Origin of the sequence: Streptomyces sp. NPDC006134, assembly GCF_040628835.1 — a bacterium.
Classification (GTDB): Bacteria; Actinomycetota; Actinomycetes; order Streptomycetales; family Streptomycetaceae; genus Streptomyces.
The window spans coordinates 1-48,250 of record NZ_JBEXTV010000061.1 but is presented as its reverse complement, the minus strand read 5'-3'; the positions used below and the strand labels follow the sequence as shown (position 1 = coordinate 48,250).

At 74.8% G+C, this 48,250-nt stretch carries 44 protein-coding genes; 20 read left to right on the top strand and 24 right to left on the bottom strand.

Going from position 1 to position 48,250, the window contains the following annotated elements:
• Nucleotides 1-53: 53 nt before the first annotated feature.
• Complete coding sequence (locus ABZ340_RS30425) at nucleotides 54-1,118, bottom strand: glycosyltransferase family 9 protein (RefSeq protein ID WP_358785075.1); 1,065 nt, start codon at nucleotides 1,116-1,118, stop codon at nucleotides 54-56.
• Nucleotides 1,115-2,218: an NAD-dependent epimerase/dehydratase family protein gene (locus tag ABZ340_RS30420; protein WP_358785073.1), complete on the bottom strand. Its 1,104-nt coding sequence runs from the start codon at nucleotides 2,216-2,218 to the stop codon at nucleotides 1,115-1,117. Before ABZ340_RS30420 ends, ABZ340_RS30425 begins: the two co-directional genes overlap by 4 nt.
• A 457-nt stretch (nucleotides 2,219-2,675) precedes the next feature.
• Here ABZ340_RS30420 and ABZ340_RS30415 point away from each other — a divergent pair, with 457 nt between their 5' ends.
• Nucleotides 2,676-4,040 carry an MFS transporter gene (locus ABZ340_RS30415; protein WP_358785072.1) on the top strand — a complete coding sequence of 455 codons (1,365 nt, stop codon included), beginning with the start codon at nucleotides 2,676-2,678 and terminating at the stop codon, nucleotides 4,038-4,040.
• Between the two features lie 461 nt (nucleotides 4,041-4,501).
• Here the strand turns inward: ABZ340_RS30415 and ABZ340_RS30410 are convergent, their stop codons facing one another.
• Nucleotides 4,502-5,029, bottom strand: a complete 528-nt coding sequence (locus ABZ340_RS30410) for a hypothetical protein (RefSeq protein ID WP_358785071.1) — start codon at nucleotides 5,027-5,029, stop codon at nucleotides 4,502-4,504.
• A gap of 253 nt (nucleotides 5,030-5,282) precedes the next feature.
• On the bottom strand, nucleotides 5,283-5,606 hold the full coding sequence (locus tag ABZ340_RS30405) for a hypothetical protein (RefSeq protein WP_358785070.1): 324 nt from the start codon (nucleotides 5,604-5,606) through the stop codon (nucleotides 5,283-5,285).
• 241 nt (nucleotides 5,607-5,847) lie between these two features.
• Here ABZ340_RS30405 and ABZ340_RS30400 point away from each other — a divergent pair, with 241 nt between their 5' ends.
• On the top strand, nucleotides 5,848-6,729 hold the full coding sequence (locus tag ABZ340_RS30400; RefSeq protein ID WP_358785074.1) for a fructosamine kinase family protein: 882 nt from the start codon (nucleotides 5,848-5,850) through the stop codon (nucleotides 6,727-6,729).
• A gap of 40 nt (nucleotides 6,730-6,769) precedes the next feature.
• Here the strand turns inward: ABZ340_RS30400 and ABZ340_RS30395 are convergent, their stop codons facing one another.
• Nucleotides 6,770-8,428, bottom strand: a complete 1,659-nt coding sequence (locus ABZ340_RS30395) for a catalase (RefSeq protein ID WP_358785069.1) — start codon at nucleotides 8,426-8,428, stop codon at nucleotides 6,770-6,772.
• 366 nt (nucleotides 8,429-8,794) lie between these two features.
• On the opposite strand from ABZ340_RS30395, the gene ABZ340_RS30390 reads away from it, so the two are divergent.
• Nucleotides 8,795-9,124: a putative quinol monooxygenase gene (locus ABZ340_RS30390; protein WP_358785068.1), complete on the top strand. Its 330-nt coding sequence runs from the start codon at nucleotides 8,795-8,797 to the stop codon at nucleotides 9,122-9,124.
• 81 nt (nucleotides 9,125-9,205) lie between these two features.
• Here ABZ340_RS30390 and ABZ340_RS30385 read toward each other — a convergent pair whose 3' ends face one another.
• On the bottom strand, nucleotides 9,206-9,442 hold the full coding sequence (locus ABZ340_RS30385; protein ID WP_358785067.1) for a hypothetical protein: 237 nt from the start codon (nucleotides 9,440-9,442) through the stop codon (nucleotides 9,206-9,208).
• Nucleotides 9,443-9,773: 331 nt separating this feature from the next.
• On the opposite strand from ABZ340_RS30385, the gene ABZ340_RS30380 reads away from it, so the two are divergent.
• Genes ABZ340_RS30380 through ABZ340_RS30370 form a run of 3 tightly spaced genes read left to right on the top strand, consistent with a single transcriptional unit; the run spans nucleotide 9,774 to nucleotide 12,332 of the window.
• Nucleotides 9,774-10,436 (top strand): TetR family transcriptional regulator, encoded by a 663-nt coding sequence (locus ABZ340_RS30380; protein WP_358785066.1) that lies wholly within the window; start codon nucleotides 9,774-9,776, stop codon nucleotides 10,434-10,436.
• Nucleotides 10,437-10,443: 7 nt separating this feature from the next.
• Nucleotides 10,444-11,247: an SDR family NAD(P)-dependent oxidoreductase gene (locus ABZ340_RS30375; RefSeq protein ID WP_358785065.1), complete on the top strand. Its 804-nt coding sequence runs from the start codon at nucleotides 10,444-10,446 to the stop codon at nucleotides 11,245-11,247.
• A gap of 44 nt (nucleotides 11,248-11,291) precedes the next feature.
• Nucleotides 11,292-12,332: an NAD(P)-dependent alcohol dehydrogenase gene (locus ABZ340_RS30370; protein ID WP_358785064.1), complete on the top strand. Its 1,041-nt coding sequence runs from the start codon at nucleotides 11,292-11,294 to the stop codon at nucleotides 12,330-12,332.
• A 196-nt stretch (nucleotides 12,333-12,528) separates the two neighbouring features.
• Here ABZ340_RS30370 and ABZ340_RS30365 read toward each other — a convergent pair whose 3' ends face one another.
• A complete protein-coding gene (locus tag ABZ340_RS30365) occupies nucleotides 12,529-14,085 on the bottom strand; it encodes a helix-turn-helix domain-containing protein (RefSeq protein ID WP_358785063.1) in 1,557 nt (518 codons plus the stop codon).
• Nucleotides 14,086-14,295: 210 nt separating this feature from the next.
• Here ABZ340_RS30365 and ABZ340_RS30360 point away from each other — a divergent pair, with 210 nt between their 5' ends.
• The 3 genes from ABZ340_RS30360 to ABZ340_RS30350 all read left to right on the top strand — a co-directional run bounded on the left by ABZ340_RS30360 (nucleotide 14,296) and on the right by ABZ340_RS30350 (nucleotide 17,039).
• On the top strand, nucleotides 14,296-14,916 hold the full coding sequence (locus ABZ340_RS30360; RefSeq protein ID WP_358785062.1) for an L-threonylcarbamoyladenylate synthase: 621 nt from the start codon (nucleotides 14,296-14,298) through the stop codon (nucleotides 14,914-14,916).
• Nucleotides 14,917-15,245: 329 nt separating this feature from the next.
• A complete protein-coding gene (locus ABZ340_RS30355; protein ID WP_358785061.1) occupies nucleotides 15,246-16,001 on the top strand; it encodes a dienelactone hydrolase family protein in 756 nt (251 codons plus the stop codon).
• A gap of 168 nt (nucleotides 16,002-16,169) precedes the next feature.
• The gene (locus tag ABZ340_RS30350; RefSeq protein ID WP_358785060.1) at nucleotides 16,170-17,039 is read left to right on the top strand and encodes an MHYT domain-containing protein; all 870 of its coding nucleotides are present in this window, start codon (nucleotides 16,170-16,172) and stop codon (nucleotides 17,037-17,039) included.
• A gap of 511 nt (nucleotides 17,040-17,550) precedes the next feature.
• Here the strand turns inward: ABZ340_RS30350 and ABZ340_RS30345 are convergent.
• Nucleotides 17,551-18,159, bottom strand: a complete 609-nt coding sequence (locus ABZ340_RS30345; RefSeq protein WP_358785059.1) for a YcaO-like family protein — start codon at nucleotides 18,157-18,159, stop codon at nucleotides 17,551-17,553.
• A gap of 193 nt (nucleotides 18,160-18,352) precedes the next feature.
• Between ABZ340_RS30345 and ABZ340_RS30340 the strand changes: the two genes are divergently transcribed.
• Nucleotides 18,353-19,183: an aldo/keto reductase gene (locus ABZ340_RS30340; protein ID WP_358785058.1), complete on the top strand. Its 831-nt coding sequence runs from the start codon at nucleotides 18,353-18,355 to the stop codon at nucleotides 19,181-19,183.
• A gap of 45 nt (nucleotides 19,184-19,228) precedes the next feature.
• Here ABZ340_RS30340 and ABZ340_RS30335 read toward each other — a convergent pair whose 3' ends face one another.
• Nucleotides 19,229-21,559 carry a SpoIIE family protein phosphatase gene (locus ABZ340_RS30335; RefSeq protein WP_358785057.1) on the bottom strand — a complete coding sequence of 777 codons (2,331 nt, stop codon included), beginning with the start codon at nucleotides 21,557-21,559 and terminating at the stop codon, nucleotides 19,229-19,231.
• Nucleotides 21,560-21,820: 261 nt separating this feature from the next.
• Nucleotides 21,821-22,414 (bottom strand): TetR family transcriptional regulator C-terminal domain-containing protein, encoded by a 594-nt coding sequence (locus ABZ340_RS30330; protein ID WP_358785056.1) that lies wholly within the window; start codon nucleotides 22,412-22,414, stop codon nucleotides 21,821-21,823.
• Nucleotides 22,415-22,499: 85 nt separating this feature from the next.
• On the opposite strand from ABZ340_RS30330, the gene ABZ340_RS30325 reads away from it, so the two are divergent.
• Nucleotides 22,500-23,657, top strand: a complete 1,158-nt coding sequence (locus ABZ340_RS30325) for an FAD-dependent monooxygenase (protein WP_358785055.1) — start codon at nucleotides 22,500-22,502, stop codon at nucleotides 23,655-23,657.
• 210 nt (nucleotides 23,658-23,867) lie between these two features.
• On the opposite strand, the gene ABZ340_RS30320 is transcribed toward ABZ340_RS30325, so the two are convergent.
• A complete protein-coding gene (locus tag ABZ340_RS30320; RefSeq protein WP_358785054.1) occupies nucleotides 23,868-24,521 on the bottom strand; it encodes a TetR family transcriptional regulator in 654 nt (217 codons plus the stop codon).
• A gap of 285 nt (nucleotides 24,522-24,806) precedes the next feature.
• Between ABZ340_RS30320 and ABZ340_RS30315 the strand changes: the two genes are divergently transcribed.
• Both ABZ340_RS30315 and ABZ340_RS30310 read left to right on the top strand, forming a co-directional pair.
• Nucleotides 24,807-26,288: an MFS transporter gene (locus tag ABZ340_RS30315; protein ID WP_358785053.1), complete on the top strand. Its 1,482-nt coding sequence runs from the start codon at nucleotides 24,807-24,809 to the stop codon at nucleotides 26,286-26,288.
• A gap of 237 nt (nucleotides 26,289-26,525) precedes the next feature.
• Entirely contained in the window at nucleotides 26,526-27,302 is a 777-nt protein-coding gene (locus ABZ340_RS30310) for an NPP1 family protein (RefSeq protein ID WP_358785052.1), read from the top strand.
• A gap of 22 nt (nucleotides 27,303-27,324) precedes the next feature.
• Here the strand turns inward: ABZ340_RS30310 and ABZ340_RS30305 are convergent, their stop codons facing one another.
• From ABZ340_RS30305 to ABZ340_RS30275, 7 genes are all read right to left on the bottom strand, one after another.
• A complete protein-coding gene (locus ABZ340_RS30305; protein ID WP_358785051.1) occupies nucleotides 27,325-28,206 on the bottom strand; it encodes an alpha/beta hydrolase in 882 nt (293 codons plus the stop codon).
• A gap of 36 nt (nucleotides 28,207-28,242) precedes the next feature.
• Nucleotides 28,243-29,064 (bottom strand): alpha/beta hydrolase, encoded by an 822-nt coding sequence (locus ABZ340_RS30300; RefSeq protein WP_358785050.1) that lies wholly within the window; start codon nucleotides 29,062-29,064, stop codon nucleotides 28,243-28,245.
• A gap of 186 nt (nucleotides 29,065-29,250) precedes the next feature.
• Complete coding sequence (locus ABZ340_RS30295) at nucleotides 29,251-29,787, bottom strand: DoxX family protein (protein ID WP_358785049.1); 537 nt, start codon at nucleotides 29,785-29,787, stop codon at nucleotides 29,251-29,253.
• A 16-nt stretch (nucleotides 29,788-29,803) separates the two neighbouring features.
• Entirely contained in the window at nucleotides 29,804-30,472 is a 669-nt protein-coding gene (locus ABZ340_RS30290) for a hydrolase (RefSeq protein WP_358785048.1), read from the bottom strand.
• A 71-nt stretch (nucleotides 30,473-30,543) separates the two neighbouring features.
• Nucleotides 30,544-32,439 carry an amidohydrolase gene (locus tag ABZ340_RS30285; protein WP_358785047.1) on the bottom strand — a complete coding sequence of 632 codons (1,896 nt, stop codon included), beginning with the start codon at nucleotides 32,437-32,439 and terminating at the stop codon, nucleotides 30,544-30,546.
• A gap of 131 nt (nucleotides 32,440-32,570) precedes the next feature.
• Entirely contained in the window at nucleotides 32,571-33,272 is a 702-nt protein-coding gene (locus ABZ340_RS30280) for a hypothetical protein (RefSeq protein ID WP_358785046.1), read from the bottom strand.
• A gap of 35 nt (nucleotides 33,273-33,307) precedes the next feature.
• A complete protein-coding gene (locus ABZ340_RS30275; protein WP_358785045.1) occupies nucleotides 33,308-34,276 on the bottom strand; it encodes an alpha/beta hydrolase in 969 nt (322 codons plus the stop codon).
• 665 nt (nucleotides 34,277-34,941) lie between these two features.
• On the opposite strand from ABZ340_RS30275, the gene ABZ340_RS30270 reads away from it, so the two are divergent.
• On the top strand, nucleotides 34,942-35,889 hold the full coding sequence (locus ABZ340_RS30270) for an AraC family transcriptional regulator (RefSeq protein WP_358785044.1): 948 nt from the start codon (nucleotides 34,942-34,944) through the stop codon (nucleotides 35,887-35,889).
• Nucleotides 35,890-35,934: 45 nt separating this feature from the next.
• Here the strand turns inward: ABZ340_RS30270 and ABZ340_RS30265 are convergent, their stop codons facing one another.
• Nucleotides 35,935-37,008 carry a helix-turn-helix domain-containing protein gene (locus ABZ340_RS30265; RefSeq protein WP_358785043.1) on the bottom strand — a complete coding sequence of 358 codons (1,074 nt, stop codon included), beginning with the start codon at nucleotides 37,006-37,008 and terminating at the stop codon, nucleotides 35,935-35,937.
• A gap of 429 nt (nucleotides 37,009-37,437) precedes the next feature.
• Here ABZ340_RS30265 and ABZ340_RS30260 point away from each other — a divergent pair, with 429 nt between their 5' ends.
• Nucleotides 37,438-38,421, top strand: coding sequence for an alpha/beta hydrolase (locus ABZ340_RS30260; RefSeq protein WP_358785042.1), 984 nt, complete (start codon nucleotides 37,438-37,440; stop codon nucleotides 38,419-38,421).
• Here ABZ340_RS30260 and ABZ340_RS30255 read toward each other — a convergent pair.
• Nucleotides 38,378-39,418, bottom strand: coding sequence for an AraC family transcriptional regulator (locus ABZ340_RS30255; protein ID WP_358785041.1), 1,041 nt, complete (start codon nucleotides 39,416-39,418; stop codon nucleotides 38,378-38,380). The two genes, ABZ340_RS30260 and ABZ340_RS30255, sit on opposite strands and share 44 nt — an antisense overlap.
• Nucleotides 39,419-39,613: 195 nt before the next feature.
• On the opposite strand from ABZ340_RS30255, the gene ABZ340_RS30250 reads away from it, so the two are divergent.
• Nucleotides 39,614-40,636 carry a questin oxidase family protein gene (locus tag ABZ340_RS30250; RefSeq protein ID WP_358785040.1) on the top strand — a complete coding sequence of 341 codons (1,023 nt, stop codon included), beginning with the start codon at nucleotides 39,614-39,616 and terminating at the stop codon, nucleotides 40,634-40,636.
• 137 nt (nucleotides 40,637-40,773) lie between these two features.
• Here the strand turns inward: ABZ340_RS30250 and ABZ340_RS30245 are convergent, their stop codons facing one another.
• Nucleotides 40,774-41,301, bottom strand: coding sequence for a hypothetical protein (locus tag ABZ340_RS30245; protein WP_358785039.1), 528 nt, complete (start codon nucleotides 41,299-41,301; stop codon nucleotides 40,774-40,776).
• Between the two features lie 413 nt (nucleotides 41,302-41,714).
• Between ABZ340_RS30245 and ABZ340_RS30240 the strand changes: the two genes are divergently transcribed.
• Nucleotides 41,715-42,506 carry an RNA polymerase sigma factor SigF gene (locus ABZ340_RS30240; RefSeq protein ID WP_358785038.1) on the top strand — a complete coding sequence of 264 codons (792 nt, stop codon included), beginning with the start codon at nucleotides 41,715-41,717 and terminating at the stop codon, nucleotides 42,504-42,506.
• 157 nt (nucleotides 42,507-42,663) lie between these two features.
• On the opposite strand, the gene ABZ340_RS30235 is transcribed toward ABZ340_RS30240, so the two are convergent.
• On the bottom strand, nucleotides 42,664-42,984 hold the full coding sequence (locus ABZ340_RS30235) for an ANTAR domain-containing protein (RefSeq protein ID WP_358785037.1): 321 nt from the start codon (nucleotides 42,982-42,984) through the stop codon (nucleotides 42,664-42,666).
• Between the two features lie 268 nt (nucleotides 42,985-43,252).
• Here ABZ340_RS30235 and ABZ340_RS30230 point away from each other — a divergent pair, with 268 nt between their 5' ends.
• Nucleotides 43,253-44,059: a VOC family protein gene (locus ABZ340_RS30230; RefSeq protein WP_358785036.1), complete on the top strand. Its 807-nt coding sequence runs from the start codon at nucleotides 43,253-43,255 to the stop codon at nucleotides 44,057-44,059.
• A gap of 10 nt (nucleotides 44,060-44,069) precedes the next feature.
• Here ABZ340_RS30230 and glgX read toward each other — a convergent pair whose 3' ends face one another.
• Complete coding sequence (gene glgX / locus ABZ340_RS30225) at nucleotides 44,070-46,229, bottom strand: glycogen debranching protein GlgX (RefSeq protein ID WP_358785035.1); 2,160 nt, start codon at nucleotides 46,227-46,229, stop codon at nucleotides 44,070-44,072.
• Nucleotides 46,226-46,759 (bottom strand): pep a2, encoded by a 534-nt coding sequence (locus ABZ340_RS30220; RefSeq protein ID WP_358785034.1) that lies wholly within the window; start codon nucleotides 46,757-46,759, stop codon nucleotides 46,226-46,228. The genes glgX and ABZ340_RS30220 overlap by 4 nt, the downstream gene beginning before the upstream one ends.
• 303 nt (nucleotides 46,760-47,062) lie before the next feature.
• On the opposite strand from ABZ340_RS30220, the gene ABZ340_RS30215 reads away from it, so the two are divergent.
• The gene (locus ABZ340_RS30215) at nucleotides 47,063-47,383 is read left to right on the top strand and encodes a DUF5133 domain-containing protein (protein WP_358785033.1); all 321 of its coding nucleotides are present in this window, start codon (nucleotides 47,063-47,065) and stop codon (nucleotides 47,381-47,383) included.
• Between the two features lie 55 nt (nucleotides 47,384-47,438).
• On the top strand, nucleotides 47,439-48,250 hold an 812-nt coding region (locus tag ABZ340_RS30210), incomplete at its 3' end, for a maltotransferase domain-containing protein (RefSeq protein WP_358785032.1).

Below are 48,250 nucleotides of genomic sequence, written 5' to 3'. Positions count from 1 at the left end.
GGCGGCCCGGCGCCGGGCCGCCCCTTCACACGCCTCACAGACGGAGAGCGGGGTCAGGTGCCCTTCGCCAGCAGGTCCCGTACGGCCCGGGCCACGTCCTCGGGTGACGCCTCGTCCCACGGGTGCCCGGGGCCGGCCGGCGGGCACGGGCGGGTCCGGGAGCCGAGGAGGACCGCGGGCACCCAGTACGGGGCCCGGCTCTCCGCCGGGGCCGCGAGGGCGGCCGGGGTGACGACCGGGGTGCCGACGGCGGCGGCGAGATGGGCCGGTCCGGCGGCCCCGGTGACGACGGCGTCGGCGTTGCGCAGCACGCCCGACAGCACCCGCGGCGTCGTACGGCCGCCGAGGTCGACGGCTGTGGCGCCGCTGACGCGGCGGGTCAGGGCGGTCTCGCCGGGGCCGCCGGTGACGACCACGCGGTGCCCGGCGTCGGCGAGCAGGGCGACCGCCTCCGCGCAGCGCCCGGCGTCCCAGGCCCGGGACGGGTCTTCGGACCCGGGGTGGACGACGACGTAGGGGCCGTTCCCGGTGAGGGGGGCGGTGTCGGGCGCGGGCAGCACGCGGAGCCGGCCGTCGTCGCCGGTGCGCAGGCCGAAGCCCATGGCGGCGGCGGTGTCGAGCGCCGTCTCCGCCTCGTGCCGGCCGGGGCGGCGGGGAAGGCGGACGTCGAGGAGGCCGTCGGTGCGGCCGGTGCCGTCGGCGTGAGGGTCCTCGGTGCCCGCGGCGGTGGCGCCGATACGGCGTACCCGGGCCGTGCGCAGCAGCCGCGCGGTGGGCAGCGGGTTCTGCGGCTGCGGGGCGAGGACGAGGGCCACGTCGTACGCCTCCTCCCGCAGCCGCCGGACGACATCGTCCGTGCCGTCCGTGCCGTTCGCGCTGTCCGGGCCGCCCGGTCCCGCGGGGGCGGCGGAGGGCGGGCCCGTGCCCTCCGCCGGTGCGTGCGCGGGGGTGTCCCACACCACGACGTCGTCGACGTGGGGCAGCAGCCGGGCGGCGGGAGCTCCGCCGGGGTCGCACAGCATGGTCACGTGGGTGGCCCGGGTGGCCACGGCCCGCACGGCCGGGCCGGCCAGCAGGACACCGCCGAAGCCGCCGGGACGGGCGACGAGCGCCTTCACATCCACCACTCCCCCTCGCCGCCGCCCGTCACCACCGCCGGCACGGGCTCGGCCCGCTCCCGGAAGGAGGCGACGGTGCGGGCGAGCCCTTCCCGCCAGGTCACTCTCGGCATCCAGCCGAAGATCTCGCGGGCGAAGCCGGTGACCGGGCGAGGCGGCCCGGGCGGGTCCGGGGGGACGTCGGCGTGGATCACCGGTGGGCCGGAGCCGGTCAGGTCGGCCGAGCCGGTCAGGTCGGCCACATGGCGGGCGATCTCCAGCTCCGTCGGCATCTCGTCGCCGCCGATGTCCACCGGCCGGACGGACCGGCCGGCCGCCACCAGCAGCACCCCGTCCACCATGTCGTCGACGTGGCACAGGGAGTGGGGGCGGCTGCCGTCACCGGTGACGACGAGCGGCTCTCCGGCCAGGGCCGCGGCGATGAAGCGGCCCGGCACACCGCCGTCGTCGGTGCGCATGCCCGGCCCGTACACGGTGAACAGCCGGACGATCCCGGCGTCGCTGCCGTGATCGGCCGCGTGGGCGGCGACCAGGGCCTCGGCGAACCGGGCGGCCTCGGCCTCCATGCGGTACGGGCCGACCGGGTCGGCCGGGTCATCCAGGTCGGCCGGGGCGGCGCCGGACTCCCCGGGGACGTGGTGCCCCGGGTGCGGGGACGGGCCCGCGGCGTGGCGCACCGGGGGCGCGGAGGCGAGCAGGAAGCGGGCGCCGTCCCGGTCGGCGACGGCCAGCGCGGTGCGCGTCCCGAGGCTGCCCGCGTCCAGCAGGGCCAGGGGCCGCTCGGGCCAGGCGTCCGGGCAGGCGGGCCCGGCCAGGTGCAGGACCAGGTCGTAGGGGCCGGGGAGGGCGTCGGCGGAACCGGGGCCGGCGAAGTCGAGGAGATCCCGTTCGAGGAAGCGGAAGCCCCGGCGGCCCGCGAGGTGGGCCACTCTCCCGGCCCGGCCGGTCGAGAGGTTGTCCAGGCAGTCGACTTCGACTCCTGAATCGACGAGGCGGGTGCACAGGTGCGAGCCGAGGAAGCCCGCACCCCCGGTGACCAGGGCCCGGTTCCAGGGCGCCCGGGCCTCGGTCCTCGTGGAGAACGCCGCCGTCGGCATCATGGGACGACCTTCCTTCCCCTGCGCGGCACTGACGACGGCACCACGAGTGCCCCACCGAGTCGCCTTCATACGCCGACGCCTGCCGCGCCCCTCCCGCCGGGCACCGGCGCGCCGCACCGGCGCGGGGCACCGCCCGGAACCGGCCGGAACCAGTCGGAACCGGTCGGCGAAGGGCCTGCCGCTGTGTCCGCCGTCACCCGTCCGGTACCGGGCCGGGGCGCCCGGCCGGGCCTGTGATCAACCACACTCACCGCGCCAAGTGCCAGGCCGGGGACGGTGGTTGGACGTTCGCCGGGAGCGTGGCGGCGGTGTGCCGGCACCGACTCGGCGGCCCGCTCTGCCACCATGGTCGGCGCCGTCTCCCGGCTCTTCGGAGCGGCCGCGCAACGCAGCCGGCCTTCCTCGCTCCGGCTCCCCTTCCGCCCGGGTCCTCCGGCCCGTCTTCGAGTAGCGCACTGTGTCTTCCTCCCCTTCCCCCGCCCTGCCCGCTCCCGCGTCCGGCTCCGCCGCCGCGCCGTCCAAGGCCCCCTCGCACTCGCCCTGGCGGTCCCTGAGGTACCGCAGCATGCGCTGGTGGTCCTTCGCGAACTTCGTGTCGAACGCCGGCACGTGGATGCAGCTCACGGTGCAGAACCTGCTGGTCCTGCAGATCACCGGGTCCGCCGCCGCGACGGGGCTGTCCATGTCCGTGCAGGCCGCGCCCGCCCTGCTCATCAGCGTCCTCGGCGGCGCGGCCGTCGACCGCTGGCCGCGCAGGCTGACCGCCGCCGTCAGCCAGGCGCTGCTCGGAGCCGTCGCCTTCGTGACGGCCGTCCTCGTCGCGCTGGACCGGCTCGACATGACCTCGCTGATGGTGCTGGCGGCCGTGACCGGCGTCGTCGCCACCGTCGACGGCCCGGCGTGCGCCCTGCTGGGCAACGACCTCGTCCCGAAGGAGGACCTCCCCTCCGCCATCGGCGTGGGCGCGCTCGTGCACCAGGCGGGGCGCCTGGCGGGCGCCGCGCTGGCCGGCGTCGCCGTCGGCCTGCTCGGCACGGCCTCCGCCTACGCCGCGAACGGGCTGTCGTTCCTGTTCGTGGCCTCGGTCATCCCCTTCCTCCGACCCGTGCCCGGGGCGGCCCGGGAGACCGGGAGCGGCGGCGGGCGGACCGCGGGCCGTCCCGCCGCGGACGACCTGAGCGTGCGGCAGGGCCTGGCGTTCTTCGTCCGGCGGCCCCGGCTGCTGGCGCTCGCCGGCATCACCGGCATCAGCGCGGTCTTCGGGCGCAACTACGCGCTCACCCTGGCCGTGCTCGTCACCGGGCCGCTCGCCGGCGGCGCCGGTGCCTTCGGCACCGTCTCCACCGTCCTCGCCATCGGCGGAATCGTCGGTGCGGTCCTGGCCGCCCGGCTGCGCCGGCCGTCCGTGCGGCTCGTGGGCGCGCTGGCCGCCGCGGGAGGACTGCTGCAGGTGGTGGCGGGGCTGTCGCCCTCGCTGGCGGTGCTGCTGGCGCTGGTGCTGCCGATGGCCGTGGTGGAGTCCGTCTCCGACACCGCCGGCCGGGCGGTCCTCCAGACCGATCCGCCCGCCCACCTGCGCGGACGGGTGCTCGGCGTGTGGGGCAGCGTCGGCACGGTGTGGAGCCTGGGCGGACCGCCGGCGCTCGGCCTGCTGATGGAACTGGCCGGTGCGCGCGGCGCCCTGATCACCGGCGGTCTGCTCATCGCGTGCGCCATCGGCACGGGCCACCTCCTCCACAAGCGCCGGGACACGGCCCCCGTGGCCGTGCGGACGGAGGAGGGCGGCCTGCCGGGGAAGGCGGCGCTGGGGACGGCGGCCTGAGGGGCGTGCGGGGACGTGCGGGGGTCGCGGGGGCGTGCGTGTGGCCCCCCTGTGGCCTCTGTACGGCCGCCCCGCGTGATCCCTGTACGGGGCCGCCCCGCGTGATCCCTGTACGGGGCCGCCCCGCGTGATCCCTGTACGGGGCCGCCCCGCGTGATCCCTGTACGGGGCCGCCCCCTCCGTGGTCCCTGTACGGCCGCCCCGCATGGTCCCTGTACGGCCCCGCCGTCCACGGGTACGGCCGCCCGTTCGGGCAGGCGGGGGCTTCACCACCGTGCGAGGGCCCGCCACAGCCGGGAACGACCCGCCAGGGCACGGAGGGCCGATCCGTCACGGCGCGGGAGCGGTCCGCCAAGGCACGGGGAATCGATCCGTCACGGCGCGGGAGTGACCCGCCACGGTGCCCGCGGGCCGCTGCGGCGTACGGGGACGGGGTGCGGGTCGGCCGAGGGCCCCGGGTGTCAGGCGGCGAGGGACTGTTCCGGGTCCAGCCGGTCGAGCAGCTGGGCCCGGTGCAGGTCGGCCACGGGGGCGAGAAGGTCGGGGTGGCGCAGCAGGGCCGCGGCACGGTGGTCGCGGTCGTCGGGCGCGACCAGGCGCCGGAACTCGGCCGGCGTCACCGCCGAGGAGCCGTCCTCCCCGAGCGCGGCCACGGCCAGGGCGGCCAGTTCCGGGTCGGTGAGCAGGCAGGCCGCCCAGCTCGCCACGACCTCGTCGACCCAGGTGCGCCAGGCGTCGGCGTCCGGGTCGCCGGCCCCGGCGCCGTCGGCGCCCGTGATCCAGTCGAGCCGGCCGGAACCTCCCGGTCCCGCCATGCCCATCAGGGCGGCGTCCATCGGCGTCGGGTAGCGCAGCCAGGCCGCGACCGTCACCGCCTGCCGCGCCTGGACCTCGCACAGGGCGGAGGCCAGGGCGCCGCCGGGCGCCGGGTAGGCACGGGTCAGCCACTGGGCGGTGGCCGCGATGACCGGGGAGAGATCTGCTTGCACTGCCGGGCCGTCCGAACTGCTCGTCGAGGGACACGGGACTGCACAGCACGGTAGCCCGCGGCTCCGGGCCGCCGACATGGCCCGGGTCTCCTTCGCGGCGTGGCTTCGGCCACATACGGCTCGCCGGCCCCCTGTGGCCCGTCGGCCGCATACGGCGGCGCCATCGGGCCCGTACGGCGGTGCATCGGCCGTACAGGTGGCAGATCGGCCCGCACGACGGCCGTCCGCCCGTACGGCCTCCGCCCGGGTCAGGTCACCACGGCGTGGTGGTGAAGGCCGGCTGGCGGGTGGCGTCGGCGGCGTCCCGCAGGTGCAGGGCGACGCTGATGAGGGCGCGCAGCGCCGAGGGGCGCATGCTCTGGGCGCTCTCCGCGGCCAGCACCAGCAGGCTGGCGGCCGCCTGTTCGACGACGGAGACGGAGAGCGTGTAGTTGCTGCTCTCGGCCTGGCGGAAGGCGCGCCAGGGTGCCGCGGCGCCGTCGATGGCCCGGTGCACCGCCTGTTCCAGGTGCTGGGCGGCCTGTTCGCAGAGGGAGGCGGGCAGGGTGATGGTGCGGTGGAACGATGCGCTCGTCATGGTCCCACTGCTCCCCGGTCTGCCGGTGCCCGACCGGCGCCGGGAGGGTTTTTCACCGGGTCGAAGCGTTTTTCACCGGGTCGCCGGACGCGGGTGCCGTCCGACGGCGACCCCCGCCGCTGCCGAAGCCGAAACCGGAACCGGGGCCGAAACCGGAACCGGAACCGGAACCGGCGGAGCATGGCCGAGTGGGCTGTCCCGGCGGACGGAATCGGGCCCTACGCTGGTCGCCGTGCAGGGTATGGCATCCACGGTGACGGAGTCGGACGGTGAGGGGCCGGGGGCGGTCGCGGCCCGGTTCACGGGGCGGGCGGTGACCGGTGAGCGGCGGCTGTCCGCCGCGCTCGCCGAGGTCACGCTCGACGGCGGGCGGGTGGTGATGGTCAAGCGCGGCGACGGCGACGGGGCCGTACGGGCCGAGGCGGCCGGGCTGCGCTGGCTGGCGGATGCCGGGACGGTCCCCGTGCCGGCGGTGTACGGGGAGGACGGTCACTGGCTGGTGACCGGGCGGGTGCCGCAGGGCCCGCCCGGCGCCCGGGCGGCGGTCCGGTTCGGCCGGGAGCTGGCCGCGCTGCACGCCGCCGGGGCGCCCGCGTTCGGCGCGGCGCCGCCCGGCGGGCCGGAGGAGGCGTACATCGGGCTCGCCCCGATGCGGAACGCGCCCGGCACGGACTGGCCGCGCTGGTACGCCGAGCACCGGGTGCTGCCGTATCTGCGGCGCGCGGTCGACGGCGGGACCGTCCGCCCCGCCGAAGCAAGCGTCGTCGAGCAGGTGTGCGAGCGGCTGCCCGGGCTGGCGGGGCCCCCGGAGCCGCCCGCGCGGCTGCACGGCGATCTGTGGAACGGCAATGTGCTGTGGGGCGCCGACGGGCGGGTCTGGCTGATCGACCCGGCCGCGCACGGCGGGCACCGGGAGACCGACCTGGCGATGCTGCGCCTGTTCGGCTGCCCGCACCTGGAGGAGATCCTGGACGGCTACCGGCAGGCGGCGCCGCTCGCCGAGGGCTGGGCCGAGCGCGTCGGCGTGCACCAGCTCTTCCCGCTGCTGGTGCACGCCGTACTGTTCGGCCGGGGCTACGCCGAGCAGGCCCTTTCCGTGGCCCGCGCGGCGCTCGCCCGGTGACCTGGCCCTGGCTCTGGTCCTGGCCCTGGTCCTGGACCGCTCAGCGGGTCACCACGTGCCGCTCGTCGGGGACGCAGTGGGTCATGGTGAGGCCCTCCACGTCGCGCGGCGGGTTCTTGCCGAGGTTGGACAGCCGCTTGCGGTCGTCGTCGGTGAGGTCCTGGCCGGCCAGGGGTTCCAGGCCCGCCACGTCCTCGGGGCCGATGCCGAGGCCCTCGCCGACCCGCAGCCCGAGGTCGTTCTCGACCAGCAGGAAGTGCCACACCATGCGCTCCTGCACGGGCCGGTCGCACTGGGACAGCATGGTGACGAGGTTCTTCACCAGGTCGTCCCGCTCCCACTGCTCCATCAGCAGATAGCGCTGCCCGGCCTGCATGTAGTCGTTGGTCCGCGGGATGCGCTTGCGGGTGAGCCGGCCCCGGATCTCGGGTCCCTGCTCGTCGTGCGTGGGGTACTCGGCCTCGCGCAGGCCGCCGGTGATCGACGGCTCGTAGTTCACGGACGGGTTCTCGCCCGCCCCGTCGACGTGGTACGTCATGAAGCCGTCGCGCTGGTTGGTGCGCACCTGGGCGTTCTTGGCCTGGTTGACGGGGAGCTGGAGGTAGTTGGGGCCGACCCGGTAGCGCTGGGTGTCGCTGTAGGAGAAGGTCCGGCCCACCAGCATCTTGTCGTCGGAGAAGTCCAGGCCGTCGACGAGGACGCCGGTGCCGAAGGAGATCTGCTCGTTCTCCGCGAAGAAGTTCTCCGGCATCCGGTTCAGCACCATCCGGCCGACCGGCTTGGGCGGGAAGTCCTGCTCCGGCCAGGTCTTGGTGTCGTCGAGCGGGTCGAAGTCCAGCTCCGGGTGGTCGTGGTCGTCCATCATCTGGACGAGCAGCTCCCACTCCGGGTAGTCGCCCCGCCCGACCGCCTCGTACAGGTCCTTGGTGGCGTGGCCGAGGGTCTCGGCCTGCACGTTGGCGGCGTCCTCCGCGGTCATGCTGCGCACGCCCTGCTTGGGCATCCAGTGGTACTTGACGAGCTTGGTCTCGCCCTCGGCGTTGACCCACTTGTAGGTGTTGACGCCGAAGCCCTGCATGTGGCGGTAGTCCGCCGGGATGCCGCGCGGGCTGAAGAGGTTGACCAGCATGTGCATCGACTCCGGCGTCTGCGACATGAAGTCGAAGATGCGCCGGGGCTGCTGCTCGAAGGTCACCGGGTCCGGCTTGAGGGCGTGGATGACGTCCGGGAACTTGATCGCGTCCCGGATGAAGAAGACGCCCAGGTTGTTGCCGACCAGGTCCCAGTTGCCGTCCTCGGTGTAGAACTTCACCGCGAAGCCGCGGGGGTCGCGGGCGGCCTCGGAGGAGTCGCGTCCGCCGATGACGGTGGAGAAGCGGATGGCCAGGTCGGTGCGCTTGCCGCGCTCCTGGAACAGCTTGGCGCGGGTGTAGCGGCCGATCGGCTCGTCGCCCCAGCTGCCGTACGCCTCGAAGAAGCCGTAGGCGGTCACGCCGCGGGCGTGCACGACCCGCTCCGGGATGCGCTCGCGGTCGAAGTGGCTGATCTTCTCCAGGAACTGGTAGTTCTCCAGGGTGGCGGGGCCCCGGGCGCCCACCGTGCGCTGGTTCTGGTTGTCGTAGACCGGATGTCCCTGCCGGTTCGTGAGCACCTTGCGGTCGTCGCCGGGTACGGGACCCTGGCTCGATACGTCCGTCATGGTTCGCGGGCTCCTTCGACTCGTGGCTTCCGTCGGGCGTGGTCCTGGCTGCGGGCAGCCCTCATCCGCCGGCGGTGGGGAACCCGAGTACCCGGTCCAGGGGTGTCACTCACCCGCCGGCGAGGGGCACCACCCGGCACCCAGCCTCCGGCCGGCCGGCGGCCCGCGCCAGCCGGGGAACGCGAGCGGGGCACCGCCGTGCGGCCGAGCGGGGAACGCGAGCGGTCACCGTCGTGCGGCCGGACGGGGAAACCGGGCGGCAGCGCAGTCCGGACCGGTCCGGTCCGGCGGGACCGGCACCGCGCGCACCGCCGCGCGCCCGGCCCACGGCTGGCCGCCCCCGGCCGTCCGGCGCATGGTGGAGGCATGATTTTCATCGCCGTCCGTTTCACCGTCCGTCCCGAGCTCGCCGACACGTGGATGTCCCTGGTGGGGCCCTTCACCGAGGCCACGCGCGCCGAGCCGGGCAACCTCTTCTTCGACTGGTCGCGCGGGATCGACGACCCCCACCGGTTCACGCTGCTGGAGGCTTTCGCGGACGCCGCCGCGGGTGCGGCCCACGTGGAGTCCGACCATTTCAAGGCGGGGCTGGCCGCCATGGCCGGCGCGATCGCCGAGACGCCGGAGATCATCAACGTCGACCTTCCCGGCCGGCACGGATGGGACGCCATGGCCGAGCTGTCCCCGCGGCGGTGACGCCCGGGACGCGCCCCCCGGACGGGCGAAGGCCCGGACACCGGTACGTCCTCGGTGTCCGGGCCCTGCGGTGAGCCGTGGTCAGCCGCCGTTCAGCCGCGCGCGCAGAAGCTTCTTGCCCAGTTCGGCGCCCTTGCGGCTGTCCGCCTGGGCCTTGCGGAACAGCTCCGCGACCTCGGTGTCCTTGGCGCGTTCCGCGTCCTGGATGTAGCCCTCCAGGCGCAGCGCGTTGCTCAGGCACGATTCGACGTACCAGATCAGGTTGTAGTCCTTGTCCTGCGTTCCGGTCACGCCGCCGGTCTCCGCGCCACTGGTCATGCGGGCCTCCTCTTCACCGTTCTCGTTCTTTCGCCGTACCGGCACCGCCGTACGGGCTTCGCCGGACCGGTCGCCGGGTCCGCCCGGCTCTCCGGCCCACCGGGCCGGCCGGGGCGGCTCCCTCCGGCGCGGGACGAGTACCCCTCCTCCGCAGAAGCACACGGCGCCGTCGGCGGACGGCTGAACTGCCGGACATGCGGACATCCGGGCCTCCGGACGGCCGTGTCCGGGCGCGACGCACGGCCCGCCGGGCATCCCATGTCCCGTCGAGTCCCGCGTCCCAGCGAGACACATGTCCCAGCGGGACATCTCCGGGTGTACGCTCGAAGCCATGACGGCAACGGAGCCCACCACCGCCCCGGAGGACCGGCGGCAGCGCAAGGCGCGGCAGACCCGCCGGGCGCTGGCCGCGGCGGCCTGCGAGCTGATCCTCGACCGCGGCCTGGCCGCGACGACGGTGGAGGCCATCGCCGAGCGGGCGGACGTCACGCGGCGCACCTTCAGCCGGCACTTCGCCGGGAAGGAGGACGCCGCCCTCGACTTCGTCCGCCGCGACGGCGACCGGATCAACGAGCTGCTGCGGGCCCGCCCCGCCGCCGAGCCGCCCCTGGCGGCCTACCGCGGGGCCGTGCGCGCCTGGCTGGCCGACCGGGACGACCCGGCCTGGCACGTGCGTCCGCAGATGCGCCGCCTGCTAGCCCTCGTCGACAGCGAGCCCGCCCTGTTCGCCGCCTACCAGCGCATCCGGGTCGACGCCCAGGAGGAGTCCATCCGGATCGTCGCCGAACGGCTCGGCGCCGACCCCGGCCGGGACGTGCGTCCCGCCGCGGTCGTGGACGCCGCCGCCGGAGTTCTCGTCGCCGCGCTGCGCCAGTGGGCCCGCGGCGACGCCGGCCCGGGAGCCGCAGACCTCGCCGCCCTCGTGGAGCGGGCCTACGACGCCCTGGTCTCGGAGGCCGCAGCCGCGGCCGCCGACAGCACCACGAAAGTGTGAGAGCACCATGAGCACCACCACCAGCAGCAGCAGCAGCACCAGCAACCCGTCCGCGGCCGGCGCCGAGTTCGCCGGGCGGACCGCGTTCGTCACCGGCGCCGCGTCGGGCATCGGCCTGGCCACCGCCCGCCGCCTGGGCGCCGGCGGCGCGAACGTCGTCATCGCCGACTACAACGCCGAGGGCGCCGGGAAGGCCGCCGCCGACCTGAAGGCGGAGGGCGTCTCTGCCGCCGCGGTCGAGGTGGACGTCACCCGGCCGGAGTCCGTCGAGGCGGCCGTGCGCTTCACCGTCGACACCTTCGGCGCCCTGGACCTGGCCGTGAACAACGCCGGCATCGGCGGCCCGAGCGCGCCGACGGGCGAGTACGACGTCGACGCCTACCACCGGGTCGTGCGCACCAACCTCGACGGCGTCTTCCACTCGATGCGCTACGAGCTGCCGGCCATGCAGGCGGCGGGCCGCGGCGGCGCCATCGTCAACGTGGCCTCCATCCTCGGCTCGGTCGGCTTCGCCGGCTCCCCCGCCTACGTCGCCGCCAAGCACGGCGTGGTCGGACTGACCAAGACGGCCGCCGCCGAGTACGCCGCCCAGGGCATCCGCATCAACGCGGTCGGCCCCGGCTTCATCGACACGCCGCTGCTGAAGTCCATGGACCGGGCGGCCTACGACGGCCTGGTCGCCCTGCACCCGGCCGGACGCCTCGGGCGCGCCGAGGAGGTCGCCGAGGTGATCGCCTTCCTGCTGTCGGACCGGGCCTCCTTCGTCCACGGCAGTTACCACCTGGTCGACGGCGCCTACACCGCCGTCTGATTCCCGGCCGTGTCACCAGGGGGGCAGAACAGAGGAGTTCGATCATGAAGGCTCTGCAGTACCGCACCATCGGCGCCCCGCCCGAGGTGGTCACCGTTCCCGACCCCGAGCCCGGTCCCGGCCAGGTGCTGCTGAAGGTCACCGCCGCCGGCGTGTGCCACTCCGACATCGCGGTGATGAGCTGGCCCGCCGAGGGCTTCCCCTACGAGCTTCCGCTCACCCTCGGCCACGAGGGCGTCGGCACGGTCGCCGCGCTGGGCGCCGGCGTGACCGGCCTGGCGGAGGGCGAGCCGGTCGCCGTGTACGGGCCGTGGGGCTGCGGCACCTGCGCCAAGTGCGCGCAGGGCAAGGAGAACTACTGCCTGCGCGCCGACGAGCTGGGCATCCGCCCGCCGGGGCTGGGCCGGCCCGGGTCGATGGCCGAGTACCTGCTCGTGGACGACGCGCGGCACCTCGTCCCGCTGGACGGGCTCGACCCGGTCGCCGCGGTCCCGCTGACCGACGCGGGCCTGACGCCGTACCACGCGATCAAGCAGTCCCTGCCCAAACTGGGCCCGGGCTCGACCGCGGTGGTCATCGGCACCGGCGGCCTCGGCCACGTCGCCATCCAGCTGCTGCGTGCCCTGACGCCCGCCCGCGTCGTCGCCCTCGACGTCAGCGAGGAGAAGCTGCGCCTGGCCCGCGAGGTCGGCGCCCACGAGACGGTCCTGTCGGACGCCCGGGCGGCGAACGCGGTGCGGGAGATCACCGGCGGCCTCGGCGCCGAGGCGGTGTTCGACTTCGTCGGTGTGGAGCCCACCGTGAAGACCGCGGGCGCCGTCGCCGCCGTCGAGGCGGACGTGACGCTGGTCGGCATCGGCGGCGCGGCCCTCCCGGTCGGCTTCGGCCTGCTGCCGTTCGAGGTGTCGGTGAAGGCGCCGTACTGGGGCACCCGCGCGGAGCTCATCGAGGTGCTGGCGCTGGCCCGGTCCGGCGTGCTGTCGGTGCACACCGAGACCTACTCCCTCGACGACGCCCCGCTCGCCTACGAGCGCCTCCACGCCGGCGCGGTCAACGGCCGCGCGGTGATCCTGCCCCACGGCTGATCCGCGGCGCTCCCCCTCCTGTGCGCCGGGCCCGGTCCGGCGGCGGCGCCGGGCCGGGGCGAAGGAACGGGGGCCGGCCGGCCATGGGGGCCCGACCGGTCCCCCGTGCCGGTCGTGCCCCCGCGACCCGTCGAACCTACGTGCAGCGGTCCGCCGTTGTGAAGCGCGCCGGTGCCCGCTGCGAGGGCGGCGGGACTCACCTGTGCACAGGTGAGTCCGGAGAGCACCGGTTCGTCCCGCCGAGGACGGGCGGGTCCAGCTCCCCGGCCGCCAGGTGGGCGAGCACGACCTCGTACAGGTCGCTGCCCCCGGCCAGCAGGCGGCGTTCCAGGACGGGTTCGGCGCCGCGCAGGTGTTCGCGCACGGTCTGGGCGTGGACGCCCAGCGTCCGCGCGGCCCGCTCGGCGTGGGCCCCGGCCGCGATCCAGGTGCGCAGCGTGCGGCGCAGGTCCCGGGTGTCCTGCTCCAGCCGTCCCAGCAGGTCGTCGGCCCAGGCACGCAGCGCGGGCCCGGTCAGCAGGTCGGTGAGCCCGGTCCCGGACGGACCGGGGCCGCCGTGCCCTCCGTCGCCTCCCTCTCCTCCGTTCAGGGGGTGTCCCTCGTGGACGGCCCGGGAGTTGAGGGCGAGGTGGACGGCGGCGCGGACGGTGAGGTCGGCGAAGTCCGTGCGCAGCAGGTCCTCGACGCGGTCCATGCGGGCGCGGACGGTGTTGCGGCTGACGCCGAGCACCTTCGCCGCGCTGACGGCGGTGAACTCCAGCCCGAGGCGGGTGGTGGCGAGGAGTTCGGCGCGGATGTGGTGCGGCAGCGGATCGAGGGGGCGCAGCAGACCGGCCGTCCAGCCGCGCAGCACCGCCGGGTCCATCAGGCGCTCGGGGTGGGTGCGTTCGGCGTGCACGGCCGCCCGGCCGGGGCGGAAGCGGGCGACGGCGAGGGCGCTCACGGCCTGCCCGTAGGCGGTGGCGGTCCGGGCCAGGCTCTGCCGGGCGCTGCCACCGAGGTAGGTGCCCGGGCGCCGGCCGACCAGGGAGCGCAGCGCGGCTCCCGCCGTCTTGTGCGGCGTCAGGACGATGACGTGGGCGTCCTCGGCCGGGCAGCGCACGACCAGGGCCTGCTCCCGGGTCGCCTCCTGGCACTCCTCGGCGAGCCGGTCGCGCTGCCCGGGGCCGCTCTCGACCACGTAGACGTGGGCGGCGTCGGTGTCCAGCAGGCCCGGCCAGAGGCCCGCGGCCACCCGGCGCGCGGAGACGGTGTCCTCCACCATCAGCAGTTGCAGGATCGCCAGCCGCAGGTCGGCGGCGGCCCGCCGCAGCCGCCGCCCGGCCGTGGCCGACGCGTCGGCCGCCAGCAGGAGTTCGAGCACCTGGGCGGTGTGCGTGACGATGTCGGCGGCCGTCCGGTCGAAGGGGGCGGCGCTGCGCACCGCGAGGACGGCGGGCGGTTCCGGGTGAGGCCGGTCCACCCGGACCAGCCTCAGGTGCCGGCCCCGGTCCTCGCAGGCCGCGGAGGCGATGCGGCCGGCCGTGATCTGTGCGACGAGGGTCTCGTCCAGCGGTGTCCGCACACCGGCCAGCAGGCCGCCGTCACCGTCCTGGAGGGACACCGACGCCCGCAGGGTGCCGGCGAGCCAGGCGGCGACCCTGCCGATGTCGCGCCCGGCCGGCCGCAGATGGTCCAGCAGCTCCGCCGCCCATGCCCGGCGCCCGCCGGTCGTCCGCTCCCCCGTGCGTGCCCCGTCCGCTCGGCCCGCCACGTCGGTCTTCTCCCTGCTCGTTTTCCGTCCGGTGTCTTCCGCCCGGTGTCTTCCGCCCGGCCACCGGGCGGCGACGTTACCTCACGAAGGCGCGGGCCGGGGTCCGCGGGGCGGGCCCGCGGGAGGACGGACCGGGGCACCGGCCGTGGGCGGGGTGCCACCCGTGCCGGCCTGCGCCGTGCCCGGCGGCGGGCGGCATAAGCTCGACGGATGGCGAAGTACTACGACGTGCACCCCGACAACCCTCAGCCGCGCAGCATCGCCCAGGTCGCCGACGGCGTCCGTTCGGGCGCGCTCATCGCGTACCCGACGGACTCCTGCTACGCGCTCGGCTGCCGACTGGGCAGCCGTGACGGCGTCGACCGCATCCGGGCGATCCGCCGGCTGGACGACCGGCACCACTTCACGCTGGTGTGCCAGGACTTCGCCCAGCTCGGCCAGTTCGTGCGGATCGACAACGACGTGTTCAGGGCGATCAAGGCGTCGACGCCCGGCAGCTACACCTTCATCCTGCCGGCGACGCGGGAGGTCCCGCGCATGCTCCAGCACCCGAAGAAGAAGACCGTCGGCGTGCGCATCCCCGATCACGCCGTCACCCAGGCGCTGCTCGCCGAGCTCGGGGAGCCGCTGCTGTCCAGCACGCTGCTGCTGCCCGGCGAGGAGGAGCCGATGACCCAGGGCTGGGAGATCAAGGACCGGCTCGACCACGTGCTGGACGCGGTGGTCGACTCCGGGGACTGCGGCACCGAGCCGACGACGGTGGTCGACTTCTCCGGCGGGCAGGCCGAGGTCGTACGGCGGGGCGCGGGCGATCCGTCGCGGTTCGAGTAAGAGCCCGGACAGAAGGGGAGTCCGATCGGCTCGCGGCGTCCGGTGCGTGCCTCGCAAGGCGCCGAAGCGCCCTCGTGGCGGAGCCGCGTGGGCGTTTCGGCACCACGGCGAGCGTGCGTGCCGGGCGTCGCGAGCCGGACGCCCCTTCCGTTCGGGGCTCTCAGCGGTGTTTCACGGGTAAAGGACGGCTTAACGGCAGGTCATCGGTACTGCAACCGGTGGGGGGCGGAGGGCGGCGGCCGTGCCGGGAGTGCCACGATGGCCTCGGGTCCGCCGCGTGCGAGCGCCGCGGATCCCTCGCCTCCCCCACGCAGAAAGGCTGCTTCGCCATGACCGCCGTACAGGGCACCGCTGTCGACATCCCCACCGAGGACGGCACCGCCGACGCCTACCTGGCGCATCCCGGCGACGGGCGGGCGCATCCCGCGGTGCTGTTCTACACGGACGCCTTCGGGCTGCGTCCGCATCTGCGGTCCATGGCCGACCGGCTGGCCGGCGCCGGGTACACCGTCCTGGTGCCCAACGTGTTCCACCGGCACGGGCGGGCACCGGTCGTGGAGCTGCCCGAGTTCATCGACGCGGCCTCGCGCCAGGACCTCTTCGCGCACCTGGGCCCGATCATGCGGGAGCTGACGCCGGAGCTGGCGATGCGGGACGCCGGCGCCTGGCTGCGCTGGCTGGCACAGTGCCCGGCGGCGGCCGACGGACCCGTGGCGGTGACCGGTTACTGCATGGGCGCCCGGCTCTCGCTGCTCACCGCCGGCACCTACCCGGCCCGGGTGGCGGCGGCGGCCGGTTTCCACGGCGGGCGGCTGGCGACCGAGGAGCCGGACAGCCCTCACCTGGTGGCCGGGAACGTCACCGCGGAGCTGTACTTCGGCCACGCCGACGAGGACCCCTCGCTGCCGCCGGAGCAGATCGCGCGCCTGGAGGAGGCCCTCACCGAGGCGGGCGTCCGGCACCGCTGCGAGGTCTACGCCGGCGCCCGTCACGGCTACACGCAGGCCGACACCGACGTGTACGACCGGGAGGCCGCCGAGCGGCACTGGGCGGCTCTGCTCGACCTGCTGAAGCGAACGTTCTGACAGCGGACGTTCCGGCAGCGGACGTTCCGGCCCGGCGGGTCCGGGGCGGCCGAAGAGCCCTCGGAGGACCGGGAGACGGCCGCCTCTTCCCTGGAAAGGCTTGCTTTACGCCCCTGTTACCCGTAGACCTTCCTCCAGCATCAGCCGTTGCCCTGGGGGAGTTGGCGCATGGAAGGCACGATAGACGGGTTCCGCTACGGAGCGGTGACCCCGGTGGCCGCCTACCTGATGGCCTGTCTGGGGGGCGCCCTCGGCCTGCGCTGCACCGTGCGGTCGCTGCTGGGCACGCGGTCGTGGAAGCCGGGCTGGCTGGCGCTGGGCGCCGCGTCGATCGGCTGCGGGATCTGGACGATGCACTTCATCGCCATGATGGGCTTCCGCGTCGTGGAGACCCGGGTCCACTACGACGTGGGCGTCACGGTGCTCAGTCTCGCGGTGGCGGTGGGCGTGGTCGGCGTCGGGGTGTTCGCGGTGGGGTACCGCGGCGCGCGGCCGGGCACGCTGGCCGCCGCGGGCGTCGTCACGGGACTCGGTGTCGCCGCGATGCACTACCTGGGGATGGCGGCGATGCGGCTGGACGGGGAGGTCCGGTACGACCCGGCCACCGTGGCGCTCTCCGTAACCGTCGCGATCGTCGCCGCGACCGCCGCGCTGTGGGCGGCGGTCACCATCCGCGGGTTCCTGGCCAGCCTCGGGGCCAGCCTGATCATGGGGGTGGCCGTCTCGGGCATGCACTACACGGGGATGGCGGCCGTGAGCGTCCACGTGCACGACGCGGCCGGCGCGTCCTGGGCCGGCAGTCCCCCCACCTCGCTGCTGCTGCCCATGCTCCTCGGGCCGCTCGTCTTCCTGCTGCTGGCCGGCGTGGTGGTGATGTTCGACCCGTTGCTGATCCTGGGCGAAGACCGGGAGAAACGTTCCGTCGCGGTCGGCCGCCCTTCCGGCCCGCCACGGGGCACCGCCGCGCCGGACCGCGCCGCGGCACGCGAGCCCTGGCACGCCCCGTCGTACGAGGGCGCGCGCTCCCGGAGGCAGTGAGGACGCGCGGAAGCGATGAGGACGCGCGGGAACGGTGAGAACGGTGAGAACACCGGGGAGCGCCGAGGGTGCCGGGGCAGCGCGGCCGGGATCACCAGCGTCCCGGCCCGCTGCCGCGCAGCGGCTCCGACGTCCCGGCCGGCAGCGGCCGGGACGTCGCCGGCGAGCATCACCCGGTGCGTGATCCGGGGGTGGCCGAGGTGTGCGGTGCCGCCCGGCCGCGGCCGGTAGCCGGTGCCCGGCGCGCGGGCCGCCGGCGAACACGCGCACCAGGGCGGACAGTCCGGCGTGGTCCAGCCGTCGCCCCGGAAGAACACCGCCTTCCAGCAGCGCGGGAGCCTCGTCGGTGCCCTGTCCTGCCGTACTCGGCCTGCCTCACGCCCCGGTCGGGCCGGTGCACCCGCGCCGCCACGGCGCCCTCGCGCAGATCGCGGCCGGCTCCGGCATCCGCGCCGCCGTGTCACCCGGTCGTACCGCACGGCTTCCCCTGCCCCTTGCCGCAGCCGGCGGGTCAAGCCGTCCGTCGGTCAGCGCATGGCCGGCCGGTCTCGCGGGCGTCCAGCGCGCGTCGGCCCGGCAGGACCGGGGAGCCGTCGGTGACCAGGACGAAGCGTTCGGCGCCGGGGACGAGGACGTTGACCACGGCCAGATGGCCGGTGACGTGGTGTTCGCGGGCCCAGGCGGTCATTCCGCGGGCGTGGAAGCGCTCCAGGAGGCGGGTCAGGTGCTCGGCCGGGGCGGCGGGGCTGGGGGTGTCGGTGAAGGGGACGGTGCGGGCCGTGGAGAGGCGGGGGGAGAAGTCGGCGAGGTGGCAGCGGTGCAGCGCCGGGTACTTCCGGGTGCACGCCTTCGGCCGACGCACCGTCCCGGGGCGGGTGGTGAGCACGGAGTGGATCTGGACGAGTTCACTCAGGGCCCGTTCGGCGGCGTAGCGGGCGGACAGGGAGGAGCCCGCGCCGCGCAGCCGCGCCGGGGCTCCGGGCGGAGCGGGGGTGTAGGCCCAGTAGGCGGGGACGCCGAGGTCGGTGGTCAGTTCCAGCAGGCTGACCGGTCCCGCGACACGGTCCTCGGCGTCCCGGTGCAGGGCGGCGAGGCCGGCGGGGAGAGTGCTCGGGTCCACCACCCGCAGGGGCGCGGGGCGGGGCGCTGAGGCAGGCCGAGTGCGGCGGGACAGGGCACCGACGAGGCTCCCGCGCCGGTGAAACGAGAGGCCGGACACCTCCCTCGACGGCACGGGAGCCTTGTCCGTCGCGGAGACCGGTACCGTCACCCGGTCAGTGACCACGCTGAAAGAGCCCGAGGAAAGGTCCCCTGTGATCAGCACCCCGACGCACACCCTCAACGACGGCACGACACTGCCCGCCCTCGGCCTGGGCACCTGGCCGATGGACGACGCCGAGGCCGAGCGGGCCGTCCTGAGCGCCCTGGAGCTCGGCTACCGCCTGGTCGACACGGCGGCCAACTACCGCAACGAGAACGGGGTCGGCCGTGCCGTCGCCCGCAGCGGCGTGCCCCGCGAGGACGTCGTGGTGACGACCAAGCTGCCGGGCCGGCACCACGGCTACGAGGAGACTCTCGCCTCCTTCGAGGAGTCCCGCGCCCGTCTCGGCCTGGACTACGTCGACCTGTACCTGATCCACTGGCCGCTCCCCCGCGTCGGCCGTTACGTCGACTCCTGGCGGGCCATGATCAAGCTCCGGGAGGAGGGGCTCGTACGGTCCATCGGCGTCTCCAACTTCACCCCCGGGCACATCGAGCGGCTGGAGAAGGAGACCGGTGTCCTGCCCTCCGTCAACCAGATCGAGCTGCACCCGCTCCTGCCGCAGGAGGAGCTGCGCGCCTTCCACGCCGCGAAGGGCGTGGCGACCGAGAGCTGGAGTCCGCTGGGCCGGGGCTCGGACCTGCTGGCGGACCCGGCCCTCGCCCGGATCGCCGAGGCGCACGGGGTGACGCCCGGTCAGGTCGTCCTGCGCTGGCACACGCAGCTGGGCGCGGTGCCCGTGCCGAAGTCGGCGAGCCCCGAGCGGCAGCGGGAGAACCTCGGCGTCTTCGGTTTCGAGCTCGGCGCGGACGAGATGCGCGCGGTCGCCGACCGCGCCCATCGGCGCCTGGGCGGGGACCCCGAGGTGCACGAGGAGTTCTGACGGAGCGCGCCCGCGGCGCGGGGAGCCGGGCCGGTGCTGCCGGGTTCAGGTCTGCGGCAGCGCCTGCTCGGCCCAGATGGTCTTGCCGCCGCCGGTCTGGCGGCTGCCCCAGCGCTGGGTGAGCTGGGCGACCAGCAGCAGTCCCCGGCCGCCCTCGTCGTAGGCGTGGGCGCGGCGCAGGTGCGGTGAGGTGGAACTGGCGTCGGAGACCTCGCAGATGAGGGTGCGGTCGCGGATGAGGCGCAGCCGGATGGGCGGTTCGCCGTAGCGGATGGCGTTGGTGACGAGTTCGCTGACGACGAGTTCGGTGACGAACGCGATCTCGTCCAGGCCCCAGGCCGCCAGCCGCTCCATGGCGGCCTGGCGGGTGGCGGCCACGTGCCCGGGGTCCGGCGGGACGTCCCATGTGGCGACCCGGTCCTCGCCCAGGGCGCGGGTGCGGGCCAGCAGCAGGGCCACGTCGTCGCCGGGCTCCTCCGGCATCACGGCCTTCAGCACGGTGTCGCACAGCGCGTCCAGGGAGGCCGCGGGCGCGGTCAGCGCGCGGCACAGCTCGTCGGTGGCGTGGTCGACGTCCCGGTCCCGGCCGTCGACGAGGCCGTCGGTGTAGAGGGCGACGACGGACCCCTCGGGCAGTTCCAGCGCCGTCGCCTCGAAGGGCAGGCAGCCGACGCCGAGCGGCGGCCCGGCGCTCAGGGGGATCAGCCGCGCGGTGCCGTCGGGGAGGACGAGCGCGGGCGCGGGGTGGCCGGCGCCGGCCACGTCGAGCCGGCGGGTGACGGGGTCGTACACGGCGTACAGGCAGGTGGCGCCGAGCTCGGCGATCTCCTCCCCGTCCTCGCCGGCCGCCACGAGGTGGGTGACCAGGTCGTCGAGGTGGGTGAGGAGTTCGTCCGGGGGCAGGTCGACGTCGGCGAGCGTGCGCACGGCGGTGCACAGCCGTCCCATGGTCGCCGACGACGGGATGCCGTGGCCGACGACGTCGCCGACGACGAGGGCGACCCGGCAGCCGGACAGCGGGATCACGTCGAACCAGTCGCCGCCGATGCCGGCCGCCGACCGGGAGGGCAGGTAGCGGTGGGCGACCTCGACCGCGGCCTGTCCGGGCAGGCCGCGGGGCAGCAGGCTGTGCTGGAGGGCGAGCGCGGTGCTGCGTTCGCGGGCGAAGCGGCGGGCGTTGTCGACGCAGACGGCGGCCCGGCTGGCGAGTTCCTCGGCCAGGACGACGTCCTGCGCGCCGTACGGGTCCAGGGGCGCGGCGCGGACCATCACCGCGACGCCCATGGTGGTGCCGCGGGCCCGCAGCGGTACGGCCAGGGTGGAGCGGACGCTCTCGCGGTAGCGGCGGTTGCGCGGGGCCTGCGCGTTGCGCACCCGCATCCACCGGTCGAAGTCGGGGTCACCGGGGCCGGTCAGCACGGCCCTGCCCTCCCGGAGCGCGCGGGCGGGCGCGGAGTACGGGGGGTAGACGTCGGAGTCGCCCAGGTGCACGGACGGCTTCGGGAATCCCTCGACGGCGGTGCCGTGGGCCACCCGGCGCAGCTCGATGTCCTCGGCCGGCACCGCGATCGGTTCGTCGGCGCCCAGTACCCAGTCGAGCAGGTCGACGCTGGCGAAGTCGGCGAACCGCGGGATGAGGAGCCCGACCAGTTCCTCGGCGGTGCGGACGACGTCCAGGGTGGTGCCGATGGCGGAGGCGGCCTCGTCGAGGACGGCCAGCCGCTGCCGGGCCCAGTGCTGGTCGGAGCTGTCGAACGCGGCCAGGGCGGTGCCGACCGGCTCGCCCGAGCCGTCGCGCACCGGCCACATCTCGATGTTCCAGGCGTGGTCGCGGTCCTCGGCGGGTCCGTGGGTGTAGGCCTCGAAGTGGAGGGACTCGCCCGTCTCGGCGACCCGGCGCAGGTTCTGCAGGAATCTGCGGCTGTACTCGCTGTCGTCGGCGGTGTCCGGGAAGTACCGGCCGACCAGGGCTTCCTCGGGCAGGCCCATGACCTGGCAGGCCTCCCGGTTGACGCGCAGGTAGCGCTGGCGGGCGTCGAAGACCGACATCGACAGGGACGCCTGCTGGAAGGCCTGTTCCGCCCAGCCGGGCGGGGCGGAGACGGTGATCACGTATCCGCCGGGGGTGCCGTCCGCGCCCAGCAGCGGGCAGGCCGTGAGGGGGAGGGCGACGGCCGAGCCGTCCCGGTGCCGCAGTACGGCGGTGCCCGCGAGCCGGGACACGGCGCCGGGCGGCGGGTCCTCGGCGAGCAGCTCCCGGGCGGCCCGGCCCACGGCCTCCTCGGCCGGATATCCGGTCAGGCGCCGGGCGCCGTCGCTCCACCCCGTCACGACGCCGCGGGCGTCGACGACCGCCGCGGCGGAGGCTTGCTCCATGTCGTCCAGGATCATCCCTGCGGGGAGCGGGCACAACCGCGGCTGGAGGCGTCCGGGTCCGCCGCGGGCGGCGGGCGGTGCCGTGGCACGGGCCCGGACCTTCACCCGGCAAGGCGGGCACGCCGTCACCGCGTTCCGTCCCGCGCGGCGGCGCCGGGCCGGGGCCTTCACCCGCCGGGACGGGGCACACCGGTCACCACACTCCCTCCCGCACGGCGGCGCCGGGCCAGGACCCTCACCCGCCGGGACAGGGCACACCGGTCACCGCGTCCCGTCCCCCGCCGGTGGCGCCGGGTCCCGGCGCAGCGCGGCCGTCACGAGTCCCTGGATGTCCCGGGGAGACACGCTGCCGCCGTTCACCAGCCGGTCGAAGACCAGGCCGTCCACGCAGGTCAGCAGCGTGAGGGTGCGCTCTTCGGGGTCGGTGACGCCCTGTGCGGCCAGGAAGGCGCGCACGGCCTGCCGCGCCGCGTTGTCGCGCGGGACGAGGATCTCTCGCAGTCCGGGGTGGTGCACGCTCTCGATCGCGCACGCGTAGCGCGCCAGGGACCGCCGCCGTCCGTCGCCGGTGAGCCGCCGCTCGACGAGGGCGCCGAGAGCTGCGGCCAGTTCCCGCGCGTCGCGCGGTACGGGGATGCGCTTCCCGGCGTCCTGGAGTTCGGCCTGGTCGAGGGCGACGAGCCGCCGGACCAGCGCGGTCAGCAGGGCCTGGCGCGTGCGGTAGTAGGCGGAGGTGGTGCCGGACGGCATGCCGGCCGCCCGGTCCACCGCCCGGTGGGTCAGTCCGCGCATCCCGTGGTGGGCGAGGACGTCGATGGCCGCGTCGGCGAGGACGGTACGTCGGTCTGTGGGCACCCCCTCTTTCTACACCTGTAGAGGGCGGGAGTATCGTCACCCTTCTACACCTGTAGAAGACGTGGTGTGCGGGAAAGGGGCGAGCATGGACGGCAGTGCGGTGATCGTCGGTGGGGGCATCGGCGGGCTGGCCGCCGCGATCGGTCTGCACGGGATCGGCTGGCGGGTGACGGTCGTCGAACGGGCCCGGCGCCTCGCCGACGTGGGGGCGGGCATCTCGCTGCACGCCAACGGCATCCGCGCGCTGGACGCTCTCGGCGTCGGCGCGGCCGTGCGCGCGGCGGCCCTGCCGCAGTACAAGGGGGGCACCCGTGCCCCCGACGGGCGGTGGCTGTCCCGGATGGACGGGGCCGCCCTCGAACGCGCGCTGGGGACTCCGATCGTCGGCATCCCCCGGGCCGAGCTGCACCGGCTGCTGCGCGCCGCCCTGCCGCCGGAGTGCCTGCGCATCGGGGCCGAGGCGACCTCCGCCGAGTCCGTGGACGCCGGCCGGGTGCGGGTGGCCGTCGGGGGCGACAGCCTGGACGCCGATCTGGTCGTGGCCGCCGACGGGGTCGGCAGCAGGCTGCGCGGGCAGTTGTTCCCCGGCCATCCCGGCCCCGTCTACAGCGGTTCGACCGTTCTGCGCGCCATCACCGAACGCCCCGTGGACCTGGCCACGGACTTCACGCTGACCTGGGGCAACGGCGCGGAGTTCGGCCACATCGGCTTCCGGGACGGCCGGGTCGAATGGCACGCCGTGCTCAACTCGCCGCCCGGGGTACGCCACAGCGACTCCCTGGCCGCCGTGCGCCGCCGGTTCGGCGGCTGGCACGCCCCGATCCCCGAGCTGCTGGAGGCCACCCGGCCCGACGCCGTCCTCCACCACGACATCCACGAGCTGACGACGCCGCTGCCCTCCTACACCGCGGGGCGGTGCGTCCTGCTGGGCGACGCGGCCCACGCCATGACCCCGCACCTGGGCCAGGGCGCCTGCCAGGCGCTGGAGGACGCGGCCACCCTGACGGCCGCGCTCGCCACCGGACCGACGGTCGAGTCGGCGCTCACCCGCTACGACGCCGAGCGCCGCCCGCGCAGCCAGTCCGTGGCGCGGGCGGCCCGCCAGGCCGGCCGGATGGGCCAGCAGCTGGCCCATCCGCTGGCGGTCGCCGCCCGCAACGCGGCGCTCCGGCTGGCTCCGTCCGGCGTGACCATGCGGACGATCCTGAGGCACGCCGACTGGACGCCGCCGCGCTGGACGTGACGGGCGGGGGGCCGGGGGCCGCGGCGGAGAGGGCGTCCAGGTATCACCGGCTCGCGTCCGAGAGGGCATCCGGGGTTCACCGTCTCGCCTCTCGGACGCGGCCGCCCCGGCGCTCCCCGCACAGCGGCCACGCCAGGCGGGCGCCGCCCGCGTCCCCGCCCGCCGGTGACCGGCGGCCGCGGCGGGATCACCCCTTCCGCGGCCTTCCCCTCACCCCCGGTCGCCGGTGACCGGCGCCGTCCACAGACCGACGATCGCGTCGACGAGCCCGTCGGCCGCCTCGCGCCAGCTGCCGCGGGCGGTGGGCCTGCCCTCGGCGAGCGCGCGCTCCCGCTCCCCGGCCGTCTGCACGATCAGGTGGCGCACCATCTCGCCCCGCTCGGCGCGGACCTCGGCCGGCAGCTCGGGCAGGCACCGGTACAGCCCGTCGAGGATGTGCCGCAGCGACGGGGAGGTGAAGGACTCCTCGGCCATGATCTGCCGCAGCGCCGGATCGGTCGTCACCTGGGCGCAGAAGCGCGCGTACCAGGTGGGACTGCCGAGAGCCGCGAGGTGGTCGTACAACGGCCGCACCAGGCAGCCCACCCAGTCGCGGACGTCCGTGGAACCGGCGGCGGAGGCCGACAGTCCGGCGCGGATGTCCTCGATGCGCACGGCGTGGCGGCGGGCGATCGCGCGGACCAGGTCGGCCTTGGTGCCGAAGTGGTAGCCGACGGCGGCGTTGTTGCCCTGCCCGGCGGCCTCGCTGACCTGCCGGTTGGACACCGCGTACACGCCGCGTTCGGCGAACAGCCGCTCGGCCGTGGTCAGGATCAGCTCCCGGGTCGCACTGGCCTGTTCCGCCCGGACCGCCCTGGCCACCATGATCACCACCACACCGGGACGCCGGTTCTTCCCAGGCCCGTCCGGCGGTCCGTCCCTTCAGCCGCCGCGGGTCGCCGCCCCCCGGGCGGCTCCTTCCAGCTACGGAAGCCTACGCAACGTCCCCGTCCCCGGATCCGGCCCCCGCCCTCACCGCTCGCGTCGCCGCCCGTACCACCCGCACACCGGGGGCGCGCGCCCGGCCGTTCCACCTCGCCTCTAGAGTAAGTCAGTCGATTGATTTAATCATGGCGGTGTCGCACCGCGCCCATCCCTGGAGGCATGTCCATGTCCGACGTATCCGCCCAGTCCGCCGACGCCGCGTCCGGCGCCCCGCCGCGGCCGAACGTCATGGTGGCGGTGCTGGCCCTGGCCGGGATCGTCGTCTCGCTGATGCAGACGCTCGTCATACCGATCGTCCCGGAGCTGCCCGCTTACCTGGACGCCCCCGCGTCGGACACCGCCTGGGCGGTCACCGCCACGCTGCTGGCCGCCGCGGTGGCCACCCCGGTCGTCGGCCGGCTCGGCGACATGGCGGGCAAGCGCCGCATGCTGCTGGCCTCCGTCGTGCTGCTGGTGGCCGGCTCGGTGATCTGCGCCCTGAGCGAGTCCCTGATCCCGATGATCGTGGGCCGGGCGGTGCAGGGCCTGTCGGCGGCCGTGGTGCCGCTCGGCATCAGCATCATGCGCGACGAGCTGCCCGCCGACCGGCTGGCCGGCGCCACCGCCCTGATGAGCGCCTCCCTCGGGGTGGGCGGCGCCCTGGGCCTGCCCGCCGCCGCGCTCATCGCCGACCACTTCGACTGGCACGTGCTGTTCTGGACCTCCGCCGCCCTCGGCGCCGTCGCCCTGCTGCTGATCCTGCTGCTCGTGCCCGAGTCGAAGGTCCGCACCGGGGGCCGCTTCGACCTGGTCGGCGGTGCCGGCCTGGCCGCCGGGCTGATCTGCCTGCTGCTGGCGATCTCCAAGGGCGCCGACTGGGGCTGGACCGGCGGCACCACCCTCGGCCTGTTCGCGGCGGCCGTCGTCGTCCTGCTCGCGTGGGGCCGGTGGGAGCTGCGCACCGGGCAGCCGCTGGTGGACCTGCGCACCACCGCCCGCCGCCAGGTGCTGTTCACCAACCTCGCCTCCGTCGCGGTCGGCTTCGCCATGTTCGCGATGTCCCTGGTCCTTCCGCAGCTCCTGCAGATGCCCGAGGCGACCGGCTACGGTCTGGGCCGGTCCATGCTGGCCGCCGGTCTGGTCATGGCGCCGTCCGGACTGGTGATGATGGCGTTCGCCCCGGTCTCCGCCGCCCTCTCGCGGAGCAAGGGCCCCAAGACGACGCTGATGACCGGTGCGCTGATCGTGGCGGCCGGGTACGGGCTGAACATCGTGCTGATGTCCGAGGTCTGGCACCTGGTGCTGGTCTCCTGCGTCATCGGCGCCGGCATCGGCTTCACCTACGGCTCCATGCCCGCCCTGATCATGGGCGCCGTACCGGCGGGCGAGACGGCCGCCGCGAACAGCCTCAACACCCTCATGCGGTCCATCGGCACGTCGGTCGCCAGCGCCATCGCCGGGGTGATCCTGGCCCAGATGACCACGGACCTCGGCGGCCACCCGCTGCCTTCGGAAAGCGGCTTCAAGACCGTCCTGGCCATCGGCGCCGGCGCCGCGCTGCTGGCCTTCGCCGTCGCCGCCTTCATCCCGGGCCGGCGGCCCGCCGCCCCCGCCGCGACGCCCGCGCCCGAGGGCACGCCGGCCGACGCGGCCTCCTCGGCGGGCTGAAGCACCACAGGCGCATCCGGCCGCGCCGACGCGGCCGGATGCGGCGCCGGAGAGGGCCGCGGCCGGCCTCCCCGGCACCCTCGCACGGCAGGGCGTGATGTGACGTGACGTCAATTATTGGGCCGCGCTTCACCACAGGGACGTCTGCGACCCCTTGGCCCGGCAGCGGAGAACCGGAAAGCTGAACTCCTCATTCCCACGCGGCAGTTGCCCGCGCCCGGACCAGAGGAGGACGCCGTGCCGTCGAACAGCCCCCGCACCGGCCGCAGGAGATGGCTCACCGGCCTGGCCGGTGCCGTCTCTCTCGTCCTCGCCTTCCCCGCCACCGCCTTCGCCGCCCCGCCCCCGCCGCTGCCCGCCCACGCGGACGCGGCGGAGCGGACGTACCAGCCCGCCTACGACTACGACACCGACGGCTGCTATTCCAGCCCCGCCATCGGCCCCGACGGCACGGTCAACGGGGGCCTGAAGCCGGCCGGCGCCCTCGACGGCGACTGCCGCGACGCCGCCGACCTGGACCGCACCAACGGCTACTCCCGCTCCCTGTGCGACAACGGCTGGTGCGCCTACCTGTACGGCCTGTACTTCGAGAAGGACCAGGCGGTGCCCGGCAGCGGCATCGGCGGCCACCGGCACGACTGGGAGCACGTCGTGGTGTGGGTGCGGGACGGCACCGTCCAGTACGTCGCGACCTCGAACCACGGCTCGTTCACCGTGCACGCGCGCTCCGCCGTCCGCTTCGACGGCACCCACCCGAAGGTCGTCTACCACAAGGACGGCATCGGCACGCACTGCTTCCGCCCGGCCGGCGCGGGCGACGAGCCGCCGGAGAACCACGAGGGCACCTGGCAGTACCCGGCCCTGGTCGGCTGGAACGGCTACCCCGCAGGCGTACGCGAGAAGCTGGCCGCCCACGACTTCGGCAGCGCCCACTTCGGCCTGAAGGACGGCAGCTTCGCCTCCCACCTGGCGGCGGCCCGGCCCGCGGGGGTCCCGTTCGACCCCTACGCGTGACCGTGTGCGCCGGGAAGGCACCCTACGGACGGCCCTCGGGGCCGACGAAGCGCCGGACGAAGGCGAGCACGGTGTCCGCGACCTCGCGCCAGCCGTCGTCGATCGTCAGCGCGTGGCCGCGGCCCGGCATCTCGACGATCTCCGTCACCGCGTGCGCGTTGCGGAGCTGCTTGTCGTAGGACGCCTTGGCGATGGCCCAGGGCACGGTGTGGTCCTTCTCGCCCGAGACGATCAGCAGCGGGCCGCGGCCGGCGGCCGTGGTGTCGACCTTCACCTCGGTCCAGGGGTTGAGGTTGGCGGCGGCCGCCTGGAACAGCGGAACCCCGGGAGCGGGCACCGCGTAGGTGTCGTACAGCCGGCGCGCCTCGTCCTCGTCGACGGCGTTGGCGAAGGAGTAGCGGAACTGCTCGTACGTCAGCGGCACCGCGCGGTGGTAGTTCGCGGGGTTGCCCAGGACGGCGCTCGCGGCCCGCAAGGACGACAGGGGCAGCGGCAGCACGCCCCGGAACGGCGCCGGGTCGATGGCGACCGACGCCCGGGACAGTTCACGGCCGGCGATGATCTGCGTGATCAGGCCGCCGAAGGAGTGACCGACGACGACGGGCTTGACGTCCAGCTTGCGGACGAGGCCGCAGAAGTGGTCGGCGACCTGGCCGACGGTCTTCCCGGCGAAGGACTCCGGGTGGGCCCGGGCCTCCTCGACCGTCTCGGGGTCGTCCGGCCATCCGGGGGTCACGGCGGTGTAACCGGCCTCCTCGAAGACGCCGGCCCACCGGTCCCAGCTGGTGGGCAGGAGCCACAGGCCGTGGACGAAGACGACCGGGATCCGGCCGGAGGCGTTGGCGCGTTCGACCTGGGCGAGGTCGCGGGCGTAGGAGGTGCCGGGGGCAGGCGTGGATGCCATGGGTTCTCTCCGGGGCTGGTGGGAGGGGCGCGGGGGTCAGGCGGCCTGGGCCGCGGCGGCCCGGATCACCGAGGCGACGGTGCCGGGGTGGCTGTACAGGGGCAGGTGCGAGGAGCGGACCTCCACGGTGCGCGCGCCCGCCCGCCGGGCCTGGAAGCGCTGGAGCTCCGGGGGGATGCCGCGGTCCTCCCCGGCGACCAGGACCCAGGACGGCAGGTGCCGCCAGGCCGCCGTGTTCGCCCGGTCGGTGAACGCGCCGGCGCTCAGCGGCCGCTGGACGGACGCCAGGATGCGGGCGGTGCTCCGCGGCACGTCGTGTGCGAACACCTCGTGGAAGCGGTCGGTCCGCAGGTACAGGTCGGCCCCGGGGGCGCCGTCCGGCCCGGGAACGGGCACCTGGGTGAGCGCGTCGAGGAGACGGGAGCCGGGGAAGCGCGCGGCCAGCTCGCCCAGCACCTCGCCCCGGTCGGGCATGAAGGCCGCGATGTGCACCAGTGCCTTGACGTGGGGGGACGCGGTGGCGGCCTCCGTGATCACGGCCCCGCCGTAGGAGTGGCCGGCCAGGACGACGGGGCCGGGAAGGGTGGCGAGTACGGCGGTCAGCTGGGCGGCGTCGGCGGCCAGGCCGCGCAGCGGGTTGGCCGGTGCCACCACGTTCAGTCCGTGGCGCTGGAGCCGGCCGATGACCGGTGTCCAGCTGGAGGCGTCGGCGAACGCCCCGTGCACGAGGACGACGGTCGGGCCGCCGCGCGGGCCGGTGTCCGCCGCCGCGGGGGCGGCGGCCGTGGTCAGCGCGGCGGCCGCTCCGGCGGCCGTGGTCAGGACACCGCGGCGGGAGAGGGCACGGTCGGTGGTCATGGTCGGCTGTCCTTGTCCGGATCGATGGCGGGAAGGGTGAGGTGGAGCGGGGTGAGGTGGAGCGGGGGGAGGCGGGCAGGGGAGGCGGGGCGCCGGTGAGGCGGGTGGTGGGAAGGCCCGTCCGTCGGCGTGATGACGCCGGGCTCCGGCGGCGCGGGCCCCGGGCCCCGGACCCCGTCGGCACGGTCACGCCGGGCTCCGGGGACCGCGGGAGAGGGGCGGTACGGGACCGGGGCGTGCGGGCGGCCGGTGCAGCAGCACGCGGACGGCGAGCCCGCTGCCGATCCCGGCGGCCACCGCGAGAGCCGGCGCCCAGGCGGGCCACGGCGGCAGGCCGAGGAGCCGGTCGGCGGAGAAGCGGCCCGGCCCGGTGAGCGCGAGCGCCGCGGCGACGGTCACGAGGACGAGCGGGTACTCGTACCCGTCCCTTTGCACCCACAGGCCGTGGGGCCACTTCACGGTCAGGGCGACCGTCATCACGCCGGCGGCGCCCGCCGCGGCGAGCGGGGTGAGCGCCCCGCAGGCCAGCAGGACGCCGGAGCCGATCTGACCGGCTCCCGCGGCGAGGGCGGTCGCCACCCCGCCGCGGAAGCCGTCGCGCCGGAACTCCTCCGCTCCGCCCGCGAGTCCGTCGCCGCCGAGCCGGAAGCTGACCTTCTGCACACCGTGTCCGGCGATCAGCAGGCCCGTCAGCAGGCGCAGGAGGAACAGTCCGGTGTCCACGAAAGGGGGCCTTCCGTCAGCCGGCCGCGTGCGGGTCGATCATCGACTGGGCGTAGACGACGCCCATGCCGTAGGCGCCGCCGTGCTCCTTGACGACGTCCAGCGTCGCCGCGTAGGTCTCGCCGCGCGCCCAGTCCCGCTGGAGCTCCAGGAGGACCTGGAGCCAGGTGACGGGGACCGCGCCGGCGGCGGTCATGCGCTGCATCGCGTGCTCGTGGGCGGCCGGGGTGACACCGGCGGAGGCGTCCGCGACGACGTACACCTCGTAGCCCTGGGCGAGCGCCGAGAGGGCGGGCAGGACGAGACAGACCTCGGTCCACAGCCCGGACAGGACGATCTTGCGGCGGCCGGTCGCCTTCACGGCGTCGACCAGCGCCTGGTCCTCCCAGGCGTTCATGGTGGTGCGGTCGACCACCTCCTCCTTGGGGAACACCTCGCGCAGCTGCGGCAGGATCGGGCCGGAGAAGGACTCGGCCGCGACGGTGGACAGGACGACGGGCACGTCGAAGACGCGGGCGGCCTTCGCCAGCCCGACGGTGGCGTTGATGACGCCGGCGCGGTCGGCGCTGGCGGCCCCGAAGAACATCTGCGGCTGGTGGTCGACGAACAGCATCATCGCGTTGCCGGGGGTGAGCAGGTCCGGGCTCGGGGCGGCCGTGACGTGGTCGAGGTCGAACTCGGGCATGACGAACTCCGTTTCACGGGTGGGAAGGAAGGTGGTGCGGGGCGCCGGAGGCCCGTGGGTGACCGGGTGCCTCAGTACGGGAAGCACGGGTCGGGGATCTCCGGCGGGTTCTCGGGGGCGGTGCCGCGCGCGACGCGCCACCGCCGGTGCTCCTCGGAGGCGGCGACGGCCTCGGCGACCCGGCCGGCCTGGCGGGCGCCGGTCCGGGAGGGCGGCGGCGACGCCTGGTAGCCGCCGAAGCGGGCGACCGGGCTCCAGTCCGGGCCGACGGGCGGGACCGCCTCGTCGGTCCCCTCGTACTCGCCCGCCCCGTACACGATCCGGCCGCCCACGACGGTGAGCAGGGACTCGATGTGCGGGATGTCGTCGGCGTCCACGGTGAAGTAGTCGTCGGAGAGGACGGCGAAGTCGGCGAAGCATCCCTCCTTGAGGACGCCCTTCACCCCGTCCTCACCCGTGATCCGCGCGCCCTGTCGCGTGTACATGTCCAGGGCCGTCGCGCGGGAGACCCGCCGCTGCGGCGGGTACAGGCGCAGACCGCCGACGGTGCGGCCGGTCACCAGCCAGTGCAGGGCCACCCACGGGTTGTAGGAGGAGACGCGCGTGGCGTCGGTGCCCGCGGCCACCGGGATGCCGGCGGCGAGCATGTCGGTGACCGGAGGGGTGCGGGCGGCGGCCTCGGGCCCGTACCGGTCGGTGAACGCCCTGCCCTGGAAGGACATGCGGTTCTGCACGCTGATCGTGCCGCCCAGGGCGGCGATGCGCTCCAGGCTGGCGGGCGAGACGGTCTCGGCGTGGTCGAAGAGCCAGCGGTTGCCGGCCGGGAAGAGCCCCTCGGCCGCCAGTTTCTCGAAGACGGCGAGGTCGCGGCGGATGGTCTCGTCGTACGTCGCGTGGAGCCGGAACCCCCAGCCGTTCTCCATGAGCAGGCGTACCGCCTTCTCGAACTCGCCCTCGTAGGGGCCGAGTTCGGGTCGGGGTTCGGAGAAGTTCTCGAAGTCCGCGGCGGCCCAGGTCAGGTTCTCCCCCGCGCCGTTGAGCCGCAGCCACGCGTCGCCCTCGCCGGGGCGCACGGTGTCGGTCCACCGCCGCAGGTCGGCGAGTTCCTGTCCCGCGGTCTGCGGGAACAGGTGGTAGGCGATGCGGACGCTGAGCCGGCCCTCGCGGGCCAGGTCGACGACGGTGGTGTAGTCGTCGGGGAAGCTCTGGAAGCCGCCGGCCGCGTCCACGGCCGAGGTGAGGCCGAAGCGGTTGAGTTCGCGCAGGAAGTGACGGGTGGACGTCGCCCGGTCAGCCGGGTCGAGCGGGGGCGCCTTGGCGAGGGTGGAGTACAGGAGGAGGGCGCTGGGGGCGGCCAGCAGCATGCCGTTGGGCTCTCCGTCGCGGCCGCGGACGATCTGGCCGCCGCGGGGGTCGGGGGTGTCCCGGGTGAATCCGGCGGCGCGGACGGCGGCGCGGTTGAGGACGGCGGCCTGGTAGAGGTGGAGGACGAAGACCGGGGTGTCCGGTGCCGCCGCGGTCAGTTCGGCCGGTGTCGGCAGGCGCCGCTCGGCGAACTGGTCCGCGCTCCAGCCGCCCACCACCCGTATCCACTGTCCCCGTGGCGTGCGCCCGGCCTGCTCGCGGAGCATGGCCAGTGCCTGGCGCAGCGACCGTACGCCGTCCCAGCGCAGTTCCAGGACGTAGGCGAGGCCACCCCGGATGACGTGCAGGTGGGAGTCGTTGAGGCCGGGGACGACCCGGCGTCCGAGGGCGTCGAGGACGCGGGTGCCCGGTCCGAGGAGACCGGCGATGTCGCCGTCGTCGCCGAGGGCGACGAGGTGGCCGTCGCGCACCGCGAGGGCAGAGGCGGCGGGGCGGGCGGGATCACCGGTGTGGATCTTCGCGTTCCGCAGGACGAGGTCCGCGGCGCCACCGGGCGGTGGCACGGGCGGCGGGGTGACACCGCCGACCGGCATCACGGTCATGAGGTTCTTCTTTCTCGTTTCCGGGGCGGAGGTGCGCAGGGGCGGAGGGATGGGGGGATGGGGGGATGGGGGGATGGGGGCCGGAGGGTCCCCAAGGGTGCGGCGACCACGGGGAAGGGGAGGGCGCGGGCTCAGAGGGTGCGGCGCACGCCGGCCTGGCGCTCGATGTCCCGCAGTTGTACGGAGAGTTCGCCTTCGACGGCGTGGTGGGCGGGGCCGCTGCGCCCGATGGGCAGGACCTCCACGCCCCGCATGTCCTCCAGCATCAGGGCGAAGGCGGTGTACATCGCGACCGCCGCGAGCAGCAGCCCCAGGGCGCCGGAGAGGGTGGCCGCCCAGGAGACGCCGGTGAGGCCCGCCAGCGCGGCCGCGGAGAACCGGGGCACGGCCGCGCACAGCACGCACCACAGGGCCCGTTTGCGCCCGGCGACGCTCGCCATCAGGAGGGCGAAGAGCGCGAACACGGCGTTCAGCACGCCGAGCACCCGGGTGCCTCCGGGCGGTTGCAGGGCCAGGACGAGCGCGGCGGCCAGCCACATGCCGGAGAAGCAGGCCATCAGCGTGGCCGCGAGCACGTCCCGGGCGCCGAAGGCGAGGACGCCCACCAGGAGTTGCAGCACGAAGGCCGGGAGGATCGCGAGGGCGACGGCCCGGCCGGCCGTCTCCGGGAAGACCCCCAGCTGGAAGCAGGCGACGAGGACGGAGGCGATGGCCACCGTGTAGAAGCCCAGGGGCATCGGCGAGGCGATGGGCCGCAGGGTGATGCGGGTCATGCTCCGCAGGTCGGGCTCGAAGTGCCGCCCGCCGGCCGGACGGGGCTCGCTCGTGGTCATGGTCTGTCCTCCGTCGAGGGCGCGCGGCGCGGACGTCATCGCCGGGCGAAGGCCCGGCGCAGCGTCGTCGTGGCGAGGTCGATGGCCGACTGGGCGGCCTGGGTCTCGCGCAGCGCGTTCAGCATCACGAAGTCGTGGAGGGCGCCCTGGTAGCGCACGGCGATCACCGGCACGCCCGCCGCGCGGAGCTTGTTGGCGTACGCCTCGCCCTCGTCGCGCAGGACGTCGGCCTCGGCGGTGACGACGAGGGCCGGGGGCAGGCCGGTGAGCTGCTCGGTGGTGGCGCGCAACGGGGAGGCCGTGATCTCCGCGCGCTGCCGCTCGTCGGTCGTGTACTGGTCCCAGAACCACCGCATCGCGTCCCGGCGCAGGAAGTAGCCCTCCGCGAACCGGTGGTAGGAGCCGGTGTCGAAGGCGGCGTCGGTGACCGGGTAGAACAGCACCTGCTGCACCAGGGGCAGCCCGCCGCGTTCCTTGGCCAGCAGGGTGAGGGCCGCGCTCATGTTGCCGCCGACCGAGTCGCCGGCCACCGCGACGCGGGCGGGGTCGAGGTCCTCGGCGGTTCCGTCCGTGACCACCCAGCGGGCCGCCGTCCAGCTCTGTTCGAGGGCGACCGGGTAGCGGTGCTCGGGGGACAGGTCGTACTCGGGGAAGACGACGGCGGCACCCGCGCCGACGGCCAGTTCGCGCACCAGCCGGTCGTGGGTGTGCGCGTTGCCGAACACCCAGCCCGCGCCGTGGATGTAGACGATCACCGGCAGCGGCCCCTCGGCCCCGGCCGGACGCACGATGCGCACCCGTACGGAACCGGTCGGCCCGCCGTCGACCGTGATCCACTCCTCGTCCACGGCGGGCTTGGCGACCGGCCCGTTCTGCACCTCGTCGACCGCCTTGCGGCCTTCGGCGGGCGGGAGCTGGTAGAGGTACGGCGGCTCGGCGGTCGCCTCGGCGAACGCCGCCGCCGCGGGCTCCAGGACAGGGGGCACGGGGATCTGCTCGGTCATGGTCGGACCCGCTTCTGTGAAGTTCCGGTGGAGACGCCCTTCCCTTGGTGAAGGACACGGCGGCACGCTATGCGCGGTTGGGCCCTTGATGTCGCCGTCGAGTGCACAGCTCTTGCACACGGGTGCACTGCCCGTCCGGATTACCGTGCACCCTGTGGAGGAGCGGGACTTCGGCGCGTCACGGCGGGCGGGGGGGGGCGTCGCCGACGGGCCGGGACACGGAACCCGCGGTCCTCGGAGCGGCTCCGGGCCGGAGGGTCCGTACGGCGGGGTCCACGACCGTGGTGCGGGGCGGCCCCGAACAGGCGGGGCCGCCCCGCTGCGCCGGGCCGGTCGATCGCCCCGGACCACCCGGCCCTCCCCGCGATGCGGTGACGTACCGCATCGCCGTTGTCCCACGGCCGCCGTGGAGCCGGTGAGGCCCCGCCGGACAGCCCGGCACCCGGCCGTCGTCCGAGCCGGCCGTGCGCGGCACCACGAGCGGCCCCGCTGCCCCGCGTTGCCCCTGTGTGCAGGCTTCGTGCCTCTGCCTGCAAGGGCCGCCGGTCCGTCCCCCGGCCGGGCCGCCACCCCACCAGGCTGGCGAGCGGGGGCACACGCGCCGCGCGACGCCCCGCTTCCGGTACACCGCTTCGCCGTACGGAGCCTGGCTGACAGGGGATCGCATGGGCCCGACGCCCCCACCCGCGACCACCACGGACGCGCACCTCCCGGCGTCCGCGCCGGACGCCGCCCGGGCGGAGGTCCTCCTCCCCGCCCCGGCCCTCGGCGCAGGACGGACGGACACCCGCCGGCTGGGCTTTCTCCAGGTGGGTACGGTGTCCGGGCCGCCGCAGTCCCTTCGCCTCGCTCCCGCCGGCGGGGCCCCGCACCTCGTGGTGGGTGTCCACGCCCGCGGCCGGGCACGGCTCGTACGCCACGGGACCGACGGCCTGTGCCGGCCCGGCGACCTCTTCGTCCGCGACGGGTCGGATCCCCTGGTGCTCCACGAGACGGAGGATTTTGAACTGCACCTGGTCCGGATACCGCTCCGTGCTCTCCCCCTCACCGAGTCGCAGGTGCACGGCCTCACCCGGCGCCGCCCGCACGCCGGCGGAGCGGTGGCGCCGTTGCTGGCCCGTCTGCTGCGCACCCTCGCCGGTACGGCCACGGCCGGCTCTGCGCGTACCGAACTGCACGTGGCCGGGAACGTCGCCGAACTGGTCGCCGCCCTGGCCGTCGAGGACGCCGGCCCCGAGCCGCCCGGGTCCGGCCAGGACCGCGTGGCTCTCGTCCGGCGCCTGCGGGCCCACATCGACGAGAACCTGTGGGACCGCGGCCTGTCCCCCGCGGTCGTCGCCGCGGCCCACCACGTCTCGATCCGCTACCTGCACAAGCTGTTCTCCGGCCACGGCAGCACCGTCGGCCGCTGGATCCAGCACCGGCGGCTGGAAGAGGCCCGGCGGGAGCTGGCCCGGCCGGGGCGGAGCGCCACCAGCGTGTCAGCGGTCGCCGCCCGGTGGGGCTTCTCCGGCGCGGCACACTTCAGCCGGAGCTTCCGGCTGGCGTACGGCATGTCGCCCACCGACTGGCGCGAGGCCCGGACCGCGCCGTCGCGCCACGGCACCGGCTGACCGGTCCGGGCCGGAAGGCCCGTGCCGGAGACCGGCCGTCCGCTGTCAGGACCGCCCGTCGGCCGCCGTACGCCCGTACCGCGGCGCATACCCGTGGACGGCCCTGAAGGCGCGGCTGAAGTGCGCCGGACTGCGGAACCCCCAGCTCAGTACCACCGCGGTGACGGAGGAACTCACCCGTCCGCGCCGCGTCAGCTCCTGCGCGCACCGCTCCACCCGCCGCCGCTGGATCAGCCTGCCCACGGTGATCCCCTCGGCCTCGAAGAGGCGGTGCAGGTAGCGCACCGAGATGCCGTGTGCCGCGGCGATGCCCTCCGCGGACAGCCCAGGATCGCCGAGGTGCTCGTCGACGTACCGGCGGACGGCGGCGACCAGGTGCCCGGGTCCCGCCCAGGGCGGGTCGTCGCCGTCCTCGGTCAGTTCGTTCACCAGGGCGGCCACGAACTCGGTGACGACGCCCCCGAGCCGCTCGCCCACCGCCCGGGGAACCCGGTCCGCCGTGGCCTCCAGGTCCAGCAGGAGCGGCGCCAGCAGCGCGGGCACCCCGCGCGCGGCGGTGACGGCGCGCCCGGTGACGGAACGGAGCACCGGGGCGGGGACGTTCAGGGCGTGGGCCGGAATCCGGAACAGCAGGACCCGGCCGGGTCCCTCCTGTTCGAGCGAGAAGGCGACGCGCAGGTCGAGCAGGGCCAGGTCACCGGCGGTCACGGTGGCGGTCCGGCCGTCCTGGGCCAGGCGGACGGCCCCCGCGCGGGGCAGTACGAGAACGACTCCGTCCCCGCCGCCCCCGGTGTTCCCGGCGTTCCCGGCGTTCCCGGTGTCTCCGGTGTCTCCGGTGTCTCCGGCGATCAGCCGGCGGGTGCGGCTCAGGCGCAACGGGCCCGTCCCGCCGGCGGCCTCACAGACGATCAGCCGCACGTAACCGAAGCGGTGCAGCACCACGGTGCCGCCCGCGGGGCCTCCCCGGCCGGGACTTCCCTGCCCGGGACTTCCCTGTCCGGGACCTCCCTGTCCGGGGCGCACCAGCACCGGCGCCAGCCACCCGGACAGAGTGGCCTGCAACGAGGTGGCACCGTCGGTGTCCGGCGGTACGGCCGTCCCGGCACGCACAGCACCCACGAAGACTCCTTCCACCGCCTCCGGCACAGGGAGGAGGGACGAACCCGGAGAGATGACCCCGGCGAGACGAACCCGGAGGGACGAACCCGGAGGGACGAACCCGGAGGGACGAACCCGGAGGGACGAACGGTCACGGCCCCTCCCCTTCCTTCCGCTCCCCCAAGTCTGCGCAGAAGGCCGGGCAATCGTCAGGTCATATGACCGGTCACTTGTGTCCGATGTCCTGCGGGCGCGGCAAAAACGGGCCGGCGTCCCAAAAGTGTGCACGCAGCGACATGGCCGGACCCGGTACCTCCGTCGCGGCCCCGTCCACGGAACCGTAGGGTGAGTGTCCGGTGCCGGGCGGGCCGGGCTCCGGCACCGGACACTCGCCTGCCCGGGCGGCGGGGGCTGTTCCCCGGCCGGCCCCGGTCCCGTGCAGGAGTTCCCGTGAAGGATGACGCTCAGGCCCACCCGCCGACGCTGGTCCTGGAACGGCGGGCGCGGGCCTTCGTCGAGGCGTACCGGTGCCCCGCCCACGGCGAGGAGCCCGGCACGGCGGCCTCCCGGGCCCGCATGGCGGCGCTCTGGAACGGCGACGGCCCCGACGAGGCCGTCGAGGAGGAGTGGCTGGCCCTGCCGGCCTGCCGGGGGAACCGGGTCCGGGTGCGCGTCCTCCGGCCCGCGGGCAGCGACGGCCCCCTTCCGGTGGTGCTCTACCTGCACGGCCTCGGCTGGATGCTGACCGACGCGTACGCGCACCGGCGTCTGGTCACGGACCTCGTGCTGGGCGCGGAAGCCGCCGTGGTCGTTCCCGAGTACGACCGGCCGGCCGACGCCCGGCACCCGGCGGCCGTGGAACAGGCGTACACCGTTTCCCGCTGGATCGCCGGGCACGGCGGGGAGCACGGGCTGGACGGCACCAGGATGGCCGTCGCCGGCGCCAGCGCGGGCGCGCACCACGCCGCCGCGCTCACCTTGCTCGCCCGGGGGCGCGGCGGGCCGCTCTTCCGCTGCCAGGTCCTGATCTGCCCGGTGACCGACGCCGCGATGGACACACCGTCCTACCGCCAGTTCGCCGACGGCTATTTCCTGGGCCGCGCCGCCATGGACGCCTACTGGCAGCAGTACGCGCCGGACCCCGGGACCCGGCGGCAGGGCACCGTCTCCCCGCTGCGGGCGCCCACGCACCAGCTCCGCGGCGTGCCGCCGGCCCTCGTCCTGACGGCCGAGGCCGATGTGCTGCGCGACGAGGGCGAGGCGTACGCGGCGCGGCTCAGGGAGGCGGACGTCCCCGTGGTGTCCGTCCGGTACCACGGCACGATCCACGGTTTCGTCCTCTTCGACCTGCTCCGCGCCACCGACGCGTCGCGGGCGGCCAGGCTCCAGATCATGGACACCCTGCACATCTCCCTGCGTCCGAGGGAGCGGTGAGCGCCGTACGCCCGGCCGGTCCGGTCGCCAAAAGGGCATCCGCCCGTTGCTGCCGCCGCCACTCGCGCGGTGTCAGGCCGTAGGCCGCCTGGAACCTGCGGGTGAAGTGGCTGGGGCTGCCGAACCCGCAGCGCGCGGCGACGGCGGCGACCGTGAGGTTGTCGTGGCGGGCGGACGCCAGCATCCGCCGGGCCGCTTCGAGGCGCTCGGTGATGAGCCACTGTTCGAGGCTGATGCCGGCCCGGCCGAGGACGAGGTAGAGCCGGCGTACGGAGATCGCGTGCTCGGCGGCGATCCGCTCGGGCGTCAGGTCGCGGTCGGTGAGGTGGCGGCGCGCGTAGGCCAGGACGCGGGCCGGCAGGGTGTCGTCCAGGGCCTCCCGGACCGGCCGTGTCCGTTCCTCGTGCGCGGCGGAGACCAGCAGCGCCCGGACGAGGTCGGTGGTGGAGCTCGCCAGGGCCTGCGCCCCGGGGTCGGCCTCCAGCCGGCCGGGGTCGCGCCAGATACCGCGCAGATGCTCCAGCACCAGGTCGTGCAGCGGGCTGGCGCGCAGCCGGAAGCCGGCCTTCAGCACCACGTCCACCGGTACGCCGAGACGTTCCGCGTCGATCATCATGGCCTGTCCGGCGCCGTCGCCGGACCAGCCGTAGACCCGGGGCGTCAGTTCGTGGAAGACCAGGATGTCGTCCGGGCCGTACAGCATCCGGCGGCCCGCGACCTCACCCCGGCCGGTGCCACGGGGCTGGAGGGCCACGGAGACGATCGGGTTGCTGCGCTGCCGGTTCACGTGCCGTGCCGTGCGGTGCACCGCGAAACCCGAGTTGCGGGTCTGCATGAGGTCGAGGCCGCCGATCCGCCAGCGCTCCATGCGGGCGTGGATACGGCTGCCGGTTTCCTCGTGGACGACGTGGTTGGGTACCGAGTCGTTGGTCAGCGCATGATGGAACGCGTCCGCCCGCTCGCCTGGCGCCACGGTGTCGAGATCGAGCAGCAGCACGAGACCCCCCTCTGCGGCTTTTGGGGCACCATTGTGCAGCACCCGCGGCACGAACCGCCGGGCGTGGGGCGAGGCCGTGCGGGAGCGGGCCCGGCCCACCGGCCCGACGGGAGGCACGCCTTAGGTCTCCGGCCCCACCCGCCTCTCCTCCCCGCGCCCGATCCGTCCCGCCGGACCGGCGCATAGCGTCCCGCCATGGACACGCGAACGCACGACACGAGCGGCACGCTCGAAGAAGCCCTGGAACGCCTCCACGCCTGCGGCCCCGAGCGGCTGGGCCGGCTGTCCAACCACGCCCCCATGGTCGTCGAGGCGCTCGCCGCGCACGGGCGGGCGGACGCCGTGCACCGGTGGCTGGACCTGTACCGGTCCAAACTGGAGGACCTCCCCGCCGCCGTCGCCCCCGTGACCGACGGCGACTGGCGCGAGGCGCTGGGCGATCCGCGCCGGGCCGCCGACTGGATCGCCCACTTCTCCCGTGCCCTCGCCGACCGGCCGTGGCGGGAGGTCCTGGCCCGGTGGTGGCCGCGTCTGCTGCCGGGGCTGTACGGCGGCTCCACGCACCCGGTGATCCGGGTCGGTCACGCCGTACGGGCCCTGGAGGCCGGCGCGAACGGGCCGCGGCTCGCCGAACTCGCGCACGGGCTGGGCTACTGGGCGGCCCGGTACCGCCCGGTCACCGGTCTCGCCCCGCTGCCCGCCGCGCCGACCGCGGCGGCGTCCCTGGACGCCGTGCCCGCGCTGCCCGATCCGCGGGGCGGGTTCCCGGACCGGCTGGCCGCCCTGCGCCGCCTGCCGCTGTGGGCGGACGACGTGACCGACCCGGACACCGCGCGGGCACGGCTCGCCGAGCTGGTCCGGGCCGCCACCCACCGCTACGCCACCCACGGCCACGGCGAGCCGGTCATGCTGGTGCACGCGGCGACCGCCCCCAACGCCGTGCTGCGCACCCTGGATTCCCTCCCCCGCGCCCTGTGGGTGCCGAGCCTGCGCGCGGCGTGGACGGCGTCCGCCGCGGTGACCGCGATGTACGCCCCCGCCGGGCCGGCCGCCTCCGCGCCGCGCGCCCGGCCGACGGCCGAGGAGGTGCTCGAACGGGCGCTCGCCCACGGCGACGAGCACGTCGTCAAGTTCACCGACACCGCCCTGGACGTCGGCGACGAGCGGGCGCTGGCCGCGGCGCTGCGCGCGATCGAGCTCGGCGAGCCGCTCGTCTGACACGGCACGGCGCACCACCGGCGCCGAGCGAGCGGGCGGGCGGCCCCGAAGGCCGGAGGCGAGGGCGCGTCGACCGGGGAGGCCGGCGCCGCGCCGGGGTGCCCGCGCGCCCCCGGCGTCCCGCGCCGCGGCGGCCGTCAGGCGGTGTCCGGTTCGGCCTGCTCCCGCAGGAAGTCGCTGACCTGGTGCACGAGGCCCTCGCGCCCCGGGGCGCAGAGCGCGCCCGCCGCGGCCTCTCCCGGGACCGGGCCGATCCCGCCCGTCCACAGCCGGCGGTCGGTCCACTCCTCGTCGACCCGCAGCTGCACCTGTACGTCCACCTGGGCCAGGGCCGCCTCGGGGGCCGCCGCGTACAGCACGGCGGTGACCCGGCGCAGCGGGTAGACGTCGAAGCCCTCGACGAACTGGGAGTTGCGCCAGTCGACGAACGCCCCCTCGCCGTCGGGGCCGACCCGCACGTCGATCTGGCCGTCCTCCAGGTGGATGCCGAAACGCCGGGCGCTGCGGTTCTCGACGGTCACGCGGACACGGAAGTACGTCAGCCCCTCGGCCGCCTCGTCCCGCCCGCGCGGTGGTTCGGCCGCCTCGAGACGGTGGACGCGGACGCGCAGACCGGCATGTTCCTCGTACTCCTGCCAGTCCCCGACCACGTTCGGCTCGTCCACACTGCACCTCTCGACCTCTGGAAGCTGCTTCCTATCGAGGGCCCGAGCGCACTGTCAAATGCGCGGAATGCGCCGTGGCCAGGGGCTTCGCCGCCGGTGATCGGTGATCAAGCCGTGCCCAGCGGGAACCGTCCGGCGGGTCCTCCGAGCGCCGCCGCGGGCGTGCCGTACATCACGTTCCGGGGCCCGGGATCACCCGGATGCCTCTTATCACCACATAGAGTGATTTGTTTGGAAAACGTACGCACCGGGAATGGCCTCTGTGTGCTTCGGACCGGAGGCACGTCCGTGGGAGTCGGCCCGCCGCGCGCCCGGTGGGCGCCCGACCCCGGCGCGCTCCGCGAGGGTCCGAAGCGGTCCCGCCTCCCATGGTGTCCGTCCACCCGGCATCCCCGCTGAGGGAGGTACGCACCATGCGTGTCGCCGGCAGAACCACGCCGCATCCCCACGACGACGCCCCCGACACGGCCGCGGCCTTCGAACGGCTGGCCCGGCTGCCCGAGGGCCCGGAACGCAAGGCGCTGCGGGACGAGCTGATCCAGGCCTGGCTGCCCATGGCCGAGCGGATCGCCGTCCGTTTCCGCGGACGCGGCGAGAGCCTGGAGGACCTGTACCAGGTGGCGGCCCTCGGTCTCGTCAAGGCCGTCGACCACTACGACCCGGCCCGCGGCCACGCCTTCGAGGCGTACGCCGTGCCGACCGTCACCGGCGAGATCAAACGGCACTTCCGCGACCACATGTGGACGCTGCACGTGCCGCGCCGGGTCCAGGACCTGCGCAACCGGGTGCGGCGCGCGGCGAAGGAGCTGGCGCAGACCACTCCGGGGCGCGCCCCGACGGTCGACGAGATCGCCGCGCACGCGCATCTGACGGCCGCGGAGGTGCGGACCGGCATGGAGGCCCTGGAGTGCTTCTCCGCGCTGTCGCTGGAAGCCGACATGCCCGGCACCGACGGGTACGCCCTCGGCGACGCGCTCGGCGGCCCGGACCCGGCCTTCGACACCGTGGTCGACCGCGTGGCCGTCCGGCCCTGCCTCCAGGCGCTGCCGGAGCGGGAGCGCACCATCCTCTATCTGCGGTTCTTCGGGGGCATGACGCAGAGCCGCATCGCGCAGCAGCTCGGCATCTCCCAGATGCACGTCTCCCGCCTGCTCAGCGGCTGCTTCGCCCAGCTGAGGGAGGAGATCCTCGCCGAGACCGGCTGACCGCGCCGGCCGGACCGGGCCCGGCCGGCCGGACCGATCCGGCCGGCCGATCCGGCTGAGGGGAGCCGGGCACACCACCCGGAGGGGTTTCCGAAGCCGCCCGGAGGGGTTTCCGGAGCCGCCCGGCCCCGGAGGGGTTTCCGGAGGGGCTCCGGGTTCACCACTCCCGCGGCGCGCCGGGGATCTGCGTCGGTCCGTGCCGGTCGAGGGCGTCCTCCAGCTCGGCCCGGATCTGCGCGGGCATCACTCCGGTGCGCCCCCAGATCAGGATCATCTCCGCCACGTTGCGCAGCTTGATGTTGGTGTGCTGGGAGACGTCCTTCAGCACGGCCCATCCCTGGTCCGGCGCGACCCGGCCGAGCGCGACGATCATCCCGATCGCCTGGTCGACGACGGCGTGCGAGACCACCGCCTCCTTCAGCTGCCGGACCTGTTCCTGCAGCTCGGAGATCTGCTCCGAGCCCCCGTCCGTGGGCATGGTCACCTCCGGATCCGGTGCGTCGCCGCCGCCTGCGCCGCGCGGGGCCGCCTGTCGTGGTAGTGCTTCTCCTGGTACTGCGGCTCGTGGTACTTCTCCGACGCCTCCATCGTCGTCACTCGTCCCACCCCGTGCCACCGGGCCGACCGGGGCTCACCCTCCGTTTCGGGGCTGCCGCCGGGGTACTCGGCAGGCGCCCGCCGCCGTTTCGGCCGGACACTGGTGTGGAACCGGTGGCTGCCGGTGGACGAGACCAGGACGTACTGCCATGAATCACGACATGAGCTCCCCCGCCGGCGCCAAGAACGTCGTCTCCACGCACTCCGTGTTCGGGGCCCCCTGCTGGGTGAGTCTGACCAGCCGGGACCTGAAGGCCACCGAGGAGTTCTACTCGGCCGTGCTGGGCTGGCAGTGGCGCCCGGCCCGGCTCGGCGACCGCTTCCGGATCGCGCTGGCGAACGGCGCGCCGGTCGCCGGGATCGCCGCGGTCGCCGCCATGTGGCAGATGGCGGTGGCCTGGACGCCGTACTTCGCCGTGCCGAGCGCGAACGAGGCCGCGTCCCGGGTGCAGGAGCGGGGCGGCACGGTCGCGGTCGGGCCGATCTCCCTGCCGCCGGGGCGGGCGGCGCTGCTGGCCGACCGGGAGGGCGCGACCTTCGGGGTCTGGGAGGGCGAGCTGTTCAGCGACTGGGAGACCTGGCGCAACGCGCGTCCCGCCTTCATCCGGCTCCACACCCGTGACGCCTTCGACTCCGCCATCTTCTACGGCGAGGTCTTCGACTGGGCGTCGAACCGGCCGGGCTGCTGCGAGGTCGAGTACGAGGGCGACGAGGTGGTCCTGCGCAGCCAGGGGGACGTGGTGGCGCGCATCGAGTCGGGGGCGCTGGAGGCGGCGCCCGACCCGGCGATCCGGCCGCACTGGCAGGTCCACTTCTCCGTCGACGACGTCCCGGCCTGTGCCCGGGCCGCTCAGCTGCACGGCGGCAGCGTCCTGGCCGAGGACGAGGAGGAGGCGGTGCTGCGGGACGCCGACGGCGCGCAGTTCACGGTGACCGCACGCGACCGCGCACGCTGACCTCACGGGCTCACCCGCTCACCGGCCGGGCACTGCGGGAGGGCCGGGACAGCAGGACCAGGCTGCGCGCCCCCACCGTCAGCGACGTGCCCGCCTTGTGTTCCGCCTCGTCGGGGACCGCGTCGGGGTCGGCGGTGTCGATCAGTGTCGTCCAGCGTTCCCCGTAGGCGGCGTCGGGCAGGCGGAAGGCGGCCGGCTCCCAGTGGCTGTTGAACAGCAGCAGGAAGGAGTCGTCGACCACCCGCCGGCCGCACGGGTCGGGTTCGGCGATGGCGTCGCCGTTGAGGAAGACGCCGACGGCGTGGGCGTCGGGGCGCAGCCAGTCGTCGTCGGTCATCTCGCGGGCGTCGGGACGCAGCCACACCAGGTCGGGCAGCGGCTGGTCCTGGTGGGTGACCGTCTCACCGCGGAAGTAGCGGCGCCGGCGCAGCACGGGGTGGGCTGCGCGCAGGGCGATCAGGTACCGGGTGAAGTCCATCAGGGCGCGCTGCTCGCCGGTCAGCCGCCAGTCGATCCAGGAGATCTCGTTGTCCTGGCAGTAGGCGTTGTTGTTGCCCCGCTGGGTGCGGCCCAGTTCGTCGCCGTGGCAGAGCATCGGGATGCCCTGGGACAGCATGAGGGTGGCCAGGAAGTTGCGTTGCTGGCGGGCGCGCAGTTCGAGCACGGCCGGGTCGTCGGTGTCGCCCTCGGCGCCGCAGTTCCAGGACCGGTTGTGGCTCTCGCCGTCCCGGTTGCCCTCGCCGTTGGCCTCGTTGTGCTTGTCGTTGTACGACACCAGGTCGCGCAGGGTGAACCCGTCGTGCGCGGTGACGAAGTTGACGCTGGCGCGGGGGCGGCGCCGGCTGTGCTGGTAGAGGTCGGAGGAGCCGGTCAGGCGGGAGGCGAACTCGCCGAGGGTGTGGTCCTCGCCGCGCCAGAAGTCCCGTACGACGTCCCGGTACTTGCCGTTCCACTCCGACCACAGCGGCGGGAAGTTGCCGACCTGGTAGCCGCCCTCGCCGACGTCCCACGGTTCGGCGATCAGCTTGACGCGGCTGATCACCGGGTCCTGCTGGATGAGGTCGAAGAACGCCGACAGCCGGTCCACCTCGTGGAACTGGCGGGCCAGGGTGGCCGCGAGGTCGAAGCGGAACCCGTCGACGTGCATCTCGGTGACCCAGTACCGCAGCGAGTCCATGATCAGCTGGAGGACGTAGGGGTGCCGCATCAGCAGGCTGTTGCCGGTGCCGGTGGTGTCGTAGTAGTGCTCCCAGTCGCCGTCGACCAGGCGGTAGTAGGAGGCGTTGTCGATGCCGCGGAAGGAGAGGGTGGGGCCCAGGTGGTTGCCCTCGGCGGTGTGGTTGTAGACCACGTCGAGGATGACTTCGAGCCCGGCCTCGTGCAGCGTCTTGACCATCGCCTTGAACTCGGTGACCTGCTGGCCGCGGGTGCCGTGGGCGGCGTAGCCGTTGTGGGGGGCGAAGTAGCCGATGGTGTTGTAGCCCCAGTAGTTGGACAGGCCGCGGTCCTGGAGCACGCCGTCGTGGATGAACTGGTGCACCGGCATCAGCTCCACCGCGGTGACGCCGAGGGAGGTCAGGTGGTCCACGACGGCCGGGTGGGCGAGGCCCGCGTAGGTGCCGCGCAGTTCGGGGGGCACGTCGGGGTGGGTGCGGGTCATCCCCTTGACGTGGGCCTCGTAGATGACGGTGTCGGCGTACGGGCGGCGGGGCGGGCGGTCGTCGCCCCAGTCGAAGAACGGGTCGGTGACCACGCCGAGCATGGTGTGCCCGGCGCTGTCGGCCGGGTCGGGCCGGCCAGGGGTGCGTTCGAAGAGGGAGGGATGGTTGTCGACCTGCCCGTCCACCGCGCGGGTGTACGGGTCGAGGAGGAGCTTGGCCGGGTTGCAGCGGTGCCCCACGGAGGGGGCCCACGGTCCGTGGACGCGGTAGCCGTAGCGCCGGCCCGGGCCGACGCCGGGCAGGTAGCAGTGCCAGACGAAGCCGTCGACCTCGGCCATCCGGACGCTGTGGTGGGTGCCGTCGTCGGCGACGAGGACGAGGTCGACGCGTTCGGCGACCTCGCTGAAGAGCGCGAAGTTGGTGCCCTGCCCGTCGTACGTGGCTCCCAGCGGGTAGGGGTGCCCGCTCCAGACGGGCACCCCCGTGCGGGTCTGCGCGGCGGCCGTCACCGGGTCTCCTCCAGGACGCCGCCCGACGCGCCCGGTTCGCTCGGCATGCTCGCCGGGTGGGCGAGCCGGGCCGTGACCGGCGTCTCGCGGGGCAGCTCCAGGCCCTCCCGGGTGTCCGGCGTGGGCGCCGTCGGCACCAGCGGGACGCGTTCGCCGGCGCGGGCCCGCTGGGAGAACCAGATGACCCTGGCTCCGGTGTCGGTGGCGCAGCAGCCCCAGCCGTCGCTCGTCGCGGCGAGGTGCTGCAGGCAGCCGCGCAGGTCCTGGTCCGGGCGGAGCGCGTGGTCGTTGCCCCCCACGGCCGTGATGAGGTGCTGGCCGTTCCACCACATCTCGATCGACGTGTTCTTGTCGCTCGCGTGCTCGTCGATCGCCCTCAGCAGCATCTCCGCGCCACGGCAGACGGGTTCGACGAGGTTCTCCAGGTCCCAGAACCTGAGGTGAGCGGCCAGGATGCGCCTGACCTGTCCGACCCGTTCCGGGCTGACTTCCACGTCGAGGTGGTAGTAGCAGGGCACTGCGGTCTTCATCGTCGTTGGCTCCTCACCGCGAGGCTCTCGCTCCTCCTCGCCCCTGCGGGACGAGCTCCCCGAACACGAAGCGTGAGCACATAGCGCTTCTGAGTCACTCCAGAGTGAGAGCTGTAGTCCGTTCGTGCAACACGAGCGGGCGGCGCGGCCCCTCCCATGTGGTTGAAGATCCAACAAGACGCTGGGTCGCCGTCCGTGCACCATGTGTGAGGAACTCGATCGCCGTGACGGAGCCGTGCTGTGCGCGGTCACCGCCCGACCGTCGGGAACGTGTCCATCGGGTCCCGGAAGGTGAACGGCACCATGCTGCTACCCGCGAAGGCCGAGGTCGCCCGGCAGCTGCGGCGTTACCGGGCGTGGGAACGCATGATGCTGGCGTCCCCCGCCGACCGCGCGGTGCGGGCCGCCTTCGAGGACTCGGGTTACGCCCTGTGCGCGCTCCTGGGGAAGCGGTGCGCGCGGGAGGCCGCGGACGCCGCCGAACGGTATCTGCGGACGAGCCCGGTCACCTGTGCGGGGGAACAGGAGAAGCGGCCTCGTACGGCGGCTGCCGCCAGACGGGGACCCCCGGCGGCGGACCGGCATTCCCCGGCGGGGAGCAGGAGCCCCTCCGGCGCAGCTTGACCCCCTGGCCGGGCGCGAAGGAGCCCGGCCGCGAGCACGGCGGAGGTGAGAACCGATGAGACCGACGAGTACGACGCGGGAGACGGGCCGCATCCCGGTGCGGGACGTCCAGCCGGTCGTGGAGTACGGCAGGCGCCCGGCGAAGGCGGTGGCGGGAGAGACGTTCGAGGTCACCGCCACCGTGTTCCGTGAGGGACACGACGCGGTCGCCGCCAACGTCGTGCTGGAGGACCCGGACGGCCGCCCCGGGCCGTGGACGCCGATGCGGGAGCTGGCCCCGGGCACCGACCGCTGGGGGGCCGAGGTCACCCCGACGGCCGAGGGGCACTGGACCTTCCGGGTGGAGGCGTGGAGCGACCCGGTCACCACCTGGCGCCACCACGCGCGGATCAAGGTGCCGGCCGGGATCGATACCGGTCTCGTCCTGGAGGAGGGCGCCGAGCTGTACGAGCGGGCCGCCGCGGGGGTCCCGGACCCCGAGGGGCGTGCCGTGGTGCGGGCCGCGGCCGACGCCCTGCGCGACGACACCCTGCCGGCCGAGACCCGCCTGGCGGCGGCGTTCACACCGGAGGTGGACGCGGTGCTGGCCCGGTATCCGCTGCGGGAGCTGGTCACCTCTTCCGACCCGCTGCCGCTGCTGGTGGAACGCGAACGCGCCCTGTACGGCGCCTGGTACGAGTTCTTCCCCCGCTCCGAGGGCACCCCCGAACAGCCCCACGGCACCTTCCGCACCGCCGCCCGCCGCCTCCCGGCGATCGCCGCGATGGGCTTCGACGTCGTCTACCTCCCCCCGATCCACCCCATCGGCACCACCCACCGCAAGGGCCGCAACAACACCCTCACCGCCGGCCCCGACGACGTCGGCGT

Bases quoted from the DNA above. Each gene is read 5' to 3' on its own strand.
- ABZ340_RS30420 (WP_358785073.1), bottom strand. From the start codon at position 2,218: ATGATGCCGACGGCGGCGTTCTCCACGAGGACCGAGGCCCGGGCGCCC.
- ABZ340_RS30405 (WP_358785070.1), bottom strand. From the start codon at position 5,606: ATGACGAGCGCATCGTTCCACCGCACCATCACCCTGCCCGCCTCCCTC.
- ABZ340_RS30400 (WP_358785074.1), top strand. From the start codon at position 5,848: ATGGCATCCACGGTGACGGAGTCGGACGGTGAGGGGCCGGGGGCGGTC.
- ABZ340_RS30395 (WP_358785069.1), bottom strand. From the start codon at position 8,428: ATGACGGACGTATCGAGCCAGGGTCCCGTACCCGGCGACGACCGCAAG.
- ABZ340_RS30390 (WP_358785068.1), top strand. From the start codon at position 8,795: ATGATTTTCATCGCCGTCCGTTTCACCGTCCGTCCCGAGCTCGCCGAC.
- ABZ340_RS30385 (WP_358785067.1), bottom strand. From the start codon at position 9,442: ATGACCAGTGGCGCGGAGACCGGCGGCGTGACCGGAACGCAGGACAAG.
- ABZ340_RS30380 (WP_358785066.1), top strand. From the start codon at position 9,774: ATGACGGCAACGGAGCCCACCACCGCCCCGGAGGACCGGCGGCAGCGC.
- ABZ340_RS30375 (WP_358785065.1), top strand. From the start codon at position 10,444: ATGAGCACCACCACCAGCAGCAGCAGCAGCACCAGCAACCCGTCCGCG.
- ABZ340_RS30370 (WP_358785064.1), top strand. From the start codon at position 11,292: ATGAAGGCTCTGCAGTACCGCACCATCGGCGCCCCGCCCGAGGTGGTC.
- ABZ340_RS30360 (WP_358785062.1), top strand. From the start codon at position 14,296: ATGGCGAAGTACTACGACGTGCACCCCGACAACCCTCAGCCGCGCAGC.
- ABZ340_RS30355 (WP_358785061.1), top strand. From the start codon at position 15,246: ATGACCGCCGTACAGGGCACCGCTGTCGACATCCCCACCGAGGACGGC.
- ABZ340_RS30350 (WP_358785060.1), top strand. From the start codon at position 16,170: ATGGAAGGCACGATAGACGGGTTCCGCTACGGAGCGGTGACCCCGGTG.
- ABZ340_RS30335 (WP_358785057.1), bottom strand. From the start codon at position 21,559: ATGGAGCAAGCCTCCGCCGCGGCGGTCGTCGACGCCCGCGGCGTCGTG.
- ABZ340_RS30325 (WP_358785055.1), top strand. From the start codon at position 22,500: ATGGACGGCAGTGCGGTGATCGTCGGTGGGGGCATCGGCGGGCTGGCC.
- ABZ340_RS30320 (WP_358785054.1), bottom strand. From the start codon at position 24,521: ATGGTGGCCAGGGCGGTCCGGGCGGAACAGGCCAGTGCGACCCGGGAG.
- ABZ340_RS30315 (WP_358785053.1), top strand. From the start codon at position 24,807: ATGTCCGACGTATCCGCCCAGTCCGCCGACGCCGCGTCCGGCGCCCCG.
- ABZ340_RS30305 (WP_358785051.1), bottom strand. From the start codon at position 28,206: ATGGCATCCACGCCTGCCCCCGGCACCTCCTACGCCCGCGACCTCGCC.
- ABZ340_RS30300 (WP_358785050.1), bottom strand. From the start codon at position 29,064: ATGACCACCGACCGTGCCCTCTCCCGCCGCGGTGTCCTGACCACGGCC.
- ABZ340_RS30290 (WP_358785048.1), bottom strand. From the start codon at position 30,472: ATGCCCGAGTTCGACCTCGACCACGTCACGGCCGCCCCGAGCCCGGAC.
- ABZ340_RS30285 (WP_358785047.1), bottom strand. From the start codon at position 32,439: ATGACCGTGATGCCGGTCGGCGGTGTCACCCCGCCGCCCGTGCCACCG.
- ABZ340_RS30280 (WP_358785046.1), bottom strand. From the start codon at position 33,272: ATGACCACGAGCGAGCCCCGTCCGGCCGGCGGGCGGCACTTCGAGCCC.
- ABZ340_RS30275 (WP_358785045.1), bottom strand. From the start codon at position 34,276: ATGACCGAGCAGATCCCCGTGCCCCCTGTCCTGGAGCCCGCGGCGGCG.
- ABZ340_RS30270 (WP_358785044.1), top strand. From the start codon at position 34,942: ATGGGCCCGACGCCCCCACCCGCGACCACCACGGACGCGCACCTCCCG.
- ABZ340_RS30250 (WP_358785040.1), top strand. From the start codon at position 39,614: ATGGACACGCGAACGCACGACACGAGCGGCACGCTCGAAGAAGCCCTG.
- ABZ340_RS30240 (WP_358785038.1), top strand. From the start codon at position 41,715: ATGCGTGTCGCCGGCAGAACCACGCCGCATCCCCACGACGACGCCCCC.
- ABZ340_RS30235 (WP_358785037.1), bottom strand. From the start codon at position 42,984: ATGCCCACGGACGGGGGCTCGGAGCAGATCTCCGAGCTGCAGGAACAG.
- ABZ340_RS30230 (WP_358785036.1), top strand. From the start codon at position 43,253: ATGAATCACGACATGAGCTCCCCCGCCGGCGCCAAGAACGTCGTCTCC.
- ABZ340_RS30220 (WP_358785034.1), bottom strand. From the start codon at position 46,759: ATGAAGACCGCAGTGCCCTGCTACTACCACCTCGACGTGGAAGTCAGC.
- ABZ340_RS30215 (WP_358785033.1), top strand. From the start codon at position 47,063: ATGCTGCTACCCGCGAAGGCCGAGGTCGCCCGGCAGCTGCGGCGTTAC.